At 70.2% G+C, this 56281-nt stretch carries 51 protein-coding genes and 1 tRNA gene (1 of these 52 cut by a window edge); 30 read left to right on the forward strand and 22 right to left on the reverse strand.

Going from position 1 to position 56281, the window contains the following annotated elements; translation table 11 throughout:
• Positions 1-273: 273 nt before the first annotated feature.
• From FZN60_RS26505 to FZN60_RS26515, 3 genes are all read right to left on the reverse strand, one after another.
• Complete coding sequence (locus FZN60_RS26505) at positions 274-1437, reverse strand: aminotransferase class V-fold PLP-dependent enzyme (protein WP_158877041.1); 1164 nt, start codon at positions 1435-1437, stop codon at positions 274-276.
• A gap of 34 nt (positions 1438-1471) precedes the next feature.
• On the reverse strand, positions 1472-2281 hold the full coding sequence (locus tag FZN60_RS26510) for an IclR family transcriptional regulator (protein WP_246727229.1): 810 nt from the start codon (positions 2279-2281) through the stop codon (positions 1472-1474).
• A gap of 176 nt (positions 2282-2457) precedes the next feature.
• Entirely contained in the window at positions 2458-3369 is a 912-nt protein-coding gene (locus tag FZN60_RS26515; RefSeq protein WP_158877043.1) for a LysR family transcriptional regulator, read from the reverse strand.
• A 196-nt stretch (positions 3370-3565) separates the two neighbouring features.
• Between FZN60_RS26515 and FZN60_RS26520 the strand changes: the two genes are divergently transcribed.
• The 15 genes from FZN60_RS26520 (at position 3566) to FZN60_RS26590 (ending at position 17349) form a co-directional block, all read left to right on the forward strand.
• Positions 3566-4462, forward strand: a complete 897-nt coding sequence (locus FZN60_RS26520; RefSeq protein ID WP_158877045.1) for an NAD(P)-dependent oxidoreductase — start codon at positions 3566-3568, stop codon at positions 4460-4462.
• A gap of 22 nt (positions 4463-4484) precedes the next feature.
• Positions 4485-5990: an aldehyde dehydrogenase family protein gene (locus FZN60_RS26525; RefSeq protein ID WP_158877047.1), complete on the forward strand. Its 1506-nt coding sequence runs from the start codon at positions 4485-4487 to the stop codon at positions 5988-5990.
• On the forward strand, positions 5990-7114 hold the full coding sequence (locus tag FZN60_RS26530) for a glutamate cyclase domain-containing protein (protein WP_246727230.1): 1125 nt from the start codon (positions 5990-5992) through the stop codon (positions 7112-7114). Before FZN60_RS26525 ends, FZN60_RS26530 begins: the two co-directional genes overlap by 1 nt.
• The gene (locus FZN60_RS26535; protein ID WP_158877049.1) at positions 7114-8415 is read left to right on the forward strand and encodes a PLP-dependent aminotransferase family protein; all 1302 of its coding nucleotides are present in this window, start codon (positions 7114-7116) and stop codon (positions 8413-8415) included. Before FZN60_RS26530 ends, FZN60_RS26535 begins: the two co-directional genes overlap by 1 nt.
• Positions 8415-9419: a glutamate cyclase domain-containing protein gene (locus tag FZN60_RS26540; RefSeq protein WP_246727232.1), complete on the forward strand. Its 1005-nt coding sequence runs from the start codon at positions 8415-8417 to the stop codon at positions 9417-9419. Before FZN60_RS26535 ends, FZN60_RS26540 begins: the two co-directional genes overlap by 1 nt.
• A 32-nt stretch (positions 9420-9451) precedes the next feature.
• Complete coding sequence (locus FZN60_RS26545) at positions 9452-10297, forward strand: transporter substrate-binding domain-containing protein (protein ID WP_158877053.1); 846 nt, start codon at positions 9452-9454, stop codon at positions 10295-10297.
• Positions 10298-10321: 24 nt separating this feature from the next.
• A complete protein-coding gene (locus FZN60_RS26550; RefSeq protein ID WP_158877055.1) occupies positions 10322-10987 on the forward strand; it encodes an amino acid ABC transporter permease in 666 nt (221 codons plus the stop codon).
• Complete coding sequence (locus tag FZN60_RS26555) at positions 10987-11634, forward strand: amino acid ABC transporter permease (RefSeq protein WP_158877057.1); 648 nt, start codon at positions 10987-10989, stop codon at positions 11632-11634. Before FZN60_RS26550 ends, FZN60_RS26555 begins: the two co-directional genes overlap by 1 nt.
• An 11-nt stretch (positions 11635-11645) precedes the next feature.
• Entirely contained in the window at positions 11646-12425 is a 780-nt protein-coding gene (locus FZN60_RS26560) for an amino acid ABC transporter ATP-binding protein (RefSeq protein WP_210253435.1), read from the forward strand.
• Positions 12422-13183, forward strand: coding sequence for an amino acid ABC transporter ATP-binding protein (locus FZN60_RS26565; protein WP_304505908.1), 762 nt, complete (start codon positions 12422-12424; stop codon positions 13181-13183). Before FZN60_RS26560 ends, FZN60_RS26565 begins: the two co-directional genes overlap by 4 nt.
• Positions 13184-13216: 33 nt before the next feature.
• Complete coding sequence (locus FZN60_RS26570) at positions 13217-14077, forward strand: transporter substrate-binding domain-containing protein (protein WP_158877060.1); 861 nt, start codon at positions 13217-13219, stop codon at positions 14075-14077.
• Between the two features lie 67 nt (positions 14078-14144).
• On the forward strand, positions 14145-14807 hold the full coding sequence (locus FZN60_RS26575) for an amino acid ABC transporter permease (RefSeq protein ID WP_158877062.1): 663 nt from the start codon (positions 14145-14147) through the stop codon (positions 14805-14807).
• On the forward strand, positions 14804-15466 hold the full coding sequence (locus FZN60_RS26580; RefSeq protein WP_158877064.1) for an amino acid ABC transporter permease: 663 nt from the start codon (positions 14804-14806) through the stop codon (positions 15464-15466). The genes FZN60_RS26575 and FZN60_RS26580 overlap by 4 nt, the downstream gene beginning before the upstream one ends.
• Before the next feature lie 330 nt (positions 15467-15796).
• The gene (locus FZN60_RS26585) at positions 15797-16723 is read left to right on the forward strand and encodes a pyrroline-5-carboxylate reductase family protein (protein ID WP_246727234.1); all 927 of its coding nucleotides are present in this window, start codon (positions 15797-15799) and stop codon (positions 16721-16723) included.
• A gap of 32 nt (positions 16724-16755) precedes the next feature.
• Positions 16756-17349, forward strand: coding sequence for a dimethylsulfonioproprionate lyase family protein (locus FZN60_RS26590; RefSeq protein ID WP_158877066.1), 594 nt, complete (start codon positions 16756-16758; stop codon positions 17347-17349).
• A gap of 57 nt (positions 17350-17406) precedes the next feature.
• Here the strand turns inward: FZN60_RS26590 and FZN60_RS26595 are convergent, their stop codons facing one another.
• Positions 17407-18774, reverse strand: a complete 1368-nt coding sequence (locus FZN60_RS26595) for a chloride channel protein (RefSeq protein WP_158877068.1) — start codon at positions 18772-18774, stop codon at positions 17407-17409.
• Positions 18775-19184: 410 nt separating this feature from the next.
• Here FZN60_RS26595 and FZN60_RS26600 point away from each other — a divergent pair, with 410 nt between their 5' ends.
• The 3 genes from FZN60_RS26600 to FZN60_RS26610 all read left to right on the forward strand — a co-directional run bounded on the left by FZN60_RS26600 (position 19185) and on the right by FZN60_RS26610 (position 22808).
• The gene (locus tag FZN60_RS26600) at positions 19185-19916 is read left to right on the forward strand and encodes a haloacid dehalogenase type II (protein WP_158877070.1); all 732 of its coding nucleotides are present in this window, start codon (positions 19185-19187) and stop codon (positions 19914-19916) included.
• Between the two features lie 147 nt (positions 19917-20063).
• A complete protein-coding gene (locus FZN60_RS26605) occupies positions 20064-20516 on the forward strand; it encodes a (2Fe-2S)-binding protein (RefSeq protein ID WP_158877073.1) in 453 nt (150 codons plus the stop codon).
• Between the two features lie 18 nt (positions 20517-20534).
• Positions 20535-22808 (forward strand): xanthine dehydrogenase family protein molybdopterin-binding subunit, encoded by a 2274-nt coding sequence (locus tag FZN60_RS26610; RefSeq protein WP_158877075.1) that lies wholly within the window; start codon positions 20535-20537, stop codon positions 22806-22808.
• Positions 22809-22860: 52 nt separating this feature from the next.
• On the opposite strand, the gene FZN60_RS26615 is transcribed toward FZN60_RS26610, so the two are convergent.
• The 6 genes from FZN60_RS26615 to FZN60_RS26640 form a co-directional block, all read right to left on the reverse strand.
• Complete coding sequence (locus FZN60_RS26615) at positions 22861-23742, reverse strand: dihydrodipicolinate synthase family protein (protein WP_158877077.1); 882 nt, start codon at positions 23740-23742, stop codon at positions 22861-22863.
• 19 nt (positions 23743-23761) lie between these two features.
• A complete protein-coding gene (locus FZN60_RS26620) occupies positions 23762-24904 on the reverse strand; it encodes an iron-containing alcohol dehydrogenase (RefSeq protein WP_158877079.1) in 1143 nt (380 codons plus the stop codon).
• A 15-nt stretch (positions 24905-24919) separates the two neighbouring features.
• Positions 24920-25945 carry a 4-hydroxythreonine-4-phosphate dehydrogenase PdxA gene (pdxA, locus tag FZN60_RS26625; protein WP_158877081.1) on the reverse strand — a complete coding sequence of 342 codons (1026 nt, stop codon included), beginning with the start codon at positions 25943-25945 and terminating at the stop codon, positions 24920-24922.
• Entirely contained in the window at positions 25942-27057 is a 1116-nt protein-coding gene (locus FZN60_RS26630; RefSeq protein ID WP_158877083.1) for a four-carbon acid sugar kinase family protein, read from the reverse strand. The genes pdxA and FZN60_RS26630 overlap by 4 nt, the downstream gene beginning before the upstream one ends.
• Before the next feature lie 165 nt (positions 27058-27222).
• The gene (locus tag FZN60_RS26635; RefSeq protein WP_158877085.1) at positions 27223-27966 is read right to left on the reverse strand and encodes a FadR/GntR family transcriptional regulator; all 744 of its coding nucleotides are present in this window, start codon (positions 27964-27966) and stop codon (positions 27223-27225) included.
• Positions 27967-28022: 56 nt separating this feature from the next.
• Positions 28023-29195: a sialidase family protein gene (locus FZN60_RS26640; RefSeq protein ID WP_158877087.1), complete on the reverse strand. Its 1173-nt coding sequence runs from the start codon at positions 29193-29195 to the stop codon at positions 28023-28025.
• Between the two features lie 308 nt (positions 29196-29503).
• On the opposite strand from FZN60_RS26640, the gene FZN60_RS26645 reads away from it, so the two are divergent.
• From FZN60_RS26645 to FZN60_RS26665, 5 genes are all read left to right on the forward strand, one after another.
• Positions 29504-31006, forward strand: a complete 1503-nt coding sequence (locus FZN60_RS26645; RefSeq protein ID WP_158877089.1) for an ABC transporter substrate-binding protein — start codon at positions 29504-29506, stop codon at positions 31004-31006.
• A gap of 73 nt (positions 31007-31079) precedes the next feature.
• Positions 31080-31994: an ABC transporter permease gene (locus FZN60_RS26650; RefSeq protein WP_158877091.1), complete on the forward strand. Its 915-nt coding sequence runs from the start codon at positions 31080-31082 to the stop codon at positions 31992-31994.
• A 19-nt stretch (positions 31995-32013) separates the two neighbouring features.
• Positions 32014-32937 (forward strand): ABC transporter permease, encoded by a 924-nt coding sequence (locus tag FZN60_RS26655; protein WP_158877093.1) that lies wholly within the window; start codon positions 32014-32016, stop codon positions 32935-32937.
• Positions 32930-34573, forward strand: coding sequence for an ABC transporter ATP-binding protein (locus tag FZN60_RS26660; protein ID WP_158877095.1), 1644 nt, complete (start codon positions 32930-32932; stop codon positions 34571-34573). The genes FZN60_RS26655 and FZN60_RS26660 overlap by 8 nt, the downstream gene beginning before the upstream one ends.
• A 57-nt stretch (positions 34574-34630) precedes the next feature.
• Positions 34631-34828 (forward strand): hypothetical protein, encoded by a 198-nt coding sequence (locus FZN60_RS26665; protein ID WP_158877097.1) that lies wholly within the window; start codon positions 34631-34633, stop codon positions 34826-34828.
• A 24-nt stretch (positions 34829-34852) separates the two neighbouring features.
• On the opposite strand, the gene FZN60_RS26670 is transcribed toward FZN60_RS26665, so the two are convergent.
• From FZN60_RS26670 to FZN60_RS26685, 4 genes are all read right to left on the reverse strand, one after another.
• Positions 34853-36160: an Nramp family divalent metal transporter gene (locus tag FZN60_RS26670; protein WP_158877099.1), complete on the reverse strand. Its 1308-nt coding sequence runs from the start codon at positions 36158-36160 to the stop codon at positions 34853-34855.
• Positions 36161-36327: 167 nt separating this feature from the next.
• Positions 36328-37314 (reverse strand): lysylphosphatidylglycerol synthase transmembrane domain-containing protein, encoded by a 987-nt coding sequence (locus FZN60_RS26675; protein ID WP_158877101.1) that lies wholly within the window; start codon positions 37312-37314, stop codon positions 36328-36330.
• Between the two features lie 209 nt (positions 37315-37523).
• The gene (locus FZN60_RS26680) at positions 37524-39032 is read right to left on the reverse strand and encodes a TadE/TadG family type IV pilus assembly protein (protein ID WP_246727236.1); all 1509 of its coding nucleotides are present in this window, start codon (positions 39030-39032) and stop codon (positions 37524-37526) included.
• Positions 39033-39261: 229 nt separating this feature from the next.
• Positions 39262-39822 (reverse strand): hypothetical protein, encoded by a 561-nt coding sequence (locus FZN60_RS26685; RefSeq protein WP_158877105.1) that lies wholly within the window; start codon positions 39820-39822, stop codon positions 39262-39264.
• Positions 39823-40030: 208 nt separating this feature from the next.
• Here FZN60_RS26685 and poxB point away from each other — a divergent pair, with 208 nt between their 5' ends.
• The 5 genes from poxB (at position 40031) to FZN60_RS26710 (ending at position 47169) form a co-directional block, all read left to right on the forward strand.
• The gene (gene poxB, locus FZN60_RS26690; protein ID WP_158877107.1) at positions 40031-41755 is read left to right on the forward strand and encodes a ubiquinone-dependent pyruvate dehydrogenase; all 1725 of its coding nucleotides are present in this window, start codon (positions 40031-40033) and stop codon (positions 41753-41755) included.
• 169 nt (positions 41756-41924) lie between these two features.
• A complete protein-coding gene (locus FZN60_RS26695) occupies positions 41925-42926 on the forward strand; it encodes a glycosyltransferase family 2 protein (protein ID WP_158877109.1) in 1002 nt (333 codons plus the stop codon).
• Positions 42916-44520, forward strand: coding sequence for a hypothetical protein (locus tag FZN60_RS26700; protein WP_199266660.1), 1605 nt, complete (start codon positions 42916-42918; stop codon positions 44518-44520). Before FZN60_RS26695 ends, FZN60_RS26700 begins: the two co-directional genes overlap by 11 nt.
• 10 nt (positions 44521-44530) lie before the next feature.
• Positions 44531-45496, forward strand: coding sequence for a lysylphosphatidylglycerol synthase transmembrane domain-containing protein (locus tag FZN60_RS26705; protein WP_158877111.1), 966 nt, complete (start codon positions 44531-44533; stop codon positions 45494-45496).
• Positions 45493-47169, forward strand: a complete 1677-nt coding sequence (locus FZN60_RS26710; RefSeq protein WP_158877113.1) for a hypothetical protein — start codon at positions 45493-45495, stop codon at positions 47167-47169. The genes FZN60_RS26705 and FZN60_RS26710 overlap by 4 nt, the downstream gene beginning before the upstream one ends.
• Before the next feature lie 16 nt (positions 47170-47185).
• Here the strand turns inward: FZN60_RS26710 and FZN60_RS26715 are convergent, their stop codons facing one another.
• Positions 47186-48082, reverse strand: a complete 897-nt coding sequence (locus tag FZN60_RS26715) for a LysR substrate-binding domain-containing protein (RefSeq protein ID WP_158877115.1) — start codon at positions 48080-48082, stop codon at positions 47186-47188.
• A 186-nt stretch (positions 48083-48268) separates the two neighbouring features.
• Here FZN60_RS26715 and FZN60_RS26720 point away from each other — a divergent pair, with 186 nt between their 5' ends.
• Both FZN60_RS26720 and FZN60_RS26725 read left to right on the forward strand, forming a co-directional pair.
• The gene (locus FZN60_RS26720) at positions 48269-49477 is read left to right on the forward strand and encodes an acyl-CoA dehydrogenase (protein ID WP_158877117.1); all 1209 of its coding nucleotides are present in this window, start codon (positions 48269-48271) and stop codon (positions 49475-49477) included.
• Between the two features lie 10 nt (positions 49478-49487).
• Positions 49488-50663, forward strand: a complete 1176-nt coding sequence (locus FZN60_RS26725) for a CaiB/BaiF CoA transferase family protein (protein WP_158877119.1) — start codon at positions 49488-49490, stop codon at positions 50661-50663.
• Between the two features lie 171 nt (positions 50664-50834).
• On the opposite strand, the gene FZN60_RS26730 is transcribed toward FZN60_RS26725, so the two are convergent.
• From FZN60_RS26730 to FZN60_RS26760, 7 genes are all read right to left on the reverse strand, one after another.
• Positions 50835-50911: transfer RNA gene (locus tag FZN60_RS26730), tRNA-Pro, on the reverse strand.
• 79 nt (positions 50912-50990) lie between these two features.
• Positions 50991-52337, reverse strand: coding sequence for an Nramp family divalent metal transporter (locus FZN60_RS26735; RefSeq protein WP_158877121.1), 1347 nt, complete (start codon positions 52335-52337; stop codon positions 50991-50993).
• Positions 52338-52529: 192 nt separating this feature from the next.
• Positions 52530-53201, reverse strand: coding sequence for a TenA family protein (locus FZN60_RS26740; protein WP_158877123.1), 672 nt, complete (start codon positions 53199-53201; stop codon positions 52530-52532).
• Entirely contained in the window at positions 53198-54013 is an 816-nt protein-coding gene (gene thiD / locus FZN60_RS26745) for a bifunctional hydroxymethylpyrimidine kinase/phosphomethylpyrimidine kinase (protein WP_158877125.1), read from the reverse strand. The genes FZN60_RS26740 and thiD overlap by 4 nt, the downstream gene beginning before the upstream one ends.
• A complete protein-coding gene (gene thiE / locus FZN60_RS26750) occupies positions 54010-54666 on the reverse strand; it encodes a thiamine phosphate synthase (protein WP_158877127.1) in 657 nt (218 codons plus the stop codon). Before thiE ends, thiD begins: the two co-directional genes overlap by 4 nt.
• The gene (locus FZN60_RS26755) at positions 54663-55406 is read right to left on the reverse strand and encodes a hydroxyethylthiazole kinase (RefSeq protein WP_210253436.1); all 744 of its coding nucleotides are present in this window, start codon (positions 55404-55406) and stop codon (positions 54663-54665) included. The genes thiE and FZN60_RS26755 overlap by 4 nt, the downstream gene beginning before the upstream one ends.
• Positions 55403-56281, reverse strand: partial view of an ABC transporter substrate-binding protein gene (locus tag FZN60_RS26760; protein ID WP_158877129.1) — the 3' portion only. The gene runs 75 nt beyond the window's last position; 879 of the gene's 954 nt are visible here — the last part of the coding sequence; its start codon lies beyond the right edge, outside the window; its stop codon occupies positions 55403-55405. Before FZN60_RS26760 ends, FZN60_RS26755 begins: the two co-directional genes overlap by 4 nt.

A 56281-nucleotide genomic window follows, 5' to 3' on the forward strand; every position in this document is an offset into this window, starting at 1 on the left:
CATCGCTCTGTCCCTCGACCATCGCAAAAAGCAGCAGTAGAGCGCCGTATCTCTGCGCCCAACCGTGCGATCAGCCCCGAAACCTCAAACAACAACCAAGCTCGACGTTTTGACACGGCCTGGACCCCTTTCAGACCTCCCTGCGCGGATCGAGCGATCCCAAGAGCGGACATTCGCCGCGTCGAGCGTGCTCGTTTGGTCTCCTGCCGAATGACCCGCAAACGATTGGTCGTTTGCTCCCGAGGGCCAATCCATCAAGGGCTCCATCGTGGATCAGGCGGCGTGCATCGTTGGAACGCCGTCCTTCATGCCGTTTCGAACGACTTGGATGAAGGTCCGAACATCCTCGCTCGTGTTGAACAGTGCCAGCGAGACGCGGATGCCGTCGCGCTCGGGCGAGACGCGCACGCGGGCGCGCTCGAAACAGGGAAGCCAAGTGGCGGCCGGCAGGCGGGGCACCACGATGTGGGCTGCGCGGTGACGGCGGTCCCGGGGGCCGGCGATGCCGATCCCCAGGGCGTCGAGCCCGGCGATCAACTCCTCGCTGAGGGCGAAGAGATGGGCCTCGATACGCTCGCGGCCGACATCCTGGATCAGATCGAGCGCTGCGCCGAGCGCGTGGATCGCCGGGATGTTGAAGTTGCCGATCTCGAAACGGCGGGCATCCGGCGCCACGACGAGGCGCTCGGGGCGCGCGACGAGGTCAGCCGGCAGTTCGGCGAGGCTGGCCGCCGCCAAATGCGCCGGCTCGCAGCGCGCGTCCTCGCCGTTCCAATAAAGGAAGCCGAGCCCCTGGGGAACGAGGAGGCCCTTGTGCGTCCCGGACGCGACGAAGGTGGCGTTCATCGCCTGGACGTCCACCGGCATGACGCCGACCGACTGCATCACGTCCACCACGAAGAAGAGGCCGCGCGACCGGCAGAGGCGCCCGACGTCCTCGACGTCGAAGCGATGGCCGGCGTGGAAGGTGACGTGCGACATGGAGATGGCACGCGTGCGCGCATCGATCGCACCCGCGAAGCTCTCGCCGTTCACGATCTCGGTCATCGGAAGGAAGCGCACCTCCACGCCCTTTCGGCGCAGGTTCAGGAAGGCATAGGCGTTGTTGGGATGATCGCCGTGGATCATCAGCACGTTGTCGCCCGCCTTCAGCGGCAGCGCGTTGGCAGCGATGTTCAGCGCTTCGGACGTGTTCTTCGTGAAGGCGATTTCGCCGGCCCTCGCGTTGATGAATCGGGCGAGCTTCGCCCGCACCGTCTCGACGCGCTCCAGCCAGACGGACTTCGGTCCGGCTGCCTCGGAAGCTTCGTCGAGAAGGCTTTCGATGGCGGCGCGAACGGGCGCCGCCAAAGGTGCCTGGAAGCCGGAGTCGAGATAGGTCATGCGGGACGCGGCCGGGAACTGCGCGCGGACTGCTGCGAGGGCGATTGATGTCATCGGGCTTCTCGTTGTCGGACGGGATGAGGGGGATTCAAGCGAGCGGCGCGATACCGGGAGCCGCTTCGTCGTCTTCGTCCCCGAGAGTTTGGGAAAGAGCGGCGGCGGCCCGGGTCAGCGGCTCGATCAGGTGGTCCAACTCGTCGAACGAGTGCCGCGCTCGCGGCACGGACACGCCGAGGCAGGCGACGAGCCCACCGCGCGCGTCGAGGATCGGCACGGCGCACCCGACGACGCCCTTCACGAACTCCTCGTCGCTCTTCGCCCAGCCGCGAGTGCGCACCTCCTCGAGTCTGCGCAGCAAGGTGTCGGGATCGGTGATCGTGCCCGCCGTATAGGGGTGAAGCGGCAGGGCACGCACGAGATCCTCGCGTGCCTTGCGCTTCAGGCGGCTCAGGAAGATCTTGCCCGTCGAGACGCAGTGGATCGGCGCCGTCGCACCAGGGTCGAACCGCAGACCGTGGGCGGGTGCGACATTGACCGCGTCGACATAGACGACGTCCGTTCCGCGCACGACGCCGATCTCGCATTGCTCGCCGATCTCGGCGGAGACGTCCTGCAGGATCGCGTGGCGCCGCGCCGTGCGGAACGCGCTGCCCATCGTGCGGGTCGCCAGATCGATGAGGGCACTTCCCGCGACGAGGCGCTTCGAGCCGAGGGCTCGCTTCAGGAGACCACGCTCCTCGAGGGCCGCCACGAGGCGATGGGTCGACGGCAGAGGCACTCCGGTCGCCTGGGCGATCTCCGCGACGGCGACGGAGCGCTTGGCGCCCGCCACGAAGGCGAGGATACCGAAGGCGCGGTCCAGCGGAGCGTTTGCGGTGTCGGAGGAAGCGCCGGCCAAGAGGGATCTCGCATTGCGCGGCGGGCATGGGGGGCCGCCTCGGCTTTCAACCTCGACTCAGACGACGCCGATCGCAACGAGTATTCTCGAAGATCCGACAATCTTCTTTCGATTTTCGAGAATTAGAACGTTCCCGGGGCTTCGGAAAGCGAACGTCTCGGCCCTCATGTCCGGTGTCAGACGAAGATTCGGCCTGCCATCTGGAGCGCTTCGACCGTTCTCGCCACCAGCGGATGGTCGCCGCTGCCGCGCGGATAGGCGCAGAAGACGCGCCTGAGAAGCAGGGGGCGGAGCGGGATGATGCGGAAGTCGGGGTCGTTCTCGATGCCGGTCGCGCCGAGTGCCGGCAGGATCGTGACGTAGCGTCCCGTCCGCACGAATTCGAGCGTCGCGGCGATGTTGAGGCAGTTGCAGCTCGCCTTCGGCGTGAAGCCTTCCGCGACGCAGGCGCTGATCACGTATTGCGAGAAGGTCACCGCGGACTGGTTCAGCGCCCAGTCCTCCTCCGCGAGTTCCTTGAGGTGGATGGACTTGCGGCTGCCGATCGCCAGCCGGTGATCGGCAGACAGGATGGCCTTGAACTGGTCGGCGACGAGGGGCTGCTGCTCCAGCCCGATCACCGGCGCGCTCGTGTGAAGGAGATCGTGCGCGACGACGACGTCCATCTGCTTGGCGGCCGCCGCCCGAAGCGCGGCGACGGGCTCCATCTCCGTGAAGTGGATGCGCAGCTTCGGGTTGCCTTCCGCGAGGCGCGCGAGCGCGGGCGGCACGAGGCTGGAGGCCGCCGTGCCGAAGGCGGCGATCCGCAGCTCGCCCGCGATCTCCTGCGTGTCGCTGGCAAGGTCCGCCTCGATCGCGTTCACCGTCACCAACAGCTCCGACACGCGCCGGACCATGCGCTCACCCGCAGCCGTCAGCCGCACGCCCTTGGTGGAGCGCTCGAACAGCGTCTGCCCGGTTTCGCGCTCCAACAGCGCGAGCTGCTGGGAGACGGCCGGACGCGTGATGTTGAGCGAGGCGGCAACGGCGGAGATGCTGCCGAGGATGGAGAGTTCGTAGAGCATCCGCAGACGCGACAGGTTCAGCATTCGGACGCCCTCGACATGGGTGACCGTAAGAAGAAGTTACGCCCGCCGTCAAGCTTGCCTGCCTTCAAAACCGGCACGATCCGTTGATGATCACAACGAGAGCAGGGAACGGCGAAGCGCCGGCGGGATCGCCGCACCATCCGTCCCGGCCCGACGCGGCTCAGCGGCCGCGAGGTGTCATCAGGGAATCCAGGTCATGGCGAAGGTCGCATTCATCGGTGTCGGACGCATGGGCTCGCGCATGGCGTTCCGCCTGCTCGACGCCGGCCACGAGGTCCGCGTCTTCGATCCGAGCCCGGAAGCCGTCGCGGCCGTGGTCGAGAAGGGGGGCGTCGCCGCCTCCAGCCCCGCGGACGCGAGCATGGACTGCACCTTCGTCCTGTCGAGCCTGCCGACGCCCGACAGCCTGCGCACGGCGATCGGCGGCGAGAACGGTGCCCTCTCGTCCCTGAAGGCCGGCGCGACGGTGATCGACTTCTCGACGGTCGACCCGACGACGACGCGGGACGTGGCCGCCGCCTGCTCGGCGGCCGGCGTCGCCTTCATGGACGCGCCGGTGAGCGGCGGCGTGGCGGGGGCGGCGAGCGGCAACCTCATCATCATGGCCGGCTGCGACGAGGCGACCCTGGACGGCGCGCGCCCGATCCTCTCCTCGCTCGCGGCCCGCATCGTCCATTGCGGCCCGATCGGCTCGGGTCAGCTCACCAAGCTCGCGCACAACCTCCTGACGGCGATCAACACCGTGGCGCTCGGCGAGGTGCTCGCCGCCAGCGTGAAGGCGGGCGCCAGCCTGCCGGTCCTGACGGAGGTCCTGTCCGGCGGGCTCGCCGGCTCCAAGATGCTCGACTACCTGCCGAAGACGCTGTTCACGCAGGAGCGTCCGGCGAACTTCGCGCTCGACCTCATGCACAAGGACATCAGCCTGTGCCTGTCGGAGTTCTCCGACTATCCGATGCCGCTCGGGCAGGCCGTCCGCCAGATCTACAACACCGCCCGCGCCGAAGGCCTCGGCAAGAAGGACTCGACCAGCGTCGCGGAGGTGTTCGAGCGCCTCCTGAAGGTCGACCTGCGCCTGTCCGCCGCCGCCAGCTGAGCCGGGGCCGAGGAGAACCGACATGTCGAACGCCGCCATCAAGACCGCTCCCGCCGACGCGCTCGCCCTGCCCATGGAGGGCCTGAAGGGACAACTGATCGACGGGACCTGGACGCCAGCCAGGGACGGCACGACCCTCGACGTCGTGAACCCGTGCCATCGCTCGGTGATCGCGGCGGTGGGCGCCGGAAAGAAGCCGGACGCCGATGCCGCCGTCGCAGCCGCGAAGGCGGCCTTCCCGAGCTGGCGCCGCATGGCCGCCCGCTCGCGCGGCGCGCTGCTGACGGAACTCGCCAACCGCGTGGCCGCGCATGCGGAGGACATCGCCCGGGTTCTCGCCGCCGAGACCGGCAACGCGCTGCGCACGCAGAGCCGGCCCGAGGTGCAGAGCACGATCGAGGTCCTGCGCTACTACGGCGGCGTCGTCTCCGAGCAGAAGGGCGAGACGCTTCCCCTCGGCCCAGGCCTCTTCTCCTTCACGACGCGAGAGCCGCTGGGCGTCGTCGCGGCCATCATTCCCTGGAACTCGCCGCTCGTCCTGGCGGCGGTGAAGATCGGCATGGCGCTCGGAACGGGCAACACGCTGGTCCTGAAGCCGGCCGAGGACGCGCCGCTCGCGGTGATCAAGGTGGCGGAACTCGCCGCCGACATCTTCCCCAAGGGCGTCTTCAACCTCGTGACGGGAACGGGCGAGGACGCGGGCGCCGCGCTCTCCGGGCATCCGGATGTCGCCAAGATCTCCTTCACCGGCTCGGTCGAGGTCGGCAAGCTCGTCGCCCATGCCGCGGCCGGCCGGATCGCCCGCGCGACGCTGGAGCTCGGCGGCAAGAGCCCGACCATCGTTTATCCCGACGCCGCGACCCCCGAGCGCCTCGACGCGCTGGCGACGAACGTCGTCAACGCCATGCGCTTCGCCCGCCAGGGCCAGTCCTGCACCGCCGGCTCGCGCCTCTACGTCCATCGCGACGTCTTCGACGCCGTGCTCGGCAAGGTCGTCGAGAAGCTCGGCGCCCTGCGCATCGGCGACGCGCTGGACGAGGCGACCGACATCGGTGCCATCATCAACGAGGAGCGCTACGCCGCCGTCCGCGACTTCGTGCGCGAGGCGGTGGAGGCCGGCGGCGAGATCGTGACGGGCGAGGTGCCGCCCGAACTCTCGGCCTCCGACGGCTTCTTTCCCCGGCCGGTGATCTTCAAGAACCTCGGCAACGACTGGCGCGTCGTGCGCGAGGAGGTGTTCGGCCCGGTTCTGGTCGCTATCCCCTGGGACAGCGAGGACGAGGTGATCGGCTGGGCCAACGACACCCATTACGGCCTTGCCGCCTACATCTTCACCCATGACGTGACCGCGGCCCTCAAGGCGGCCGAGCGCATCGACGCCGGCTGGCTGCAGGTCAACCGTGCGGGCGGCCAGATCCCCGGCATGTCCTACGGGGGCATCAAGCAGAGCGGCATCGGCTCGGAATACTCGATCGAAGGCGCGCTCGAAGCCTACACCGCCCGCAAGAGCGTCACGATCAACGTGTGATGGCGATGCGAACGCGGCGCCCCCCCTCCGAAACGCCCAGGGACCTCGCGGCGACGCCGGGACTCTCGGCGACCGCCGACCGGCTGGACCGGCTGATGACGCTGGAAATCCGCCCGCTCGCGGGCGGCCTTCCGCCGGGCATCGTCGTGCCGACCTACGTGGCGGCCCGCCAGGTGCAGGACGGCGCGCTTTCGGCCCTCGCCGCGCGGCGGCTCGGCGAAGCGCTGGCGGAGGGCGGCACCGTCCTCGTCGCCACCGGCGCGGGCGTCGCGCCCAAGCTTCCCGGCGGCGAGACGGACGGCCCTCCGGGCGCGGCCGTCCTCGGCCTCGCCCTGGCCGACGGCTTCGGCGCCCGCTGCGTCCTTCTGGCGCAAGGCGAGCATCTGCCGGCCGTGCGCGCGAGCGCGGCGGTCTTCGCCGACCGCCTCGGCGCGCAGCCGATGGAGGTCGCCGAGTTTCCGAAAGGCGAGGCGGAGGGCAGAGAGGCCGCACGGGAGCTCGTCGAGCGGCATCGGCCCGTCGCGATCGTCTTCGTCGAGCGCGACGGGCCGAACGAGGCCGGTCATTATCACGGCGTGCGCGGGGATCGGCGCCCCGCCGGAACCGTCGCCCATGTCCATCTCCTGGCGGAAGAGGCGCGGACCCGCGGCGTTCCGACGATCGGCATCGGCGACGGCGGCAACGAGATCGGCTTCGGCCTGATCCGGGACGCGGTCTCGGCGCTGCTGCCGAACGGGGGCCGCTCGCAGCCCGACGAGACGGGCGTCGTCACCGTGACGGCGACGGACGTCCTTCTCAGCGCCTCCGTGTCGAACTGGGGCTGCTACGCGGTCGCGGGCGCCCTGTCCGTGATCGCCGGCCGCAACCTCCTGCACGCCGCGCACGACGAGCACGCGCTGATCGAGGCCTGCGTCGGTGCCGGCGCGCGCGACGGGGCGACCGGGGAGGCTCGGCTCGCCGTCGACGGAATCGACGCCGACGGGCATGGAGCCTTCGTCACCCTGATGCGCTCGGTCGTGGATGCGGCCCTCCGCTTCCCGGCGGCCGAGCGGCAGGACAGCGAGGCCGCCGATCGCGGCCTCATCGAGGAAATCTACAGAGCCACGGCTCAAGGAGGCGTTTGATGGCGAATCCGTCGCAAGCCCTGTCCGCCCCGCCGCCGAACGAGAAGCGCGACGGCTTCGGCAACGTCGTCGATCCCGTGGTCAGCTTCGCGCGCGGACGCATCATCGGCTCCAGCGTCGACGAGGTGCGGCGGCTCCGGCACGGGCAAGCCGTCGCGGCCGAGCGCGTGCGCCGGCTGGGACCCCAGTCCATCGGCGTCTTCACCGGCAACCAGCGCGATTTCCCGATCCGGCCGGAGGATATCGCGACGAGCTGCGAGGAATGGGTCGGCCCCGGTCTCGTCGCCGAGGAGCTGCGCCGCCTCGCGGTCGAGCATCTCGGCGGCCTGCCGGACGACGGCTGCGCCGTCTTCAACCGGACCAGCGCCGGCATCGTCGCGACGATCGCCGCCCATGCGGGCGGCAGGCCCGTCCTGTCGATCGTGCCGCTCGGCGGGCGCTCCCACGCCTCGGTCGTGCGCGGCTGCGGACTGGCGCGCGTCGAGATGATCGAGGTCCAGGGCGACGGCGACTGGCGGGCGCGCATCGCGGGCTGCGCGCTCGTCGTGGTGACCACCGTCACCAGCAGCCTGGAGCGGCTCGACGACGAAATCGCCCGTGCCGCGATCGAGGCCGCGAAGGCGGCGGGCTGCGTCACCTTCCTGGACGAGGCCTATGGCGCACGGGTGCGCCCCTATCTCCACGGCGGCGCGAAGGCGCTGGAGCTCGGCGCCGATCTCGCCATCACCAACTGTGACAAGGCCGGCCTGTCCGGTCCGCGCTCCGGCGTCCTCGCCGGCCGCGCGCCGCTCGTCGTCGCGGCCTCCGCCAAGGGGTCGGAATACGGCATGGAGGCGCGCGCGCCGATCGCCGCGGCGACCTTCCGGTCGCTGGCGGCCTTCGATCCCGCGCATCTTCGCAAGGAGGCGGAATCGGGCGGGCGTCTGGCCGAGGCGCTAGCGCGGCGGCTCGGCGGCATGGTCGCGCGCAGCGACCTCGGCCCGATGATCCACGAGGACGACGTCCTGCGCGAGCTGATCCGCCGCTCGGGTCTGTCGCAGAACGACATCGCCGTGGTGCCGGCGGAATCGGGCGCCGCGCTCGGCATGGTGCTCCTGGAGGATCACGGCATCCTGACGGTCAACACGCACGGCCAGCCCGGCGCGCGCATCTCGGTGCGCCTGAAACCGACCCTCGACGCGCTGGACCGCGTCGGCGGCATCGAGGCGACGGTCGAGGCCTTCGACCGCTCCGTCGACAAGGTCGCCGCCATGCTCGGCGACGAGACCGCGCTTCGCGCCTTGATCCACGGACGGCAATGATGTCGACGCACGCCCCCTTCGACGAGCGGCTGGACCGGCTCGTGAACCTCGACCTCGGCGGCCGCGGCGTCGAGCATCTCCATGCCGCCAACCGCGAACGGCAGGGCGCCTCGCCCATCGGCGCGGCGGCCGACGCCCTCCTCGCCGTCGAGCCCGGCGCGACGGTGATCTACACGACCGGCTCGGTCTCGCGGGCCTGGATCTCGCCGACGATCGGCGAGAACGACGGTCCGGCGGGGCTCGCCGCGCTCGTGCGCACGATGAGCCTCGCGCGCCGTACGCTGAACGTCGTCCTCGCCGAGGGGACGCTGATCGAGGCGATCGGCAAGCTGATGACGGCCGCCGGCCTCACCGTCGTGCCGCTGGACAAGGCGCGGATCGCCTGCGCCGACAAGAGCCTCCTCGTCGTGACGCTCCTGCCGTTTACGACCGACGATGCGAAGGCACGCGTCGAAGCCGAAGTCCTGCTGGACGAACTGAAGCCGGCTCTCCTCTTCTCCACCGAGCGCGTCGGGCGCAATGCCGACGGCATCTACTGCTCGATGCGGGGGGTCGACTTCGGCGCCGAGCGGGCGCGCATCGACCACGTGTTCGACGTCGCGATGGAGCGCGGCCTGCCCACGGTGGCGGTCGGCGATGGCGGCAACGAAATCGGCATGGGATCGATCGCTAAGGCCGTCGCCGCTCACGTGAGGTTCGGCGACGCGCGTCCCGCCGGCGGCGCCGGGATCGGCGCCATGACGAAGGCGCGGATTCTCGTGACGGCGGCGGTCTCGAACTGGGGCTGCTACGCGATCGCTGCCGCCATGGCGCTGCGCACGAAGAACCCGGCCCTCCTGCACACGCCCGAGATGGAGGGCTTCCTGCTGCGTCGGGGCGCCGAGATCGGGCTCATCAATTCGGTCGACGGCATCGTCGACCCGAACGTCGACGGCGTGCCGCTCGGCACGCATGTCGCCATGGCGGAACTGGTGGGCGCGATCGTTCGCCCGGCCCTCCGCTGATCCACCCTTCGCAACCTCGAGAGGAGCATCGCATGTTGAACGGCATCGCAAGAAGGATCGGTACCGCTCTGGCCGGCCTCGTCCTCCTGGTGGGCGCGGGCGCGCCGGCCATGGCCCAGGACGCCTCCCGGCTCGACGAGATGGTGGCGCGGGGCAAGCTGATCGTCGGCGTTTCCAGCGAGTCGCCGCCCTTCGGGTTCGTGGACGAGAACGGCCAGCTCGCCGGCTTCGACGTCGACATCGCCAAGCTCATCGCCCGCGTGACCTTCGGCAGCGAGGACGCGGTGGAGTTCGTGCGCCAGAGCGCCGCGCAGCGCTGGCCGAACGCCCAGAACGGCACGATCGACTTCGGCGCGCAGACCACCTCGATCTACGCCGACCGGGCGCTGCAGGTCGGCTTCACGCGCTCCTACATCGACGGCGGCATCGTGATGATCGTGCGGGGCGACTCGCCCTACCAGACGCTGGAAGACCTCAACACCTCCGACGTCACCCTCGCCAACCTGACGACGCCGACGCAGGAGGAACGCGCCAAGCGGCTCTTCCCGGAGGCCCAGCGCACGACCTTCGACGGCATCGCCGCCCAGTTCAACGCCGTGAAGCTCGGCCGTGCCCAGGCCGCCCAGCTCGATGCGCCCGTCGCCGCCTGGTACGTCAAGCAGAACCCGGACATGCGGGTCATCGAAGGCACGCTGACCGGCGTCATCAACCCCGGCCTGTTCATGAAGCCCGGCGACTTCAAGCTCTGGCAGTATCTCGACACGGTCGTGGGCGAGATGACCGGCGGATATCTCTTCAACGACTACAGCGCGATCTACGAGAAGTGGTTCGGCACCAAGCCGCGCAATGCGAAATGGTACCTGAACGCTCAGAACTAAGCACTCGATAAGCGGAGGCCACCGATGGACGTCGCGCCCTTCATCTCCTTCCTGACGAGATACTGGCCCGTCTTCGTCGATGGCCTCCAGATCACCGCCTTCGTCGCCGTTCTGGCCGCGCCCGCCGCCTTCATCGCCGGCATCCTTCTCGTGTTGCCGGCGGTCTCCGGCTGGAAGGGCCTCGCCGCCGTCGTGCGCGGCTTCGTCGAGCTGATGCGCAACACGCCGCTGCTCGTGCAGATCTACCTGCTCTACTTCGGGCTGCCGCTGCTGGGCATCTTCTGGGGCGCCATCACCTGCGGCGTCATCGCCATCGCCCTCCAGCACGGCGCGTTCCTGTCCGAGATCGTGCGGGCGGGCATCCAGTCGCTGAGCGTGCGCCAATGGGAGGCGGGCCAGTCGATCGGCATGCGGCGCTTCGCGATCCTGCGCCTCGTGATCCTGCCTCAGGCGCTGATCAAGGTGACGCCGGCGCTCGGCAACCAGCTCATCGTCCTCGTGAAGGACACGTCCCTCGTCTCGGCCATCGGGGTCATGGACCTGACGCTCACCGGCAAGGTGCTGATCGAGCGCTCCGGCATGTCCTTCGAGGTCTTCATCGCCGTCGCGCTCTTCTACCTGATCCTCACCACCAGCCTCGGGATCGCGGCGCGGCTCGTCGAAACCTTCGTCGCCCGGAGATACGCCTGATGTTCCCGGTGCTGCAGTCCAACCTTCCCTATCTTCTGCAAGGGGCGGTCTACACCGTCGCGCTCTCGGCCTTCGTGGTCGTCTTCGGTGCCCTCCTCGGCATCGTCGTGGGCACGATCGCCTCGGCCGCGCCCGCCCCGGTCCGCTGGCTCATCAACGCCTACGTCTTCGTGTTCCGGGGCGTCCCCGTCCTCGTGATCATGTTCCTCGGCTTCTACAGCTTCCCCGCCGTCGGCCTGCGGCTCGACGCCTACACGGCGGTCGCCATCTCGATGGTCGTCTACATCGGCGCCTTCGTCACCGAGGCCGTGCGCGGCGCCATCGCCGCCGTGCCCAAGGGCCAGGTCGAAGCCGCGATGAGCATCGGCATGCGGCGCATCCCGATGCTGCGCGAGATCATCGTTCCGCAGGCTCTGCGCCTCGCCGTCGCCCCGGTCCTCAACATCTCGCTGATGGCGATCAAGCAGACGTCCTACGCCTCGATCGTCGGGGCCTGGGAGCTCTCCTTCGCCGCGCGCGAGGTGGTGGAGCGCACGCTCGCCGCCTTCGAGATCTTTCTCGGCGTGATGATCATCTACTTCCTGATCTGCTACCCGCTCTCGAAGGCCGCCGCCCTTGCCGAGAAGCGCTTTTCCTACGTCCATTGAGGGAGCGGAGCATGACCTCCACGGCCAGCGACCCCATCGTTTCCGTCCGCAAGCTGCACAAGTCCTTCGACAAGCTCGAAGTGCTGAAGGGCATCGATCTCGATGTGCGGCGCGGCGAGGTCGTCGTCGTCCTCGGGCCCAGCGGCTCGGGCAAGTCCACCATGCTGCGCTGCATCAACTTCCTCGAGACCTTCCAGAGCGGCACCATCACGGTGGACGGCCGGCCCGTCGGCTACGAGGCGGGCGATCACCGCAGGCCGCTCGGCGAAGCTCGGAACGCCAAGGTTCGCGAGCATGTCGGCATGGTCTTCCAGAGCTACAACCTGTTTCCCCACCGCACCGTCATCGAGAACGTCATGATGGGCCCCGTGAAGGTGAAGAAGGTGGCGCGGGCGCTGGCCCGCGAAAAGGGCATGGCGCTCCTTGCCAAGGTCGGCATGGACCACAAGGCGGACGCCTATCCCGGCCAGCTCTCCGGCGGCCAGCAGCAGCGCGTCGCCATCGCCCGCTCGCTGGCGATGGAGCCTTCGGTCATGCTCTTCGACGAGGTGACCTCGGCGCTCGACCCCGAGCTCGTCGGCGAGGTGCTGAAGGTGATGCGGGGCCTCGCGCAGGAGGGCATGACGATGATCGTCGTGACCCACGAGATGGGCTTCGCGCGCCAGGTGGCGGACCGCGTGGTCTTCATGGACGGCGGCGTCATCGTCGAGGAAGGCGCGCCCGGCGACATCATGGCCGCCCCGAAGACCGAGCGCTTCGGCAACTTCCTCTCGCGGAACCTCGACCAGTGACGGCGCCCCTGGAACGAGGCGCGGACACGATCCTCGCGCTGGAGGACATCCATCTCAGCTATGGCGAACTCCACGTCCTCAGGGGCGTCAGCCTGACGGTCCGCCGGGGCGAGGTCGTGGTCCTGATCGGACCGAGCGGCGGGGGCAAGAGTTCGCTCCTGCGCACGGTCAACGTCCTCCAGCCGATCACGCGCGGGCGCATCCTCCTCGAAGGCGAGGAGATCTCGGCGGGGGGCGTCGACGAGGACACGATCCGCCAGCGCGTCGGCATGGTGTTCCAGCAGTACCACCTCTTCCCGCACCTGACGGTCCTGAAGAACCTGACGCTCGCGCCCCGGCGCGTCTTCCGCGAGCCGGCCGCCGAGGCGGAGGTCCGCGCCCGCGAGCTTCTCGCCCGCGTCGGACTGTCGGAGAAGGCGGGTCATTATCCCGACCAGCTGTCCGGCGGCCAGCAGCAGCGCGTCGCCATCGCCCGCGCGCTGATGATGAAGCCGAGCGTGATGCTCTTCGACGAGGTGACCTCGGCGCTCGACCCCGAACTCGTCGGCGAGGTGCTGGGCGTCATGAAGGATCTGGCGAAGTCCGGCATGACCATGCTCGTCGTCACCCACGAGATGGGCTTCGCCCGGGACGTCGGCGACAAGGTCGTCCTGATGGCGGAAGGGGTCGTGGTCGAGGAGGGACCGCCCTCGCAGGTCCTCGTCGACCCCAAATCCGAGCGCACGCGCCAGTTCCTCGCCCGCACGCAGCACGCCTGAATCGATGTCTTCCCACCCGAAAGGACCGTCCGCATGATCCGCACGCTCACCGCCGTCCTGTCGACCCTTCTTCTCGCCGGCACCGCCGCCGCCCAGAGCGTCGACGTTCCCCTTCCGGCCGCCGTCAAGGCGAACGGCAAGCTCTTCGTCGGCGTCCATTGCGGCTATCCGCCCGCCGGCTATGTCGGCCTCGACGGCAAGCCCGTCGGCTACGAGATCGCCTTCGCCAGGAAGATCGCCGAATATGCCTTCGGCAGCCCGGACGCGCTGGAGACGCAATGCGTCAACGAGGGGAACCGCATCCCCTTCCTCCAGTCCGGCAAGATCGACATGATCCTCGCCTCGCTGGCCTACACGCCCGCCCGCGCCGAGCAGATCGCCTATTCGCAGCCGATCTGGGTGAGCAATCTCCAGCTCGTCGTGCCGGTGGATTCGCCGATCCAGGACTATGCCGACCTCGCCGGCAAGTCGGTCGCCACCCCGACGGGCAGCACCTACCAAACCTGGCTCGGCAAGTGCCATCCGGAGGCGACGGTCGTGCCGGCGCAGAACGCCGGCGAGCTCGGCACGCTGCTCTCGCAGGGGCGCGTCGACGCCTTCGCCTTCATCGACATCTACGACTACAACTTCGTCCGCAACCAGCCGCGCTACCGAGTCACCGGCACGCTCGCCGCCTCGGCCATGCAGGGCGTCGGCATCGCCAAGGGGAACGGCGAGCTCCTCGCCTGGGTCGACGCCGTCGTGGACGACCTTCGGAAGAAGGACTTCTTCTTCGAGGCCTTCTCCGCCGAGATCAAGGACGAGGCCTTCGTGAAGCAGTACCGGGACGTCGTGCCCGGACCGAACGTGACGCTCGACTACGCCAAGAGCGGCGCACTCGACTGCAACGACTGACCCATCCCTTTCGAACGCGCGGCCCCGGGCGAGTTGCCCGGGCCGCCGATCAGTCCGGACGCTTGCCATGGGCGAAACGCTCCTCGACGACCTTCCGGCCCTCCTGAACGGGCTCGGCAACAGCCTCCTCGTCAGCGCGATCGGGATCACCGTCTCGGTCGTTCTCGGGATCGCGCTCGGGGCAGCGCGCAACGCGGGCGTGCCCGTCCTTTCCCAGGCGATCGCGGTCTACGTGAACGTCTTCCGCTGCACGCCGCTGCTCGTCCAGATCTTCATGCTCTACTTCGCCCTGCCGGAGATCGGCATCCGGCTGTCGCCCTTCCAGACGTCCTGGATCGCGCTCGCGCTCTGGGGCGCCGCCTATCACACCGAGATCTTCCGCGCCGGCTTCAAGGCCGTGCCGCCGGCCGAGATCCTCGCCGCCCGCGCCCTCGGCATGCCGGCGCGGCGCACCTTTCTCGACGTGACGCTGCCGCTCGGCCTGCGCGCCACCATCCCGGCCGCGACCACGATGGCGATCGGCCAGTTCCGCTCGTCGTCCTTCATGGTCGTCGTCGGCTACCAGGAGCTCACCTACGTCGCCAACGGGCTCGTCTCGCAGACCTTCCGCGTCTTCGAGATCTTCGGCATGGCCGCCCTGATGTACTTCCTCACCTGCACCCTGATCGGGGCCGCCTCCCGCGGCTTCGAGACCTGGCTGCGCGTTCCCGGCACGAGGACGGCCCGATGAACGAAGCCTGGATCGGACCGGTCGTCGCCCATCTCGGGCGCGGGCTCCTCGTCACGCTGTGGATCTCCCTTCTCAGCGTCGTGGTCGCAACGGTCGTCGGCATCGCCGTCGGCTCGTTGGCGACCAGCCCGAAGCCGGCGCTGCGCGCCGTCGTGCGCGGCTACGTCACGCTGTTCAGGGGCATCCCCTCGCTCCTGATCCTCCTCTGCGTCTTCTTCGCCCTGCCGCAGATCGGGCTGGCAACCGGCCCGCTGACGGCCTCGGTGATCGGCCTCGGGCTCTGGGGCTCGGCCAACATCGCCGAAGCGGCGCGCGGCGCGCTCTTCTCCATCTCGCCGCACCAGGGCGAGGCCGCCCGCGCCCTCGGCATGAGCGCACGGGCGACGCTGCGCGACGTCCTCCTGCCCCAGGCGGCGCGCCGCTTCCTGCCGCCCTATATCGGCCAGCTCACCGTCCTCATCCACGCGAGCGCCCTAACCTCGGTCGTCGGCGTGTCCGACATCCTCGGCTCGGCCCGCCAGATGATCGAGCGCCTCGCCTATATGGGGCCGGACTCGCACGCCATCCTGATCTACGGCATGGTCCTCGCCGTCTTCTTCGCCATCTGCTACCCCCTGACGCTGCTCGCCGACTACGCCGAAAGGCGCCTGCGCGTCTGACCCGGCCGCCCCGCCTTCTTCCAGAACTCCGGCTTGCATCCGCCGAACCGCGGCCAACGCCCCAGAACAGATCCGCCGTTAGATGGAGTTTGCAGGGCGAGTGATCCGCTGCCGGTCCTTGAACCGCCGGAAGCTTGAGCTTTCCACGTCGTCACGGCGGAAAGCCGGCGGCGCCGTCGGGATTCATGAACGAGCGAGGTGCCGATCGCCGAGCCGACGATCCTCGTCGGCCTCAGCCAGTGCATCCGGCTGTTGCTGGCGATGCTGGTGCTCGCCGGGTAAGCTGGCGCGGAAGGGCTTCGGGGCCGGGTTGACGCGCGCCCCGTCCGCGTGCAGCTCGGGCGCGGCCTCCTGACGAGCCCGTCGATCGTCGCCGTCGCGCGCCTTCTCGACAGGCTGTCGCGCGCCACCTTCGATCGCGCCCTCCGCCCGACGATCCCTGAACCCGAGGACGCGCCCATGACCATCACCGCCCGCATCGGCATCGTCGGCGGCAATGGCTGGCTCGGCAGCGCCATCGCCTCGGCCGTTCTCGCCTCCGGCCGCCTCGATCCCGCGCGCCTGACCATTTCCGGCCGCTCGGACCGCCGCGGCACGGCCGAAACGCCGGGCGTCCACTGGACCCAGAGCAACCGCGAGCTCACCGAGCGCTCCGACGTCGTGGTCCTGTCGGTGCGCCCGCAGGACTTTTCGGACCTCTCGATCGACGCCCGCGGCAAGCTCGTCCTGTCCGTGATGGCCGGCATTGCTGCGGACACGATCGCCGAGCGAACGGGAGCGGCTGAGGTGGTCCGCTCGATCCCGAACGCCGCCGCCGCGATCCGCCGTTCCTTCACGCCCTGGTACGCCCTGCCCGCCGTCTCGGCCGAGAACAAGGCCCTCGTTCAGGCGCTGTTCGAGACCTGCGGCGAAGCGGCCGAGGTGCCTCGGGAAGCCCATATCGACTACTGCGTCGGCATGACCGGCTCGGGCGCGGCCTTTCCCGCCCTTCTCGCCAGCGCGCTGATCGACCATGCCCTCGCCCAAGGCCTGCCTCGGGACTTCGCCGAGCGCGCAGCGCGCAGCGTCGTCGCCGATGCGAGCCAGCTGCTTCGTGGCGAGAACGGCGATCCGTCGCGCATCGTGCAGGAGATGATCGACTATCGCGGCACCACCGCGGCGGCCCTGGCCACCATGCAGGACAAGGGCTTCGCCGACGCCGTCGCGGCCGGGCTCGACGCGGCCGGCGCCAAGGCCACGGCCCTGTCGGCCGGCTGAAACGGAGACGGCGTCGGGAGGATGTGACCACCATGACCGAACGGGACCCGCGCCTCGGCGCCTTCGTCGAGAGCCTTCGCCGGGCCTTCGACGCCGCGACCCTCGAAGCGGAACCCCGCGCCTCGATGGACCGCATCTTCGCGGCTCTGGGCGACGTGGCGCCGGCCGGCACCGGGGTGCCCGCGCGCCGCGAGGTGTGCCGCCACCTGTCCGCCGCCTTCGCCGCGCTTGCCGACGCACCCGCACCGCTCGCGCGCCTCGCCCGCGACTTCGCGGCGCTGGAGCCCCGGCTCGCCTGGAAGCCTCGGCCGGCGGGCGGCCCCTTCGCCAGCGACAACTGGGCGGAGGGTCACGCCAACGCCATGGTGATCGGCCCGGGCGGGCTGGAGGAGCGCGGCGACGTGATGATCGGCGCCTCGCTGCTCGGCCCGCACGTGCGCTATCCCGACCACGATCACGGGCCGGAGGAAACCTATCTCGTGCTCTCGCCCGGCCGCTTCCGCCACGGCGACAGCGACTGGTTCGAGCCGGGCATCGGCGGCACTCTGTTCAACGTGCCGAACATCCGCCACGCCATGGCCTCGGGCGACGCTCCGCTCCTCGCGCTCTGGTGCCTGCGCGTGTGAAGCGAGTCCAGCGAAGGCGGCGGGCGAGCTGGCGCAGCAGCCGGCGCCAGCGTGCCGTCACGCCGGACGCCCCGCCTCGCCAGCGCGCTTCTGACGCAGGATGTCGGCGACGCAGTCGCGCGCCAGGCTGTGATAGAGCGGCGCGTCCGAGATGAGGCGGGCGGTGCCGAAGCCCAGAAGGGCGGCCAGCATCACCGGCACGACGCTGGTGTGGTTGCCGGTCATCTCCAGGATGATCACGAAGGCCGTCATCGGCGACTGCACGGCGCCGGCGAAATAGCCGGCCATGCCCAGCATCGCCGCGAGGGCCGCGCTCGCGCCCGTGACCAGCCCGATGGTCGAGCCGAGGCCGGCGCCGACCGCCAGCGAAGGCGCGAAGATCCCGCCGGGTATGCCGGAAACCATGGAGGCGAGACCGGCCAGGAACTTGCCGAGGAAGAAGAGCGGCGGCAGAGTGTCCCCCTCGATGGCCGAGCGCGCAGCCTCGTAGCCGGTGCCGAAGGTCGTGCCGCCCGACAGGAACCCGACAAGCGCCACGATGGCGCCGCAGGCGGCCGCGATCCAGACGATCCGTCCCGGTTTGTCGCGCGTCCAGCGTCGAACGAGCCGGATCAGGGCGAGGGCGCCGGCGCTGAACAGGGCACCCAGCGCGCCGCCGAGCACGCCGCACAGGGGAACAAGCATCCAGTCGCTCGCCGACGAGACGCTTGCCTCGCTCACACCGAAGTAGGTGTAGTCGCCGGCGAGGGCGAGCGAGGCGAGGCCGGTCAGGATGACGGTGGAGATCACGAGGCCGTTGATGCGGGACTCGTAGGCGCGGGCCATCTCCTCGATGGCGAAGACGATGCCCGCGATCGGGGTGTTGAAGGCTGCGGCGATGCCGGCCGCCGATCCCGCCAGGATGAGCCCGCGCGCCTGCACCATGCCTCCCAGGCGTCCGGCCGCCAGCATGATGGCCGCGCCGATCTGCACGGTCGGGCCCTCGCGCCCGATCGAGGCGCCCGACAGGAAGCCGAGGAGCGTCAGGACGATCTTTCCGAAGGCGACGCGCGGCGACAGGAGACGATCGCGATCGGCATCGCTCTCGAAGCTGTCCGCGGCGATCGCCTGCTGGATGCCGCTGCCGCCGGAGTTCGGAAAGTAGCGCAGGACGAGGAAGCTCGACAGCGCGAAGCCGAGCGGCGGCACGAGAAGCGTCGCGACGGATCCAAGGGTCGGAACGGCCTGGAGGTCGGCGAAGGCACCCTGCGCCCAGTCCGCGAGCTTGGCGAAGACGACGCCGACCACCCCCACCAAGAGCGCACCCATCCAGAAGACCAGGCGTGGTCGCCAGACGTGCTTCGACATCCAAACCGCCCGCGAGCGCCGCAATACGGGCATGCGACGCAGGCGCGGCCGAGGCTGGCGTGGATGGGGCTGCTGCATGAAGGATGCCCGCTGCGATAGAAAGCCATTGATGGGCAAGGCGTGCGGGGATGTCGACCCCTCGTTCCGTTCGGTCGCGATCCTTCGGCGGCTCATCTGTGCGATCCTCCGGCTATCCCGGATGCCCGGCGCGCCGCCAGCGAGGTGCCGCCTCGCACGGATGCAGCTGCGGGCGACGTCGCTCCGCCGGATCGGCCGCTCGAAAGGCGCGCCGGCAAAGGGCAGCCGGTGGTTGCCGTGGTCGTCCGCGACGCGGCGGCGCCGATGATCGATCGCTCGGCCGATCGAGCGGGCCGCTCGCCCATGCCCCGGCGGTCGAGGCGCGGCTTGCCGAGAAGGCTTCTGCGAGCCTTTCCAGAGCTTGGGAGAACGCCACTTGCCCGGCCTGGGCAGACGAGCGGAGAGGAACCATGACGAGCGACGCGTTGGAGAAGGTCGGGTTCCTCGGCTTCGACGTCTTCGGCACCGTGGTCGACTGGCGATCGAGCGTCGCGCGTCAGGCGGAGCCGTTCCTGAAGCGCCACGGCATCGACGTCGATCCGCATCGTTTCGCCGACGAATGGCGCGCGCTCTACCAGCCCGCCATGGAAGCGGTGCGTGCGGGCAAGCGCCCGTGGGTCAAGCTCAACATCCTCAACCGCGAGAACCTCGAAGCGGTTCTCGCCCGCCACGGCGCCGACGTCCGGCAGCTCCCGGAAACCGACCTCGCGGACCTCAACCGCGCCTGGCAGCGCCTCGATCCCTGGCCGGACAGCGTGGCGGGCCTCACGCGCCTGAAGCGGCGCTTCCCGATCGGCCCCATCTCGAACGGCTCGATCGCGGGCATGATGAACCTCGCCCGCTTCGGCGGCCTGCCCTGGGACGTCATCCTCGGTGCGGAGATCGCGCGGAGCTACAAGCCGCAGCCTCAGACCTATCTGCGCTCCGCCGAGGCGGTCGGCCTTCCGCCGGAGCGCGTCGCGATGGTCGCGGCGCACAATGCCGACCTCGTCGCCGCGCGGGCGCTCGGCCTGCGCACGATCTTCGTGCGCCGTCCTCGGGAGCACGGTCCCGGCCAGACCACCGATCTGGAGCCCGCGTCGGACTGGGACGTCGTCGCCCAGTCCCTGACGGAGGTCGCCGACGCGCTCGGCTGCCCCTGACCCTCCCCCGAGGCGGCAGACGTTCGGCTCTTAGCCGGCGACGGGAAGGGCAAGGGCCCGGTCTTTACCGCGGTCCCGTCTCCGTTAAATTGGAAGCCTTCCAAACTAATAGTCGCCCGGCCGGCGGGCGCCGCAATCGAGGCCGCCATGATCGATCTTTCCATCAACGGGGAGCGCCACAGCGTCGACGTTCCCGAGGACATGCCGCTGCTCTGGGTGCTGCGCGACGTTCTCGGGCTGACCGGCACGAAGTTCGGCTGCGGCGTCACCCAGTGCGGCGCCTGCACGGTGCACGTCGACGGGCAGGCGATCCGCTCCTGCGTGACGCCCGCCTCCACGGTCGTCGGGTCCGAGGTCGTGACCATCGAGGGCGTCGGCGCGACCGATCCGGGCGGGCGCGTCCAGGCGGCCTGGCTGGAGCACCAGGTGGTCCAGTGCGGCTACTGCCAGAGCGGCCAGATCATGTCGGCCTCCGCCCTTCTCGCCGCCAATCCGGCGCCCGACGACGCGGCGATCGACGAGGCCATGTCGGGCAACATCTGCCGCTGCGGGACCTATCCGCGCATCCGCGCCGCGATCAAGACCGCGGCGAAGGCCTGAGGCAAGGAGACGGATCCCATGGGCGATTCCCTCGCATTCGCGACCCGCGCCGCGGCCGCCGCGTCACCCACGTCGGCTTCCCGGCCGGCCAATCTCCGGCTGACCCGCCGCGGCCTTCTCGGCACCGGCCTCACCATCGCCTTCGCGCTCTCGCCGCTCGGCCGCAAGGTCTGGGCGCAGGGCGGCGAGCAGCCGAGCCTTCGCGCCATCGAAGGCCAGGTCGAGGGCGGCGACACGGGCGACGCCTTCCAGGGCTTCGCGCCCGGCGGCTTCGTGCGCATCGACCCGGCCGGCAAAATCTCGCTCCTGATCCCCAACATCGAGATGGGTCAGGGCATCCACACGGCCGAGGCGATGCTGATCGCCGAGGAGCTGGAGGTCGGGCTCGATCAGGTCACGGTGCTGCCCGCGCCCCCGGACGAGGCACTCTACAAGCAGCCGCTCCTCCAGTCGCAGACGACCGGCGGGTCGACCTCGATCCGCTCGACCTGGGTGCCGCTGCGCGAGGCGGGCGCGGCCGCCCGCACCATGCTGATCCAGGCCGCCGCGCAGCGCTGGGGCCTCGATCCCGCGGAACTGCTGGCGGCGCGCGGCGTGGTCTCCACGCCCGACGGCGCGCGCTCGGCGACCTATGCCGAGCTGGTGGAGGACGCGGCCAAGCTGCCGATCCCGACCGACGTGCCCTTGAAGGACCCGGCGCGCTTCACGCTGATCGGCACCCCGGCCCCGCGCGTCGAGGGCCGCGAGAAGACGGACGGCACGGCGGTCTTCGGCATCGACGTGCGGGTCGACGGCATGCGGATCGCGACGGTCTCGGCCTGCCCGATCTTCGGAGGCAAGCTCGGCAGCGTCGACGAGGCGGCGGCGCGCGCCGTGCCGGGCGTGCGCGACGTCGTCAAGCTCGACAACGCCGTGGCCGTGACGGGCGACCATTACTGGGCGGCGCGCCAGGGCGTCGACGCCCTGAGCATCCAGTGGCAGGAGGGGCCGAATGCCGGCCTCGATACGGACGCGCTCTTCGCCGACCTCAAGGCGGCGTCCGAGACCGGCAAGCCGATCCTCGCCAAGGAGGAAGGACAGGCGCAGGCCGCTTTCGACGCCGCGCCGAAGAAGGTCGAGGCGGTCTACCAACTGCCCTTCCTCGCCCACGCGACGATGGAGCCGATCAACTGCCTGGTCCACGTGCGCGAGGGAGAGTGCGAGATCTGGTGCGGCACGCAGGTGCCGACCGCCGCGCAGGCGAGCGCCGCCAAGATCCTCAACCTCCCGCCCGAGAAGGTGATCCTCCACAACCAGCTCATCGGCGGCGGGTTCGGCCGGCGCCTCGAGGCCGACTACGTCGCGCAGGCCGTCGAGATCGCGCGGCAGGTGGACTATCCCGTCAAGGTCGTCTGGTCGCGCGAGGAGGACTTCGCGCACGACCTCTACCGCCCGGCCTATTACGACCGGATCGCCGCGGGCCTCGGCGAAGACGGCATGCCTCTCGCCTGGATCGACCACGTCACCGGCGGCTCGGTGCTGGGTTCCTACCTGCCGACGGGCCTGCCGGACGGGACGCTCGATTCGGATGCGGTCGAGGGCGCGGCCGAGCCGCCCTACGGCTTTCCCGCGCTTCTCGTCGACTGGGTGCGCAAGGACCCGCCGGTTCCCGTGTCCTGGTGGCGCGGCGTCGGGCCGACGCACAACATCTTCGTGGTTGAGAGCTTCATGGACGAGGTGGCGCTGGCCGCGGGCAAGGACCCGGTCGAGTACCGCACCGCGCTTCTCGCCCGGAACCTGCGCGCGGCCGGCGTCCTGAAGCTCGCGGCGGACAAGGCCGGCTGGGATCCGGCGGCAGCGAAGGTCGCGGGCGAGGGCCGCGGCGTCGCGCTGCACCTGTCCTTCGGCAGCTACATCGCCGTCATCCTCGACGTCGCCGTCACGCCGGAGGGCGCGGTGCAGCTCAAGCGCGCTGTCGCGGCGGTGGACTGCGGCCACGTGGTGAACCCGGACACGATCCGGGCGCAGGTCGAGGGCGGCCTTTTGTTCGGGCTTTCGGCGGCGCTCTACAACGGCATCACCGTCGAGAACGGCCGCGTGGTGCAGACGAGCTTCGACGAGTACGGCCAGCTGCGGATGAACGAGAGCATTCCCGTCGAGGTGCACATCGTGCCGAGCACGGAGGAGCCCGGCGGCATGGGCGAGACGGCGACGGTTTCGGCAGCGCCGGCGCTCGGCAACGCGATCTTCGCCGCGACGGGCAAGCGCCTGCGCAGCCTGCCCTTCGTGCCCCAGCTCAGCGCCGGCAGCTGACGACGACCGACGCGCGAGGCCGCCCGGGCGTCCAGGCCGGGCGGCCTCGCCGTCAGGTGAGACCGTAGGCCGCGAGGATCGCGCGGATCTTCTCGTCCTGCGCGGGGTCGGGCAGGAGCGCCGGCTGGCGGCTGGCCCCGACCGACGGGTCCATGAGAAACAGCGCGCGCTTGACGAGCGCCGGCGGGTAGCCGAGGGCGTAGAGATCCTTGCGGAAGGCGCCGAAGATGGCCTGCTGGCGCGCGGCCTCCGCCTCGTCGCCGGCGTTGAAGGCGGCGATGATGCCGGCCAGCACCTTCGGCATGACGTTGCCGAGGCCCGAGATGCAGCCCGCCGCCCCGTTCTGAAGCGACCAGTGGACGAGGTGATCGGGACCGGAATAGACCGCGAAGCCGGGCACCTCGCGGCCGACACCGAGATAGGCCTCCAGCGTCTCCTGCGCGCCGCCCGAATCCTTGATGCCCGCGATGTTGCCGTGGGCGGCGAGCGCCTTGGCGGTCGCCGGCTCGATGTGGTTCTGGGTGCGGGCCGGGATGTCGTAGAGGTAGACTGGGGTCTTCACCGCGTCGGCCACGGTGGAGAAGTGGCGCACCAGACCGTCCTGCGTCGCCTGGATGAAGAAGGGCGTGATCACGGCGATGCCGTCGACGCCGATCCGGTCGAATTCGCGGGCGAGCTTCAGCGTCTCGAAGGTCGCGGGCATGCCGGCATTGACGATCACGCGGGCACGGCCGGCCACCTCGTCGACGACGGCCCCCGTCAGCTTCACCTTCTCCTCGAAGGTGAGCGCCGAGAAGTCGCCGTTGGTGCCGGCGCACATGATGTTGTTGCCGGCTTCGACCTGCCGGCGGACCTGCGCGCGCGTGGCGGCGTAGTCGATCTCCTCGTTGTCCGAAAAGCAGGTGACGAGGGCGACGAAGGCCTCTTTGGCCATGGGGGCAGCTCCGCTCATCTCAATAGGCCGCTTCGTAGATCGCGCGGATCTCGTTTTCCGAGATGTCGCGCGGATTGTTGTCGAGGAGGCGGCGGATGGCATGGGCCTCGCGCGCCATGGCCGGCAGGTCGTCGCGCGGCACGCCGAGCGCCGACAGGCGCATCTCGCAGCCGAGATCGGCGCAGTAGCGGTAGGTAGCCTCGAACACGTCGGCTTCGCCGTTTGCCGAGAGGCCGAGCGCCTCCACGACGGCCCGCGTCTTCTCCGGCGCGGCGGGCGCGTTGAAGGCGAGGGTGTGCGGGAAGACGAGCGCGTTGGCGGCGCCGTGGGCGACGTGGTGGCGCGTGCCGAGGGGATAGGCGACGGCGTGGCCGGAGGTGGTGTTCACCGGCCCGAGGCAGAAGCCGCCATAAAGCGAGGCGAGGCAGAGGCCGGCGCGCGCCTCGACGTCCGAGCCGTCGCGGATCGCGCGGGCGAGGAAGCGCCCGACGAGGCGCACCCCCTCGATGGCGTAGATGTCGATCAGCGGATGGGCCTTCTTGGAGGTGAAGGCCTCGACGCAGTGCGCCATGGCGTCGACGCCGCTGGCGGCGGTGACCGCCGCGGGCAGCGTCAGCGTCAGGTCCGGGTCGACGATGGCGATGTCCGCCAGCATGTGGAAGCTCTGGACGGCGAGCTTATTCTGCGTCGCCGGGTCGGTGACGAGGGCGCGGGTGCCCGCCTCGCTGCCGGTTCCGGCCGTGGTCGGCACCTGGGCGAGAAGCGACTGCTTGGCGCGGACCTTTTCGGGGCCGACGACCTCGTGGAGGCTCTGCCCGCTGTTCGGGAGCACGGCGACGAGCTTGGCGAGGTCCATGGCCGAGCCGCCGCCGAAGCCGATCACGAGGTCGGGCCGCAGATCCTCGGCGACGCGCAGCGCCGCTTCGAGGTTCGGCACGTCCGGCTCGGGGCGGACCTCGCCGAAGACGGCGACCTCGCCCGACAGGTTCAGGGTCTCGACGCGGGCCGCGTTGAAGGCGTCGGCGACGACGAGGATGCGGCGCGCGCCCTTCGACTTGGCCCAGTCGCCGGCGGTGGCGGCGGTGCCGGAGCCGAAGCGGATGATCGGCGGACGCTGGATCTCGATGGGGCTTGCGAGATGTGCTGCGGTGAACGGGGTCATGACGGGTCCTCGCCTTCAGGCCGCGCGGGCGCCGGCGAGGCGCTCGGCATAATCGATCGCCTCGAGGAGGCTGAGCTCGTTGGCGATGCCCTTTCCCGCGATGTCGAAGGCCGTTCCGTGATCGACCGAGGTGCGCACGATCGGCAGGCCGAGCGTGATGTTGACGCCCGACAGCGCATCCCAGGTGCCGGTCTCGGGATTCACGTTGAAGCCGAGGAGCTTCACCGGGATGTGGCCCTGGTCGTGATACATCGCGATCACGGCGTCGTACTGGCCGCCGCGCAGCTTCACGAAGACCGTGTCCCCCGGCACCGGCCCGACGACGTCGAGCCCGTCGGCGCGGGCCGCGGCGATCGTCGGCACCGATACCTCGTCGTCCTCGCGCCCGAAGAGGCCGCCCTCGCCCGCATGCGGGTTCAGCGCGGCGACGGCGATGCGGCGGCGCTCGAGCCCCAGCGCCGTCAGCGCCTCGTTGGTGCGGTCGAGGACGTAGCGCAGGCGCTCGGGCGTCAGGCGCGCGGGCACGTCCTTCAGCGCGACGTGGGTGGTGAGATGGCTGACGCGCATGTTGTCGTGGGCGAGCATCATCACCGAGCCCTTGGAGCCGGTGAGCTCGGCCAGCATCTCGGTATGGCCGGCATAGTGGTAGCCGGCCTTGTTCAGCGCCTCCTTGTTGAGCGGCGCGGTGACGATGCCCTGGACGCGGCCGGCCTGCGCGAGGCGCACGCCCCGCTCGACGGCGAGATAGGCGAAGCGGCCGGCATCGGCGGACAGGACGCCGGGTCGGATCGGCTCGCCTTCGGGCCCCGCCTGGAGGCAGGCGAGGTGCGGCCACTCGGCGTCCTCGGCCGTGACCTCGGGAAAGTCGACCTCGATCCCGAGCGCGTCGCGCGCGGCCAGCAGCGCCGGGTTCGAGCCGATGACGACGAGACGCAGCTCGCCGTGGTTCAGGCGGCGCTGCAGCCGGGCGCAGGCCTTGACGATGATCTCCGGGCCGATGCCGGCCGGATCGCCCATGGTGATCGCGATGTGGGGCTTCATGGCAGTCGCTCTCCGAGGCAGGGCACGGCATGGGCCGCGAGAAGGGTGGCGAGAAGGTCGGGCGCGCCGAAGGCGCCGGACTTCGAGACGGTGACGGTGCCGCTCCAGCGGCCGCCCGAGAGGATCGAGCAGGGGATCCCCGGCATCAGCTCGCCGGTGACGCCGAGCGCGTCGGCGCCGAGCGCGTCGCAGAGCGCGCGCAGCGTTTCGCCGCCGGCGACGAGAAGCGTGCCGGGCGGATCGAGGCGGCGCACGAGAGCGTCGAAAACCTCGCCGATGCGAGCCGCGGCCGCCGCGCGGGGCGTTCCCGGCGGCAGCTCGACCGTGACGAACGCCGCCCCCTCCCCGCCGAGGCGGCCGGCGACGTGTTCGGCCTCCTCGCCATCGCGAATCGAGAGGCGAGCTCCGGAGGCGGCGGCGAGCTGGTCGAGCATCACGGGATGGTCGGTGCCGAAGAGGCCGAGGATCGGCCGGGCGAGCCGCGCCGGAGCGCTCGCTTGCTCAGCCTGCCGGCGCGCCAGGGCGCCGGCGAGGCCGCCGCTGCCGACCCAGAGGATGTCGCTCCCTGACCCAGCGGCCGCGATGGCGTCGAGGTCGGCGTCGGTCTCGGCGTCCCAGACGCTGACGCCCGCCGGCACGGGCTCGCCCGGGCGCCGGCGGGCGACGGCGTGGCCGAGAGCTTCGAGACGCGCGGCGAGGTCGAGGCCGAGCGGTTCCCATCGGCCGTTTGGCGAGACGAGGCCCTGGCGGCCGCCGCGGGTCGTGCGGCGCTGGGCGGGAAAGGCCGGCGCGACGAGCACCCGCGCGAAAGGCCGCGCCCGCAGGACCGCGTCGATCTCCTCGGCTTCCGAGCCGCGTAGGAGACTGTCGACCTTCTTGTAGGCGAGGATGTCGGTTCCGGCAAAGAGGCGCGGAGCGAGGCGGGCGACGAGCCCGGCCGCCTCGTCGGCGGGGCGCTCGCGCGTGCCCGTGTCGAAGGCCAGGCCGCCCTCGCCCGGCACGGCCTCGGCCCGCCAGACCACCGGCAGGGGCGCCGCCGGCGAGCCGAAGGTCGCCGCGCTGTCGAGCGCACCTGTCAAGTCGTCAGCAAGGAGGCGAAGGGGAAGAACCATCAGAACGCTGCCTGAGCCAGGAAGAAGCGCGTCGCCGGACCTTAGTTGCCGTCGCAACATCCTGTCAAGTTGTCATGGATATGGCGAGAATCGACCGGCGACGGCGTCCCGGCGAGCGGGCCACCGGCAGCGCCCGACTGCCCCCTCCCCCGAGCGCGGTCGCGCCTAAAGGGCCAGGTCCAACAGCCGACCCTCGAACAGCCTGTCGAGCGAGCCCTGCAGGTGCGAGCGCATGCGGGCGGAAGCTGCCTCGGGATCCTTGTCGCGGATGGCCTCGAAGATGCCGGTGTGCTCGGCAAAGACGCGCTGGAGGCCCGGGGTCGGCCCCATGAGCGTCAGGCCGTGGAGCTTCATGCCGACGGCGATGTGCTCGCGCAGCGCCTGAAGCGCCGACAGGTGGTAGTGGTTGTTGGCGGCCTTGGCGACGGCGAGGTGGAAGGCGAAGTCGGCATCCTCGCGATGGCGCTGCTGGCGCGTCGCGTCGTCGAGCATGGCGAGCGCCGCCTCGATGCGGGCCATCGCCTCGTCGTTGCGCCTTCGCGCGGCATAGGCCGCGGCCTCCGGCTCGATGGTCAGGCGGAACTCGTAGCAGCGCTGGATGTCGGCGATCGTCTCGACGGGCGCGAAGCCGAGCTGCTGCACCGGGGCGGCGGGCCGCGAGGGCCGCGCGAAGGAGCCGGCGCCGCGGCGGGAATAGATCAGCCCCTCCCCGCGCAGGCGCTCCAGGGCCTCGCGCACGATCGGCCGCGACACGTCGAACTGCGCGGCGAGGTCGTATTCGCCGGGCAGCCGCTCGTCGGCGCCGTAGACGCCGCCGGCGATGCGCTCGCGCAGCGTCTCGTAGATGCGGTCGGACAGGTGGCCCGCCTGCGACGGGCGCAGGGCGGCTTCCTCGACGCTCGACTTCATCCGGGCTTGCCCTCTTCTCAGCTAGGCATTCAAGATGACAAACTTCGCCGCGGCTGTCAGCCCGCCTGGGCGACCAGCCAGCCGGGCGCGAGGCGCACGTGCTTGATGGCGCGGCGCTTGTAGGTGAAGGCAACGTGGATCGCCCCGTCCGGCGCCTCCAGGAGCACGGGATAGGACAGCTCCTGGTTCCGGCCGTCGACGGAATCGTTGGAGAGGCAGGCGCCCGACGATTCCTCGATCACGTGGCGGAGCGGGAAGCTGCGCCCGCCGTCCTCCGACAGGCAAAGCGTCAGCGGCGCGCGCGGCACGCCCCAGACCGGCTCGCAGCCGCCCGTCGCATCCGGCCGGCCGTCGCTTTCGCCGAGTTCGTCGTAGAGCGACTGGCGCCGCGCCGCCGAGGTGGCCGCGGAGGTCGGGTTGCAGACCATGGCGACGCGCCCGTCGGCGAGGCGCACGACGCCGATCGAGGAGTTGTTGTTGGGAACGTCCGTCGGCTCGGGCGCCGACCAGGTCCGGCCACTGTCAAGGCTTTCGGAGCGCACGACATAGTCGGCCTGGCGCCGGCGAAAGAAGGCGGCGAGGCGCGAGCCGTCGAGCGGCACGATCGTCATGTGGACGCAGCCGATCGAGCCGGGCACTTCCGTCAGCGTCCATGTCGCGCCCTCGTCGAGGCTCACCGCCACGCCCGCCGTGTCGTGGCTGCCGGTCCAGCGCTGGCCGGGCGGCGCGATGCAGCGGAACACCGGCAGCATCCAGGCGCCGTCGTCGCGCAGCGTGACCGGGGCGCGCACGAAGGTGCCGAGCGGCAGGTCGAGGAGGGCCGGCTCACCCGCGGCGAGGCCGCCCGGCGAGACACGCAGCTCGCGCAAGCGAAGGAGGCATTCGTCCTGGTTTCCGGAAACCTGGGCGGTGTGGATCAGGAGGAGCCGGCCGTCCGGCGCCGCGAAGAGCACCGGGTTCTGCTCGGAGCGGGCGGGATCGTCGGACAGGCGCACCGCCTCGCTCCAGCGATCGGTGCCGGGCTCCAGGCACGACAGGTGGATCGAGATGTCCGACTTGCCCTCCAGCGAGCCGCCGAACCAGGCGCAGAGCAGCGTGCCGTCGGCCATGAGCTTCAGGAAGGCGGCGTGGTTCTGGATCATGGGCGAGGGGAGAAGCGCGTCGGCGCGCTTGTCGCCGTTCGGCGCCAGCTCTCCGGTCATCCGGTTCGCGATCTCCTCAACAGCCATGACGGTGCTCCTCCTCGGCAGGGTCTCGGCGCAAACTGATCGCCGTCACGGTCATGTGTCAAGTTGTTAGAACGAACTTGGCTGCCAATGCCGGGCAAACAGCCGCGTTTCTCGACAGGATCGCGGCGCAAGGCAGCTTTCTTCGCCTCGCATATCGATGGCATGTTGACAACTCTGCGCGCCAGCGACATCCTTCGGGCCGTCACGGGCAGATCAAACGTCCGGAGCCGGCGGCATGCGCCGCGGCTGCCAGTTCGGGCGCGCGGATCCGAGGGATCGTCGCGCCCAGGTCGATTTGGGAGGATCGCATGAAGGGCATGTCACTCGTTCTCGCCGCCTTGCTGGCGTCGACGGCCGGCGCGTTCGCGCAGGCCAACACCGACGTCACCATCGTGCTCGGCGAGGAGCTCGACCTCGTCGAGCCCTGCATGGCCACGCGCTCCAACATCGGCCGCGTCATCCTGGAGAACATCTCCGAAACGCTGACCGAGCTCGACATGAAGAACGGCGGCCAGGTCGCCGGGCGCCTCGCCGAGAGCTGGGAGGACCAGGGCAACGGCACCTGGCGCTTCAAGCTGCGTCCGAACGTCAAGTTCTCCGACGGCACCGCCTTCGACGCCGAGGACGTCAAGCACTCGCTGGAGCGCGCCACGAGCCCTGACATCTCCTGCGAATCCTCGCGCTACTTCGGCGACACCAAGCTCTCGGCCTCCGTGGTCGACCCGACCACAGTCGACATCAAGGCCGAGCCCGCCCAGCCGATCCTGCCGCTTCTCATGTCGGTCCTGACCATCGTTCCGGCCGAGACGCCGATCGAGTTCACCCGCCAGCCCGTCGGCACCGGTCCCTACGTCCTGTCGAGCTGGACGCCCGGCCAGAGCATCGTCCTCGACCGGCGCGCCGACTACTGGGGCGCGGCTCCCGCCGTCACCAAGGCGACCTACGTCTTCCGCTCGGACTCGGCCGTGCGCGCCGCGATGGTCCAGGCCGGCGAGGCCGATCTCGCCCCCTCGATCTCGGTGCTCGACGCGACCAACCCCGCGACCGACTTTTCCTATCCGAACTCCGAGACGATGTACCTGCGCATCGACACCTCGGTGCCGCCGATGAACGACAAGCGCGTGCGCCAGGCGCTGAACATGGCGATCGACCGCGCCGCCTTCATCGGCTCGCTGCTGCCCGAGGGCACGGAGCCGGCGGTCGCGATCGTTCCGCCGACGACGCTCGGCTGGAACCCGGACATCAAGGTGCCCGAGTTCGATCCCGAAGGCGCGAAGAAGCTCCTGGAAGAAGCCAAGGCCGACGGCGTGCCGGTCGACACCCCGATCGAGCTGATCGGGCGCACCGACAACTATCCGAACGCCACGGAAGTGAACGAGGCGCTCCAGGCCATGCTCCAGGACGCCGGCTTCACGGTGAACCTGCGCATGCTCGAAGTCGCCGAGCAGGAGAAGCTCTACTCCAAGCCCTATCTCGAGGGCCGTCCGCCCCAGCTCCTGTCGGTGCTGCACGACAACGCCAAGGGCGACCCGGTCTTCTCGGCCTTCTTCAAGTACCATTCGGACGGCCGCCAGTCCGGCATCTCCGACCCGAAGGTCGACGACCTGATCACGCGCGCGACCGCGGCGACCGGCGAGGAGCGCGCCAAGCTCTGGTCCGAGCTCTTCGCGACCGTCCACGACGAGGTCGTCGCCGACGTCCTCCTCTTCCACATGGTGGGCTTCGCGCGCGTCGCCGAGCGCATCAGCTTCCAGCCGACCATCGCCACGAACTCGCAGCTCCAGCTCTCCGAGATCGGCTTCAAGAACTGACGGAACGACGCGCGCCGGGCGGGACTTCGCGTTCCCGCCCGGCGCCCCATCGGCTCGCGGAGGAGGCTCCATCATGCTGCGCTTTGCTCGAAAGAGGATGCTGGCGAGCCTCGTCTCGCTGGTCGGCCTCGTGATCCTGGTCTTCTTTCTCGTCCGCCTGACGGGTGACCCGACCGACCTCTACCTCCCCATCGACGCCACCGACGCGATGCGCGAGCAGTTCCGCGCCAACAACGGGCTGAACGACCCGCTGATCGTGCAGTTCGGCCGCTACGTCTGGGACCTCCTCCACCTCGACTTCGGCGACTCGATCCGCCGGGCCCGGCCCGCCATCGACGTCGTCCTCGAAGCCTTCGTCTGGACGCTGCAGCTCGCCGTCATCACCATGTCGCTGGTGGCGGTGCTCGCCGTCGTCCTCGGCTCGCTCTGCGCCTTCTGGGCCGGGCGCCTGTTCGATCGCGCCGTCACCTTCGTCTCGCTGATCGGCGCCTCGGCCCCGGACTTCTGGATCGCGATCGTCGCGATCGTCCTTTTCTCGATCCATCTCGGCTGGCTCCCGACCTCCGGGACCGGGGGCTGGCAGTTCTGGATCCTGCCCGTGTCCGTCCTGTTCATCCGCCCCTTCGGCCTCATCGTCCAGGTCGTGCGGGGATCGATGATCGGGGCGCTGTCCTCGCCTTACGTGAAGACGGCGCGCGCCAAGGGCGTGAAGAACCGGCCGATCATCTTCGTCCACACGCTTCGCAACGCCATGCTCCCGGTCGTCACCGTGATGGGCGACCAGGCCGCCGCCCTCCTCAACGGCGCGGTGGTGGTGGAGACGATCTTCGGCTTTCCCGGCGTCGGCAAGCTGATGATCGACGCGATCCTGCAGCGCGACTTCAACGTCATCCTCGCGGCGATCATGGTGACGGCCTTCGCGATCTTCCTCATGAACCTCCTGATCGACCTCGCCTATCTCCTGCTCGATCCGCGGATCAGGGCCTGAAACCGTGGTGGCCGCTTCCATGACGCTCGCCGACGACACCCTCGCCCCACCCGCCGAGAAGCCGGCGGCCCTGCGCCTCCTCGCCATGCTCCGGCGCGACAAGGTGGCCTGCCTCGCCGCCGCCTTCCTGGTCCTCGTGATCCTCTGCGCGCTCTTCGGGCCGATGCTCCTCGGCGAGGCCGCGACGAAGCAGAACCTTCGCGGCCGCAACGCGCCGCCCTTCTCGCTCGAACAGGGCTGGCTGATGGTGCTCGGCGCCGACCAGCTCGGCCGCTCGCTTCTCGCCCGCATCGTCGTCGCGGCTCAGAACACCATGCTGGTGGCCGCGGGCGCCGTGTTCTTCTCCGCGCTCATCGGCACCGTGCTCGGCCTCTTCGCCGGCTATGGCGGCAAGAAGACGGGCGAGGCCATCGCGCGCCTCGCCGACGTCATCATGTCCTTCCCCTCGCTGCTTCTCGCGGTGATCGTCCTCTACGTCTTCAATCCGTCCGTCGCGAACCTCATCGTGGTGCTCGCGATCACCCGCATCCCGGTCTATCTCCGAACCACGCGGGCCGAGATCCTGGAGGTGCGCGAGCGCATGTTCGTCCAGGCCGCCAAGGTCATGGGCGCGAGCCACCGACGCATCATGTTCCGCCACATCCTGCCGATGGTGCTGCCCACCCTCCTCACCATCGCGACGCTCGACTTCGCCTTCGTGATGCTGGCGGAAAGCTCGCTGTCGTTCCTGGGCATCGGCATCCAGCCGCCGGAGATCACCTGGGGCCTGATGGTCGCCCAAGGTCGCCCCTACCTCAACAATGCCTGGTGGCTGGCCTTCTGGCCGGGCCTCGCGATCATCCTCACCACCATGTCGCTGAACCTCCTGTCGAGCTGGATGCGCATCGCTCTCGATCCGGTGCAGCGCTGGCGCCTGGAAGGCGGAGCCAAGAACAATGGCTGAGCACCTCCTCGAAGTCCGGGACCTCGCCGTCCGCTTCCACACCGCCAACGGTCCGGTCGACGCGGTGAAGGGCATCTCCTACCACCTGTCGCGCGGCGAGACGCTCGCCGTCCTCGGCGAGAGCGGCTCGGGCAAGTCGGTCTCGGCCGCGGCGATCATGAACCTCCTGGACATGCCGCCGGCGGAGATCCGCAGCGGGCGCATCCTGCTCGCCGGCCGCGACCTCCTCGAGATGAGCGCCGAGGAGCGGCGGCGGATCAACGGCAAGACCATCGCCATGATCTTCCAGGACCCGCTGGCGCACCTCAACCCCGTTTATCCCGTGGGCTGGCAGATCGCCGAGACCATGACCGCCCACGGCCGGCCCCGGGCGGAGGCCGATGCAAGGGCCTTGGAGCTCGTGCGCCGAGTCGGCCTGCCCGAGCCGGAAGCGGCCCTGAAGAAATACCCGCACCAGTTCTCCGGCGGCCAGCGCCAGCGGCTGATGATCGCGATGGCGCTGGCCTTGAAGCCCGACATCCTCATCGCCGACGAGCCGACGACCGCGCTCGACGTCACCGTCCAGGCCGAGATCCTGAAGCTCCTGAAGGAGCTGCAGGCCGAGACCGGCATGGGGATGCTGCTGATCACCCACGACCTCGGCGTCGTGGCGGACGTGGCAGACCGCGTCGTGGTGATGAACCGCGGCGAGATCGTCGAGGAAGGCTTCGTTTCCGAGGTCTATGCCGGCCCGAAGCACCCCTATACCCGCAAGCTCCTCGACGCCGCCCCCGGCAAGGGCGCCATGCACGAGCCGATCGCGGCCGGCGAGCCGCTCCTGAAGGTGCGCGGCGTATCCAAACTCTACGGCACCTTCACCGGCCTCCACGAGGCGAGCTTCGACCTGATGGCCGGCGAGACGCTGGCGATCGTCGGCGAGAGCGGCTCGGGCAAGTCGACGCTCGCCAAGGTGCTGATGCGCCTGGAGGAGCCGAACGGGGGCACCGCGCACTACAAGGGCCGCGATCTCCTGGCGATGAGTCCGAAGGAGTTGTTGGGCGTGCGCCGCGAGATCCAGATGGTGTTCCAGGACCCGACGCAGTCCCTGAACCCGCGCATGTCGGTCTTCGACCTGATCTCGGAAGGCTGGGTCATCCATCCCGAGATCCTGCCGAAGGCCAAGTGGCGCGCACGCGTCGCCGAGCTCCTCACGGAGGTCGGCCTGTCGCCCGAGCACATGCGGCGCTATCCGCACCAGTTCTCCGGCGGCCAGCGCCAGCGCATCGCCATCGCCCGGGCGCTCGCGCTGGAGCCCGACCTCATCGTCTGCGACGAGGCGGTCTCGGCGCTCGACGTGTCCGTCCAGGCGCAGGTCGTCGCCCTCCTCGACAAGCTGCGCCGCGAGCACGGCATCGCCTTCATCTTCATCGCCCACGACCTGGCATTGGTACGCGACTTCGCCGACCACGTCATGGTCATGAAGAGCGGGCGCATCGTGGAGATCGGCACGGTGCGACAAATCTTCACGTCCCCGCGCGAGCCCTATACGCGCGCCCTCCTCGCCGCGGGCCTCGAACCTTTGCCGCACGGGGAGGCTCCGTCCGCGCCCGTGCTCGCTCCGGCCGCCGAACACCAAGTCGTGAATCATTTGGCCTGATGACGATCCGGCCGACTTGAGTAGATGATGGCCGCAGCTTGGGACGGAGATGCGGCCATGAGACCTCCCCTGCCGAACGACATGACGTCCGCCCTGCGCGACGTTCACGAGCGGGCCGGCGCCGTGCCGGTCGACGAGATGGCGCGGTTCTTCGCCCTCGCCTATCGCGATCTCGACGACCTCATCGAGGTCATGCTGGCGCGGGAGGTGATCACCGCCTGCGCCCGCCAGGGCCTCGCCATGCGGCTGAACTGAGCGGCCGGTCGCGGCCGCGTCGCCTCACCAGAACCAGGACGCAACGAGCGCCGTGGTCGCCGCGAAGGTGACGAGCATCGTCGCGCCGCCGAAGAGGTTCGTCACCCAGCCGTTGGTCCGGGCGCCCATGAGCGTCCTGTTGTTGGTCATCAGCATCATCATCAAAAGGAGCGGCGGCACGGAGAAGCCCTGGACGATGCCCGACCAGACGAGCGCCTTCATCGGGTTGAAGCCGAGGAAGTTCAGTCCGACGGCGATCACCGTCACCGCGGCGATGGTGCCGTAGAAGAGCTTCGCCTCGTTCGGCCGGTCGTTGAGGCTCCCCTCGCGGCCGATCCCCTGCACGAGATCGTAGGCCGCGCCCGTCGTCATCACCGGCACGGCCAGAAAGCCGACGCCGACGACACCGAGGGCGAAGAGGTACTTGGCCGCCTCCCCCGCCAGCGGCTCCAGCGCGCTCGCCGCCTGCGCCGCCGTCTCGATCTCGGTCTGCCCGGCCGGGTGCAGCGTCACGCCGGTCGCCAGGATGATGAAGTAGAGGATGACGTTGGAGAACAGCATGCCGACGAAGACGTCGCGCCGCACCCGGCGCAATTCGCCGCGACTCGCCCCCCGCCTCTGCCACCAGTGGCGCTTTCCCCGCTCGATCTGCTCCTCCACCTCCTGGTTCGACTGCCAGGTGTAGACGTAGGCCGAGAGCGAGGTGCCGATGCAGGCGACCACCATCGACAGGAACTCGGCATCGAAGCGGATGCGCGGCGTCACGGTCGCGTAGAGAACCTCCCGGATGTCGGGCTTGGCGAGGATCGCCGCCGCGACATAGGCGAAGAGCGCGAGCGCCAGCCACTGGAAGATGGTGCGCAGGAGCGCGTAGGAGCCGAAATACTGGAAGGCGAAGATCACGACCGCGGTGCCGACCACGATGGCGGGCACGGGCAGCGGCACGAGGAGGTTCAGCGCCGCGCCGATGCCGCCGAGATTGGCCGCCGCCTCGATGACGTTGCCGATGAAGGCGCCGGCGACGAGCGGATAGAGCACCTTGCGCGGATAATGGTCGCGGATCGCGGCGAAGAGGCCCTTGCCGTAGACCTGCCCGATCTTGGCCGAGAGATAGACCACCACGATCATCATCGGCAGGAGGACCGGAGCGATCCAAAGGAAGCCGAGGCCGAAGCGGGCGCCGGCGCTCGCGTAGGTGCCGATGGCGGACGGGTCGTCGTCCGCGGCTCCCGTGATCACCCCGGTGCCGAGGGCGCGCAGGGCGCCCCGGCCGCGGCGCGTCCTCGTCTCGGCGGGGCTCCCCGCCGCCTGTCTCGCCGCCTCGTCCGCCATCGCCCCTCGCACGCCCCGTCACGCCGATCGTCCGCGTCCGGAACGGTGCGGCCGGCGGGGAGTTCGGCGGCGACGGCCTCGATGCGGCTCGAAGACCGGTCGGGGCTGCGGGTCCGGGTGTGGCGCCGGCCTCCGGTCTCAGCCTCGAGTTGCCGGACGCGGCGGCGTCAGCTGCGGGCGACCGGGCGGGGCGATTGCTGCCGGCGCTGCACCAGCCGCGAACGCTCGAAGGCGACCACCACCACCAAGGCGCAGACGAAGGGGATGATGAGGTAGAGCAGCCGGAACAGGAGCAGCGCGGCGATCACGTCCTCCGGCGCCATTTCCGGCAGGCCCACCACCATCACCAGCTCGATGACGCCGAGACCGCCCGGCGCGTGCGACAGGAGGGCGGCGGAGAACGAGACGAGAAACACGCCGAGGACGATCAGGAAGCCCGGATTTCCGGCTTCGGGCAGCGCGAAGTAGAGGATGGCCGCGGCGCTCACCAGCTCCAGCGGCCCGATCAACAGCTGGCGGGCGACGACGCCGGGACGCGGATATTCGAGCTTCAGCCGTCCGATCTCCAGCGTGCGCAGGCGCAGGAAGCTGCCGGCGGCGTAGAGAACCACCGCTCCCACCAGCACCGCTCCCAGCAGCGTCGATGCCTTCAGCGGCAGGAAGTCGCCCATCCGGTCCATCAGTTCCGGCTCGACGATCAGGACGAGCCCGGTGAGGAGCACCACGCCGAGCGCGAAGGTGAAGGAGCACAGGCCGATGAGGACGCCGATCTCCGGGCCGGTCAGCCCGCGCGACGAATAGGCCCGGTAGCGCACCACCGAGCCCGACAGGACCGAGGCACCGATGTTGTGGGACAGGGCATAGGTGGTGAAGGAGCAAAGGGTGACGAAGCGCCAGTCCACGCGGCGCCGCAGGTGCAGGAGGGCGATGTGGTCGTAGCCCGCCAGGGCCGCATAGGCGACCAGGGTCGCGAGGATGGCGAGCACCCAGTCCTTCAGGCTGATCGCCTGGATGCTGGACCAGAGGTCCGCCGCCGACATGCTGCGCAGCTCGCCGTAGAGGAGCCAGGCCGAGAAGGTGACAGCAGCGAGACCGACCACGGGCCAGACGTATTTCGACAGGCCCGACGATGGATCCGGCTTCTGATCTGGCATGCGAGAGCGCCTCTCCGCTGAACCTAGCAAGGCTCGGGCGGCCGCGTCCTGCCCCGGTGCATCGCTCCGGAGCGGGGCGCCCAGCCGAGCGACCCCGCTACCTATATCGGCTTGATTATGCAGGGCAACCGGCGAGGTGGGTCATCGACTCGCCCCGCGGGGCGCATGTCGGGCACACGCCCGCCCGCGCAGATTGCGGCCCCGTGCCGTCAGTTGACGAGGCGGACGGAATTGATCGCCCTGGCAATGGACTTGAAGGCCTCGACGAGAGCCGACGTGTCGGACGCGTCGAAGTAGTTGCCCTTGTTGCTGGCGCATCCCTCCAGAAGCGAGCGCGCGCCAGCATCCTCCACCATCAGCGCCACCGTGTAGACCTCGATCTTCTTCGACTTGGCGTAGGCGCACAAGGCTGCCGTCTCGTTATCGGTCTTGGTGAGATCCGAGGCGCTCCCGGACGTGTGCTTGCCCGTGCTCGGGCTGCGCTTGAGCGTGTTCTCGCCGTCCGTCATCAGGATCATGATCTTGCGGGGGTTTTCGTTCTCGTCCGAATAGGGTCGGGCCTTTGTCAGCGGCGCGGTCGGCGAGAGCATGTTCTGGCCCCAGATGAGCCCGGCGGGGATGTAGGTCAGCGGCTCAAACTTTTGGTTCTTATTATTCGGATTCGTTTTCGAATGCATCATTCCTGCGATTGCCGAGAGGAGGACCGACTTCTGGTCCGTTAGGTCCACGATCGGTTGCAGGCAGTTGCCGCTCCAGTCCGCCCAATCCGAATCCTTGACGACGAAGCCCGGATAGGTCTCGGTCGGATTGCCGTCGTTTAGGTTAGAGGTGGCGCCCTTCCGCGAGCCGACGCAGCCATACCAAGAATAGGTCGTCGTCGTCGGATTTCCGCCGCCCGAGCAGCTCTCATAGGGCGCGACCTCGTACTTTTCCGAGATGAGGCAGGCGCCGGCGCAGGTCTTCGGCTTCTCGACGCCGTCGACGAAGGTCGGACACGAATAATCCGGCGCTTTCGACAGGCAGCGCGTCTTCGTGGTCAGCGTCTTGCAAACGCGCGGAGCCGGCTGCGTGGTCACGCTGTAGTCGTCCGGAACGCTCAGCCACGGCTCGTTGCGGCGGTGCAGGCCGACATTGACGTTGTTGGCGTAGGGCACGAGGCCGATCATCACGGATCCGCCCTCGCCGGTCTCGGCGTCCATGAGCGCGGTGACGAGCTGCGACGCCGCGGTCTTCAGGGCCGTGAGCTTCTCGACGCCCTTGTCCTTGATCGACATCGAAAAGGTGTTGTCGAGAACCAGGGCGACCTCGATGTTGAGCACGTTCGGGCGGTCGGTCTGGGCTTCGAGGCGGAAGACGAGGCTTTCCTGCCGGACCATACGAAGAAAGGTCATGTCGACGCGGCCGCTCGCCTGCACCACGACCCGGTTCTTGTCGTCGACCGTGGCCCGCGTGACGGAAACGTCGCGGATGCTGTCGTCGTGGACGTTGGCGGCGATGTACATCGCCGCGAGGCCGTGCAGCTCGGCAGGATCCGTGATCTTGCTGGTGGCGATGGCGAGCGCCGCCGAATCCACGGCTTTCTGGAGATGGACGCGCCCCAGATAGCCCCGCCCCATGTCGACCGCACCGCCCAGCCCGACGATCAGCCCTGCCATCATCAGCGCCGCGTTGACGGCAAAACTCGCGCTCCTGTTTCTCAGGAGGCCCCGCAGCGACATGACGTTCACCCCGTCGTTCAAACCAGGGAGACACTCGCGCAGGATAGGTTAATTAAGTTGTTCTACTTACTTAACTTCAGAGCAGGTGATTTGAAGTTAGAGTTACTTTATCGCCATGGTTGACGACGCCTTGCGGTCGCGAGCCGGCAGGGCGCAGGGGCAGACGCGGTCGCCCGCCACGACGGGATCGCGGGGCGCAGGGCTCATGCGCGCTCGCCGCAAGGGGAACTCACCGCGCTTGGGCCATCTCGGTCCGGCGCGCGTAGTAGAGTATGGCGCGGTCCCTTTGGACGGCTGTCTCGCACGCGATGCGCTCGTTCGCGTCGGCTTGGCCGAGGCAGGCATTCGCCGCCTCGGCGCGCCACCGGTCGTCCTGCGCGGCGAAGGCCTCGGCCTCGCCGCGCGCGGCCTCGTCGCCGGCGGACACGCGCTCGTAAAGGGCGTCGAGGACCGCCAGGCCTGCGGCGTTGCGCAGCTCGCCCCAGGCCAGCTTGACCGAGAGCCCGCATTCGGCCGCGTTCGAGAGCGGGTAGTCGGCGGACACGCGGGCGCAGAAATCGCGCGCCTCGGCCTCGCAGGACAACGCCACCGCCTGAGCCTCCTCCGCGGCTTCGAGGTCGCGCTCGATGCAGGCGCCGATGCGGGCGGACACCTCGTCCGAGCTGATCGGATCGAACATGGAGCGGGGCTCGTTCGTGAGCGGGTTCGTGCGCAAGGGATCGGGAGCCGTCTGAGCCTGCGCGGGCACGGACACGGACAGGAGGCAGAGAGCGGCAAGAAGGAAACGCATGGGCTGGAACTCTCCGTTCCTCGCAAGATGGCGCCCGTTCCGGAGGCGGCCAGTCGAACAGCCGGCGCCATCGGCGGGCGTCGTTGTTTTCGGATCGGATGGTCGCGCCGCCAGGCGGGCGAGAGGGGTTGGCCTCCCCCGTTTCCCACTATCTTAAGGCGGCATCGAAACCGCTCCTGCCACCAGAGCTCTGAACGGAACGACGACCATGGCTCGATCCATCGCCGAACTCATCACCCGGACCCTGGCCGAAGCGGGGGTCGAGCGGATCTGGGGAGTCACCGGCGACAGCCTGAACGCGATCAATGACAGCCTTCGCCGCTCGGGCGAGATCGCCTGGATGCACGTGCGCCACGAGGAAGTCGCGGCCTTCGCCGCCGGCGCGGAAGCCGCCGCGACGGGCAAGCTCGCCGTGTGCGCCGGAAGCTGCGGGCCCGGCAACCTGCACCTCATCAACGGCCTCTTCGACTGCCAGCGCAACCACGTGCCGGTTCTGGCGATCGCGGCCCACATCCCCTCCTCCGAGATCGGCCTCAACTACTTCCAGGAAAGCCACCCGACCGAGCTCTTCCGCGAGTGCAGCCATTTCTGCGAGATGCTGCAGGTGCCCGAGCAGATGCCCGAGCTCCTGCACCGCGCGATGCGCACCGCGATCGGCGAGAAGGGCGTCGCGGTGATCGTGATCCCCGGCGACGTGGCGCTGAAGGACGCGCCCGACGATGCGCGCGCCGAGTTCCCGCCGCTCGCCGCGCCGCGGCTGCTGCCCCATCCCAGCGAGATCGAGCGACTCGCCCACATCCTCAACGCCTCCGAGGCGGTGACGCTCCTGTGCGGCTCGGGCGTCGCGGGGGCGCACGACGAGGTGGTGGCGCTCGCCCGCACGCTCCAGGCGCCGATCGTCCATGCCTATCGCGGCAAGGAATGGATCGAGTGGGACAACCCCTTCGACGTCGGCATGACCGGCCTCATCGGCTTCTCGTCCGGCTATCACGCGATGATGGAGTGCGACACGCTCCTCATGCTGGGCACCGACTTCCCTTATCGCAACTTCTACCCGCAAAAGGCGACGATCGCGCAGATCGACCGCGATCCGTCCGCGCTCGGGCGGCGGGCACAGATCCATCTCGGCATCGTCGCGGACGTCAAGGAAGCGGCCGAGCTGCTCATACCGAAGATCGCGGGCGGGCGCCCGAGCGCCTTCCTGGACAAGGCCCGGGAGCACTACGCCTCGGCGCGCAAGGGCCTCGACGATCTCGCCACGCCCCGCTCGGGCGACAAGCCGCTCCATCCCCAATACGTCGCCAAGGTGGTGGACCAGGTGGCGGCCGACGATGCGGTCTTCACCGCCGACGTCGGCACGCCCGCCGTCTGGGCGGCGCGCTATCTCAGGATGAACGGCAAGCGCCGCCTCATCGGCTCCTTCAACCACGGCTCCATGGCGAACGCCATGCCCCAGGCGCTCGGCGTGCAGGGAGCCTTCCCGAACCGTCAGGTCGTGTCCCTGTCGGGGGACGGCGGCCTTGCCATGCTGATGGGCGATCTCCTGACCGCCACGCAGATGAAGCTGCCGATCAAGGTCGTGGTGTTCAACAATGCCACCCTCGGCTTCGTGGAGCTGGAACAGAAGGCGGCGGGCTACGTCGACGCCAACGTGTCGCTCCAGAACCCCGACTTCGGCGCGGTGGCGCGCGAGATGGGCTTCTTCGGCGCGCGGGTGACGCGCTCCGACGAGCTGGAAAGCGTTCTGCGCCAGGCCTTCGCCCATGACGGGCCGTCGCTCGTCGACGTCGTCACCGAGACGCTGGAACTCGCCATGCCTCCGAAGATCAAGGCCGAGCAGGTCAAGGGCTTCTCGCTCTACTCGCTGCGCGCCATCATGAGCGGGCGCGGCGACGAGGTCCTGGAACTCGCCAAGGCCAATCTCTTCCGGTAACCGCCGCCGATCCGGCCGGTCCGTCGCGGGACCGGCCGGGTGCAATCAGCGATTGGAAGCCGGGCTCCCGGCAGTCCATTCGCCGGGCCGGCGGTCGCGATGCCGGATCTTGTGCGCGGACGCTAAGCTCGCTAACCGACGGTGCGACCCCCGGGAACGCGCACCGTCCATGAAGCTCATCATCCAGATCCCCTGCCTCAACGAGGAGGAAACGCTCGGCGAAACGCTGCGGGCGCTGCCGCGCACCGTGCCGGGCTGCGACAGCGTCGAATGGCTGGTGATCAACGACGGCAGCACCGACCGCACCGTCGAGGTCGCCCGCGAGAACGGCGTCGACCACATCGTCGACTTCGCCACCAATCGCGGTCTCGCCAAGGCCTTCATGGCCGGCATCGAGCGGGCCCTCCAGGAAGGGGCGGACATCGTCGTCAACACCGACGCCGACAACCAGTACGATGCGAGCTGCATCCCGGACCTCGTGCGCCCGATCGTCGAGAAGCGGGCGCAGGTCGTGGTCGGCAGCCGCCCGATCTCGGAGATCGAGCACTTCTCGCCCGCAAAGAAGCTCCTCCAGAAGCTCGGCAGCTGGGTCGTGCGCTTCTGCTCGAAGGCCGACGTCGAGGACGCGCCGAGCGGCTTCCGCGCTTTTTCCCGGGAAGCCGCCCTGCGCCTCAACGTCTTCGACAGCTACACCTACACGCTGGAATCGATCATCCAGGCGGGGCGCTCGGGGATCCGCATCGTGTCGGTGCCGATCAGGATCAACGGCGAAACGCGCCCGTCGCGGCTCATCCGCTCGATCCCGCGCTATGTCCTGCGCTCCAGTGTCTCGATCCTGCGCTCGCTGCTGATCTACCGGCCGGGCCGGACGTTCTTCGCCCTCGGCGCGCCGCCGGTGATGCTCGGCCTGTTTCTGCTGGCGCGCTGGCTCGTCCTCTACCTCGACGGCACCGAGCGCTCGCACGTGCCGAGCCTCGTCGCCGCGGCCATCGTCATCCTCATCGGCTCCTTGTTCTGGCTCGCCGGCCTTCTCGGCGTCCTTCTCGGCATCAACCGCCGGCTGATCGAGGACATGCAGGTGAAGCTGCGCAGCCAGAGCCTCGCGCTCCGGCTGGAGCGCGGCCGGGCGCAACTCGCCTCGAGCGGCCAGGAGCCCCTTCGTGAGCGTTGAGCCGCTGCGCCGGGGGCTGGCCGCCCATGCCCTCGCCGTCGTGCCGCGCATCCTGACGCTCCAGGACCGCACGGCGACGAGTCCGACCTTCGGCTGCTTCGACCGCAACTACTGGCACTACCGCATCATCGACTTTCCCTGCGGCATGTCGCAGGAATTCGTTCTGCCGCTCGCCCTCGCCTATGCCGCGGACGTGCCGGACAATCCCTATTTCCGCTCCGAGGCGATCCGCGAATGGGCGGTCGCGGGCATGCGCTATGCCGCGCGCTCGGCCCATCCCGACGGCTCCTGCGATGACTACTTCCCCTTCGAGCGCGCCGCCGGCGCCGCCGCCTTCTCGCTCTTCGCGATCCTGGAAAGCCTCGACGTCCTCGGGATCGGCCCGGACGCCGAGATCGACGGCCTCGTGCGCCGCCGCGCCGCCTGGCTCGCCGCCCACGAGGAGAGCGGCCGCCTGTCCAACCACGAAGCGCTGATCGCCAACGGGCTGGAGCGCGCCGCCCGGCGCCTCGCCGAGCCCGCCTTCGAGGCGGCCATGCACCGGCGCCTCGCGCGGCTGCGCTCCTGGCAGAGCGGCGAGGGCTGGTTCGACGAGTACGGCGGCGCCGATCTCGGCTACCTGTCGCTGACGATCGGCCTTCTCGCCGATCTCGACCGCCGCCGGCCGGACCTCGCCCTTCGCGAGCCGCTGGCGCGGGCGATCGGCTTCTTCCGCCACTTCGTCCATTGCGACGGCTCGGTCGGCGGCGAGTATTCCAGCCGCTCCACCCTCAACTTCTTCCCGCACGGCTTCGAGATCGCCGGCGCCTGGATGCCGGAGGCGCTGGCCGTCAACGACGCGGCCCTGCCCCGCGTCGTGGCCGGGCTCGGCCCGACCTGCGAGGACGACCACATTCTCGCCCATCACGTCTGGAGCTGGCTCCTGACGGTGCGCGAGATGGTCCCGGAGCGCCCCGCCCCCGCGCGCCCGCCGCAGGGCCGGACGAGCTTCCCCGAGGCCGGCCTTCTCGTCGAGCGGCGCGAAAGCGTCGAACTCGTGGTGTCCACCGCCAAGGGCGGCACCTTCCGCCTCTTCCGAAACGGGCGACTCGTGCGCTCCGACACCGGCGCGGCGCTCGCGACGACGGACGGCCGCGCCGCCGTCTGCCACATCGTCGGCCCCTTCGAGACGACGATCGACGGAGACGCGATCACCGTCGCCGGCGCGATGGCCTATGCCAAGAGCGCCCTCCTGACCCCGCTCAAGAACGTCGTCCTGCGCCTCGTCATGCTGAGCCTCGGGCGCTTCTTCCCAGACCTCGTCCGGCGTCTCCTGCAGAAGCTCCTCGTCACTGGGCGGCGCGACGCGCCCTTCCGCTTCCGCCGGGCCCTGACGCTCGAACCAAGCGGCGCCGTTCTCCTGCGCGACGAGATCAGCGCGGCCGAAGGCTGGGACGGCGTCGCCCTGATCGGCCGCGGCCATTCGCAGGTCTCGATCACCACGATCATGGCCCGCGTCTTCCAGCCCTCGCAGCTCGAGCCCTTCGACGACTGGACGGCGCGCCTCGCCGGCCTCGGACCGGCCGAGCCGCTCGTGGTCGAGACGCGGCTGTGAGGCGCGGTTCGTGAAGCGCCTCGTCGGGCTCGCCGTCAGCCTCGTCCTCCTCGCCGGCCTTTACTTCGTCGTCGACCTCGACGCGCTCGCCGCGGCCGTTCGCCGCTCCGACCCCGCCTGGCTCCTTCTCGGCCTGCTTCTCGTCGTGCCCCTGACCTGGGCGACCGCCTGGCGCTTCACCCTGGTCAGCCGCGGCGCCTCGGTGCGAACGGGCGAAGCGGTGCGGCTGGTGCTCGCCGCCTCGACGCTGAACCTGTTTCTCCCATCGAAGATGGGGGACCTTGCCAAGAGCGTCGTCCTCACCCGGCGCCACGGCATGGAGCCGACCCGCTCCTTCGCCGTCGTCGTCCTGGAAAAGGCCCTCGACATGGCCTCGCTCCTGCTGTGGGGCCTCGTCGGAATCCTCACGGTCGCGGCGGGCGACCCGCGCTTCGCGCTCGCGCTGCTGCCGGTCGGCGGGCTCTTCGTTCTTCTCGCCCTCCTGCTCTCGCCCCTGCCGGCCGCGGCCGGTCTCGCGCGCCTTGGCGGGCGCCTCCTGCCGGCAAAGCCGCGCGCCCTCCTCGAACGCTTCTCCGACGACTGGAGCGGCATCGTCGGCTGGTTCTGGCAGAACCCGCGGCGCGCCCTCGGCACCACGCTCCTGTCGGTCGGCATCTGGGCGCTGCACCTCGCCCAGTTCTGGCTCTTCACCCGCGCCCTCGGAGGCGCCGTGCCGCTCCTCGACAACATGGCCTTCGCCACGCTGTCGATCCTCGTCGGCCTCCTGCCCTTCACCTTCGCCGGCGTCGGCACGCGCGACGCGGCCATCGTCCTGTTCTACGCGCCCTATCTCTCGCCCGGCCAGGGCGCGGTTCTCGGCATCCTGGCGACCAGCCGCTACCTCCTGCCGGCCATGGCCGGCCTGCCCTTCGTGTCCAAATTCTACGAGAGCCGCGCCGCCCTGAAGGCCGCGGCTTCCGAACGGGCACCGCGGTGACGTCTTCGATCTTCGCGGGCCTGGAGCGTCGGTTGACGGGCACGCGCGACGAGCGCTTCTGGCGTGCCGCCGCCGTCCTCCTCGGCCTCCTCGCCGCCCTGCGCGAGCTCGACCAGGTCTTCCGGGGACCCTTTCGCTTCCCCAACGACGCGCTCCAGTTCACGGCCTGGATGGCGCGCTGGAGCGAGCCGGCGCTGCGCGGTCCCGACCTCGTGCTCGACTACTGGCAGTCTGTGAGCCCTTGGGTCTACGCGCTGCCTTACCGCGCCGCCTTCGGTCTCGGCCTCGACCCGGTGCTGACGACGAAGCTCCTGCCCGCGCTTCTTCTCGTTCTCCTGCCGCTCGCCGCCTTCCGGCTCGGCCGCAGGCTCGGCGCCGATCCGGCCGTCGCCTTCGTTCTGGCCGTCGTCGCGCTGGTCATCGCGGGCGATCCGACGGCCAGCGGCACGCCGCGGGGCTTCTGGCCGCTCCTCCTGATCCTCGTCGTCGACGGCCTCGTCCGGCAAAGCCTCTGGCAGACGGCGCTGGCGCAGGGGCTCCTGGCCGGCAGCTATCCCCAGGCCGCGCTGGTCTCGGCCGGCGCGATCGGCCTGTCGCCGCTCCTTCCCGGCGGCGGCCGCCTGATCGACCTGTCGAGGCCGCGCATCGTCCTCGTCGCCGCCTGCGCGCTCGCCACCATCGCGGGCGTCGCCCCGACGCTCCTCGCCGAGGGGAGCTTCGGCCCGGTCGCGACGCTCGCCGACGCCCGCGCCATCCCGACCTTCGCCGCGGGCGGTCGCGGCGAGGTGTTCGAGGCGGACGGCTCGGTCGACCTTCTGTGCGGCGAGCGGCTCGGCTTCTTCGGCCGGCGCTGCGAGGCGCCGACAGACCCCCGTCTCGCGCTCCTCGTCGCCGTTCTCCTGACCGGCCCGGCGGTGCTGCTTTGGCGGGCGCTGCGCCCCGGCCCCCGCCCCGGCTCATCCGTCATCGCCGCGCTCGTCCTGTCGGGCACGGCCGGCGCGGTCCTGGCGCAGGTTCTCCTGTTCCGCCTGCACCTGCCCAACCGCTACTCCGACGCGGCCTTCCTTATCGCGGCTCTGGCGACCGCGCTGGTCGCCTGCGAGGCGATCCGCGCCCGGATCCCGTCGGGCCTGTCCCGGAGCGTCGCCGGCCGGCTCGCCCTGATGCTCGCCGCCGCGGGTCTCGTCGGCGGCTCGCTCGCCGCCGCTCAGGGCGTCAGGGCGCTCGCCCGCGAACCCGAACGGCCCGGCATCGTCGAGGCCGCCGCGCGAACGCCGCCCGGAACCCGCCTCGCCGGCTTCGTGAACGAATTGGACTACGTGCCGGTCTTCGCGCGGCGCGGGGTCTACGCCACGCGCGAGCACGCCATCGCCTACCAGCTCGGCTACTTCAGGGAGCTGGAAGCGCGCATGCAGCGGCTGCTGCGGATCGTGCAGACGCCCGACCCCGCCGAGTTCCGGCAACTGCTCGCGAACCTGCCGGCCGATCGCCTCCTCGTGGAGGAGGTAACGCTGGCGAGCGGCGCGCTCCCGCCCTCGTTCCAAGGCTTCTTCGCTCCCGCACCGCCCCCCACTCGGCCGACCGCCCTGTCGCGCCTCGCACCAAGCTGCGAGGAGGCGCGGATCGCGGGCGTCGTCGTCCTCGACGTCGTCTGCCTGTCCAAAGCCGGCTGACGCGGGCGGGCCGCCCTCACGAGGGCGCGGCCATCGTCTGGATCCAGTCCCGGAAGGCGGCCAGCGGCGCGCTCGCCTCGCTGCGCGCGGGATAGATCAGCGCGTAGTCGGAGCTGCCCGGCAGGACGCGCTGCGAGATCTTGAGGAGCCGCTCGGCCCGAAGGTCCGAGACGGCGAGGACTTCCGGAACGAGCGCGGCGCCGAGCCCGGCGCGCGCGGCCCCCAGCACCATGCCGAAATGCTCGAAGCGCGGGCCGCGCAGGATCGAGATCGGGTCGAGCCCCGCGTCGCGGAACCAGTCCAGCCAGAGCTCGGGGCGCGTCGACTGCTGGAGGAGCGGCAGGCGCGCGATCGCCTCGTCCGCCAGGGGCAGCCCGCCTGCGCCCAGGAGGCTCGGCGAGGCGACCGCGATCAGGGCCTCGCTCACCAGCGGCACCACGCTTGTTCCCGGCCCGGCCAGCTCGCGGCGCTGCAGCGCCGCGTCGAAGGGCTCGCGCTCGAAGTCCACCGCCTGGAGGCGCGAGGCGATGTCGAGCGACAGGTGTGGGGCGCGGCGCCGGAACTCGGGCAGGCGCGGGATCAGCCAGGCCGTGCCGAAGGTCGGCAGCACCGCCAGGCGCAGGACGTCGCCCTGGCCGCCGAACGACATGACCGTCAGGGCGGCGGCGTTGATGTCGGCGAGCACCCGCTCGGTGTCGCGCAGCATCGCCCGACCCGCATCCGACAGGATCAGCCGCTTGCGCACCCGGTGGAAGAGCTGGACGCCGAGCCGCGCTTCCAGCGAGCCGAGGGACCGGCTGACCGCGCTCTGGGTCAGGCCGAGGCGGCGGGCGGCCTCGGTCGCCGAGCCGCTTTCGGCGCAGGCGCCGAGCGCCTGGAGCTCGGACAAGGTGGGGGTGAAGGATCGGCGCATGACGGCTCCGGGACCTATCACGCCCCTTGCGCGGGCGGGAGCACCGGCTGCGCCGGAGGGGCGGACTTCATGAAAATTCCTCCTGAACTCGCCAGCCGAACGCATTGGCCCCGCCGTCCGTCCTCGTTTATCGATGCGGGACATGCCCGGCGCGCCGTCGGGATCATCGACGCATCGGAGTTCCGCATGACCCTCAAGCCGAAGGACGCCCCCGATCTCGGCCGGTTCGACTGGGAGGACCCGCTCCGCCTCGACGCGCAGCTGTCCGACGAGGAGCGCATGCTGCGCGACGGCGCCCGCACCTACGCGCAGGACAAGCTTCAGCCGCGGGTGATCGCCGCCTTCCGCGACGAGGCGAGCGATCCCGCGATCTTCCGCGAGATGGGCGAGATGGGTCTTCTCGGCGTCACCATCCCGGAGGAGTACGGGGGCCTCGGCGCGTCCTACGTCGCCTACGGCCTGATCGCCCGGGAGATCGAGCGGGTGGATTCCGGCTATCGCTCGATGATGAGCGTCCAGTCCTCGCTCGTCATGTATCCGATCTTCGCCTACGGCTCGGAGGAGCAGCGGCGGCGCTACCTGCCGGGCCTCGCCAGCGGCGCGCTGATCGGCTGCTTCGGCCTCACCGAGCCCGACGCCGGATCCGATCCCGCCGGCATGCGCACGACGGCCCGTCGCACGGCGAACGGCTACGTCCTCGACGGCAGCAAGACCTGGATCTCCAACGCGCCCATCGCCGACGTCTTCGTGGTCTGGGCGAAGTCCGAGGCACACGGCGGCAAGATCCGCGGCTTCGTGCTCGACAAGGGAACCAAGGGGCTGTCCGCGCCCAGGATCGAGGGCAAGCTCAGCCTGCGCGCCTCCGTCACCGGCGAGATCGTGATGAACGCGGTCGAGGTCGGCGAGGATGCGCTGCTGCCGAACGTCGAGGGGCTCAAGGGCCCCTTCGGCTGCCTCAACCGCGCGCGCTACGGCATCTCGTGGGGCGTGATGGGAGCGGCGGAGTTCTGCTTCCACGCCGCGCGCCGCTACGGGCTCGACCGTCACCAGTTCGGCCGCCCGCTCGCCCAGACCCAGCTCTTCCAGCTGCGCCTCGCCGACATGCTGACCGAGATCGCGCTCGGCCTGCAGGCGAGCCTTCGCGTCGGCCGCCTCCTCGACGAGGCGAACGCGGCGCCCGAGATGATCTCGATCGTCAAGCGCAGCAATTGCGGGCGGGCGCTCGATATCGCCCGCCGCGCCCGCGACATGCACGGCGGCAACGGCATCTCGGAGGAATACCAGGTGATGCGCCACATGGTGAACCTGGAAACGGTGAACACCTACGAGGGCACGCACGACGTCCACGCCCTGATCCTCGGGCGCGCCGTCACCGGCCTCCAGGCCTTCGTTTGAGCGCGGCCCGATGATCGGGGCCGCCCCCTCCGGCGAGCCGCCGCTCGCCGGCCTCAAGGTCGTCGAGCTGGCGCGCATCCTGGCCGGTCCGTGGATCGGGCAGACGCTGGCGGACCTCGGGGCCGAGGTCGTCAAGGTCGAGGCGCCGGAGGGCGACGACACCCGCCGCTGGGGGCCGCCCTTCGTGGAGCGGCAACTGGACGACGGGACGAGCGAGCGCACCGCCGCCTATTTCCACGCGGCCAATCGCGGCAAGCGCTCGCTCGCCCTCGACTTCAACGACGCCGCCGACCTTCGGCGCGTTCTCGACCTCGTGCGCGAGGCCGACGTCGTGATCGAGAACTTCAAGGTCGGGGGCCTCGCCAAGTACGGGCTCGACTATGCGAGCCTCGCCGCGCTCAATCCGCGCCTCGTCTACTGCTCCATCACCGGCTTCGGCCAGGACGGGCCTTTCGCGCGCCTGCCGGGCTACGACTTCCTGGTCCAGGGCCTGTGCGGGATCATGGACCTCACCGGCGAGCCGGACGGGGAGCCGCAGAAGATCGGCGTCGCCTGGATCGACATCCTCACCGGCCTCTACGGCACCATCGGCATCCAGGCCGCGCTGGCCGAGCGCGCCCGCTCCGGCCGGGGCCAGCACGTCGACCTGGCGCTGCTCGACTGCGGCGTCGCCGCGCTCGCCAACCAGGCCATGAACCATCTGGCCGGCGGCGCGCCCCCGCGCCGGATGGGCAACGCCCATCCCAACATCGTGCCTTACCAGGTCTTTCCCTGCTCGGACGGCCACGCCATCGTCGCCTGCGGCAACGATCGCCAGTTCGCCGCCTTCGTCGACGCGCTCGGCATCGCCGAAGTCGCGCTCGACCCCGCCTATGCGACGAACCCCGCGCGGGTGGAGAACCGGGCGACGCTCGTGCCGATCCTCTCGGCTCGCACCCGCCTCCTGACGCGCGACGACCTCATCGCCGCGATGCAGGCGCGCGGCGTGCCGGGCGGCCCGATCAACAGCGTGGCGGACGCCATCGATCATCCCCAGGTGCGCTCGCGGGGCCTTCGCATCGAGCCGGAAGGGGTGCCGGGCCTGCGAACGCCGATTCGCTTCTCGCGCAGCCCCCTGGCTCTCGACCGCGCCTCCCCGCCCCTTCGACCCGCCCTGAACCCGAAAGGTGGCTCCTCGCCCGGGTGAGCCGGGCCTTCCCGGGCTTCCCCGTTTCGAAGGCTGGGCCGGCGCGAGCTGTTCGGCGCGACATTTCGGATCGACGAAATGCCGCCAATCGAGCCGAATAATAAACGGGCGAGCAGCCGGGCGCGATCCGCCGAGACTGCTTGAAAACGGGAGTCATGATGTGGGGAGTGCTGGTCGGAGTGGCAGGATTTGAACCTGCGACCCCCTCGTCCCGAACGAGGTGCGCTACCAGACTGCGCTACACTCCGCGACCTGCGGGCGGGTCTATAACCCGGCCCCCGTTCGCCTGCAAGCGGCTAATCCATGCTTTTTCGACGGGGTCGCTCCTCAGGCGAAAACGAAGTCGGCGAGGAGCTTCACGTTGAGGCCGGCGATGGTGACGGCGATCAGCACGGCGACGGCGACGAGCCATCGCGGCGCGACGAGTTCGCCCATCTTCGCGCGGCTGGCCGTGAACGTCACCAGCGGGAACACTGCGAAGGAGAGCTGGAGGCTCAGGACCACCTGGGTCAGGATAAGGAGCTCGGCCGTGCCGGCATCGCCGTACCAGATGGTGACGCCGGCCGCCGGAATGATCGCGATGAGGCGGGTGATGAGCCGCCGCAGCCAGGGCGCGAGGCGCAGCCGAAGAAAGCCCTCCATGACGATCTGGCCGGCCAGTGTCGCCGTGACCGTGGAGTTGAGGCCGCAGCAGAGCAGCGCGACGCCGAACAGCACCGGCGCGACGGCGAAGCCGAGAAGCGGGGCGAGGAGGTCGTGCGCCTCGCCGAGTTCGGCGATCTCCGTGCGGCCGCTCGTGTGGAAGGCCGCCGCCGCCAGGATCAGGATCGACGCGTTGACGAGAAGCGCCAACATCAGGGCGAGGGTCGAATCGAGCGTCGCGAAGCGCAGCGCCTCGCGCTTCTCGGGAAGCGTTTCGCCGTAGGCACGGGTCTGCACGATGCCGGAATGGAGGTAGAGGTTGTGCGGCATCACCGTCGCGCCGAGGATGCCGAGCGCGAGGTAGAGCATCTCCGGATTGGAAACGATCTCGCGCGTCGGGGCGAAACCGGCGATCACCGCGCTCCAGTCCGGGTCGACCATGGCGATCTGAACGGTGAAGCAGACCGCGATCACGCCGAGAAGCGCGATGATGAAGGCCTCGACCCAGCGAAAGCCGAGCTTCTGGAGGTAAAGGATCAGGAAGACGTCGAGCGCCGTGACGACGACGCCGATCTCCAGCGGCAGGCCGAAGATCAGGTTGAGGCCGATCGCCGTGCCGATCACCTCGGCGATGTCGGTGGCGATGATCGCGATCTCGGCGAGAAGCCAAAGCGTGACGGCCACGGGCCGGGGATAGGCGTCGCGGCAGGCCTGGGCGAGGTCGCGCCCGCTGGCGATGGCGAGGCGCGCGCAGAGCGACTGAAGCACGATCGCCATGATGTTGGACAAAAGCGCGACGAAGAGCAGCGTGTAGCCGAAGGCCGATCCGCCCGCGATCGAGGTCGCCCAGTTGCCCGGATCCATGTAGCCGACGGCCACGAGGTAGCCCGGCCCGAAAAAGGCGAGCGCCCGGCGCCAGGGCGCCCCGCCGCGCCGCACCGCGACCGTGCGGTGAACGTCCGCGAGCGAGCCCTCGCCGACGGAGGTGAGCCACCCCGTCTCGCCCTTCGGCCTGCCGACGCGCAGATCCATGGCACACCGTTCCCTTGCCCGCCCCAGGCTGAATCGCGGGCGGCCGGGCGCGTTCCGCCGCTCCTCCCCGAATGAAGCTGAAGCCGCAAGGTTTGTCGATGGGCAACTTTTTAGGCGGAGGGCATTGCCGGGGTACTGCCTTCGGGTCGGGAATGCCGACGGGCGGCCGATCTCAGGCCGGCACGACTCCTTTCATCGCGCGGCCTCGCCCTCGTCGAGGGCCATCTGCCAGAACGCGGCTTCCAGGTCGCAGGCCTTGGCGAAGTGCGCCGCGAGCTCGCCGCGGCGCCCCGTCGACAGATCCGCGCCGAGGCGGTCGATCTCGCCGCGCGCCGCCGCCGCTACGCCCTGATAGCTCTCGCCGGCATATTCGGCGATCCAGTCGGCCTGCGCATGCCCGGTATGGCGTCCGGCCTCGGATCGGATGGCGCGCGCGATCTCGCCGTAGCCGACGACGCAAGGCGCGAGTGCGACGCGCAGGTCCAGGAGGTCCCCCGCCATGCCGGCGTCGAGCACGAAACGGGTATAGGCGACCGTCGCCGCGAGTTCGGGCGCGGATTCGAGATCCGCGGGCGACAGGCCCCAGCGCGCCGACACGCGGACGTGGAGGTCCAACTCGACGTCGAGGATCGCGACGAGCGCGGTCTTGGCCGCGCGCATGTCGGCGAGCGTCCGGCTCTTGTAGACCGCAAGCGCCTGCGCCCGCGCGAACTGGATCAGGAAGAGGTAGTCCTGGACGAGATAGGCCCGGAAGGCTCCTTCCGGGAGACGGTTCTCGGCAAGGCGCCGCACGAAGTCGTGCTCGACATAGGCCGTCCAGTTCGGCCGGGCTCGCGCCTTCAGCTCGTCGAAGAGCCCGCTCATCGCCCCTCCTCCGTCCAAAGCGCGTGGAAGTGGTGGACGGGACCGCGTCCGCGATGGCCGAGATCGAGCTGCGCCGCCCCGGCGAGCGCGGCGGACAGGTAGCGCTTCGCCGCCTCGACGGCGTCCTCCAGCGCCAGGTCGCGGGCGAGCCCGGCCGCCACCGCGGCCGAGAGCGTGCAGCCGGTGCCGTGATCGCTCGTCGTGTCGATGCGCGGCGCGGCGAAGCGGCGGGGCGCCGCGTCCGGCCGCACCAGGATGTCGGCGCTGTCCGCCCCGCCGAGATGGCCGCCCTTGACCAGGACGGCGCGGGCGCCGAGATCGAGGATGCGCCGCCCCTGCTCCTCCATCTCCGCCTCGCTGGTCGCGACCGGCCGGGCGGTCAGGAGCGCCGCCTCCGCCAGGTTCGGCGTGACGAGGCAGGCCAGCGGCACGAGGTGCCCGATCAGCGCCTCCGCCGCGTCCGCCGCGAGCAGCCGGTCGCCGGAGGTCGCGACCATCACCGGGTCGAGCACGGCCTCGCGCCCGTGCCGCGCCAGGGTTTCGCCGATCGCCTCGATCGTGTCGCGATCGCCCGCCATGCCGATCTTGATCGCGCCGACGCGAAAATCGGCGAGCACGGCCTCGATCTGCGCGGCCACCATCTCGGCCGGAAGGATCGAAACCGCCGAGACGCCCGTCGTGTTCTGGGCCGTGACGGCGGTCAGCGCGCTGGTTCCGAAGACGTGGCACGCCGAGAAGGTCTTGAGGTCGGCCTGGATGCCGGCGCCTCCGCCGCTATCGGACCCCGCGATGGTCAGGGCGACGGCGGTCATCGTGCCGCCTCCCCTTTTGCCGCGTCCACCGCCGCGCGCAACGCCCGCGCCGCCGCCGCGGGATCGGCCGCGCGCAGCACCGCCGAGATCACGGCGACGCCGTCGGCACCGGCGGCGACGAGCTGCGCCGCGCGCTCGGCGTCGATGCCGGCGATGGCGCCGACGGGCAGATCCGGCCGCGCGTCCCGCAGGCCGTTTCGCAGGGTGCGAAAGCCCTCGATGCCGACCGGCGGCTCCGGATTTGCCTTCGACAGGGTTTCGAAGACGCCGCCGATGCAGGCATAGTCGACGGCGGGGTGCAGCGCGCCCCGCGCGTCGTCGGCGTTCTTCACGGTGACGCCGACGATCGCGCTCGCGCCCAGGATCCGCCGCGCCGTATCCGGCGCCATATCGTCGCGCCCGAGATGGACGCCCTCCGTGCCGGATGCCAGCGCGACGTCGACGCGGTCGTTGACGAGAAGCGGCACGCCCGAGCCCGCCAGCGCGGCGCGGATCGCCGAGGCGCGCGCCACCATCGCGCGGGTCGAGGCGGTCTTGTCGCGATACTGGAGGAGCGTCGCGCCGTTCTCGGCGGCCGTCCGCGCGAGATCGGGCAGGCGCTCGGGCGGCACGGCGCCGGCGTCGAGAAGGACGTAGAGGGACAGGTCGATCATCGGTTGATCCGTGCGAGGGCGAGGACGTCGTCGCGGCCGAGGCCTGCGAGCGCGTCGAGGAGGTGGACGGCGAAGGTGCCGGGACCGGCCGAGCGCCGGGCCGCGATCTCGGCCGCGACGCCGAGCGTGACGGCCGTCGCGATGCCCGCCGCGACGGCGTCCGGCTCGACCGCGAGAAAGGCCGCGGCCATGGCGCCGGACAGGCACCCCGTGCCCGTCACGTCGGCGAGCCAGGGATGGCCGTTCGCGACTGTCAGGCTGCGCGCTTCGTCCGCGATCCGGTCGAGCCGGCCGGTTTCGAGCCGCGCCCCGGCGAAGGACCCGAGCGCGGCCATCTCGTCCGCATTGGCGCGCACCAGCGCCGGCTTCCTGGCAAGGAGCGCGCGCGCGCGCGTGCGCCGCCGCTCGGCGATGTCGCATTTCACGGGGTCGAGCACGAAGGGGCGTCCGCTCGACGCGAAGAGGTCGACGGCGACGTCGATCGCCGCGCGCCGGTCGCGGTCGAGCGTGCCGAGATTGACGAGGAGCGCGCGAGCCGCGCCCGCGACCTCCGCGACCTCGTCGGGATCGGTGGTCATCGAGGGCACGGCGCCGAGCGCCGTCAGACCGTCCGCGGTGCGGGTCTGGACCACCGTGTTGGTGAGGGCGTGGACGCGCGGGCGCGCGTCGCGCAGGGCGTCGAGAATGTCGGCGACGCGCTCGGGGGTCACGGCCCCGGTCCCGATCACGGCCGCGCTCACGCGCCGAGCTCCACGGCGAGCGCTTCGACGCCGGGCGCCTCGTCGACGAGGCCGCGCGCCTCCAGGAAGGCGGACAGTTTCGCATAGCGCTCGCGGTCGAGCCGCGCGGGATCCTGCGCGAAGAGCGGCAGGGTGTCGGCGAAGGCCTGGCGGTTCAGCCGGTCGTCGAGATCGGGATGAGCCGCGAGAAACAGCCGCCATCCCTCGGCCGGATCGGCGCGCAGCCGCCGCGTCGCCTCGTCCACGGCGGCGAGGAAGCGCGGCAGGCGGGGATCGTTCGTCCTGTCGGCATGGGCGACGAAGATCAGTTCGTCATAGGCCGGGACGCCGTGCTCTTCCGGCAGGAAGGCGAGACCCTCCCGCCCCTCGATCGCCATCTGCGTCAGCTCGAAGTTGCGAAAGCCCCCGACGGTCGCGTCGACCTGGCCGGAGAGCAGCGCGGGCGTGAGCGAGAAGTTGACGTTGACGAGCTCGACGTCGCTCGCCGACAGGCCGACGCTCGCCAGCATTTGGCCGACCAGCGCGTCCTCGAAGCCCGACACGGAATAGCCGATCCGCCGGCCCTTGAGGTCCGCGAGGCTCTTCACGGGCCCGTCCTTCAGGACGATCAGCGTGTTCAGCGGCGAGGCAACGAGCGTGCCGAAGCGCTTCAAGGGCAGGCCGGCCGCGACGTCGAGAACGAGGTTCGGCTGGTAGTGGACGGCGACGTCCGCCTGGCCCGCCGCGACGAGGCGCGGCGGCGCGGAGGGGTCGGCCGGCGGCACCAGCTCGACAACGAGGCCCTGGGCCGCGAAGAGGCCGAGCGCCTCGGCGAGAACGAGCGGCGCGTGGTCGGGATTGACGAACCATTCGAGGAGGACGGTGAGCTTGTCCTC

The organism is Antarcticirhabdus aurantiaca (assembly GCF_009765365.1).
In the GTDB taxonomy this organism is placed as follows: Bacteria; Pseudomonadota; Alphaproteobacteria; order Rhizobiales; family Rhizobiaceae; genus Antarcticirhabdus; species Antarcticirhabdus aurantiaca.

Coding starts and splice junctions, on each gene's coding strand:
- FZN60_RS26505 (WP_158877041.1), bottom strand. CDS start 1,437: ATGACATCAATCGCCCTCGCAGCAGTCCGCGCGCAGTTCCCGGCCGCG.
- FZN60_RS26515 (WP_158877043.1), bottom strand. CDS start 3,369: ATGCTGAACCTGTCGCGTCTGCGGATGCTCTACGAACTCTCCATCCTC.
- FZN60_RS26520 (WP_158877045.1), top strand. CDS start 3,566: ATGGCGAAGGTCGCATTCATCGGTGTCGGACGCATGGGCTCGCGCATG.
- FZN60_RS26525 (WP_158877047.1), top strand. CDS start 4,485: ATGTCGAACGCCGCCATCAAGACCGCTCCCGCCGACGCGCTCGCCCTG.
- FZN60_RS26530 (WP_246727230.1), top strand. CDS start 5,990: ATGGCGATGCGAACGCGGCGCCCCCCCTCCGAAACGCCCAGGGACCTC.
- FZN60_RS26535 (WP_158877049.1), top strand. CDS start 7,114: ATGGCGAATCCGTCGCAAGCCCTGTCCGCCCCGCCGCCGAACGAGAAG.
- FZN60_RS26540 (WP_246727232.1), top strand. CDS start 8,415: ATGTCGACGCACGCCCCCTTCGACGAGCGGCTGGACCGGCTCGTGAAC.
- FZN60_RS26545 (WP_158877053.1), top strand. CDS start 9,452: ATGTTGAACGGCATCGCAAGAAGGATCGGTACCGCTCTGGCCGGCCTC.
- FZN60_RS26550 (WP_158877055.1), top strand. CDS start 10,322: ATGGACGTCGCGCCCTTCATCTCCTTCCTGACGAGATACTGGCCCGTC.
- FZN60_RS26555 (WP_158877057.1), top strand. CDS start 10,987: ATGTTCCCGGTGCTGCAGTCCAACCTTCCCTATCTTCTGCAAGGGGCG.
- FZN60_RS26560 (WP_210253435.1), top strand. CDS start 11,646: ATGACCTCCACGGCCAGCGACCCCATCGTTTCCGTCCGCAAGCTGCAC.
- FZN60_RS26570 (WP_158877060.1), top strand. CDS start 13,217: ATGATCCGCACGCTCACCGCCGTCCTGTCGACCCTTCTTCTCGCCGGC.
- FZN60_RS26575 (WP_158877062.1), top strand. CDS start 14,145: ATGGGCGAAACGCTCCTCGACGACCTTCCGGCCCTCCTGAACGGGCTC.
- FZN60_RS26580 (WP_158877064.1), top strand. CDS start 14,804: ATGAACGAAGCCTGGATCGGACCGGTCGTCGCCCATCTCGGGCGCGGG.
- FZN60_RS26590 (WP_158877066.1), top strand. CDS start 16,756: ATGACCGAACGGGACCCGCGCCTCGGCGCCTTCGTCGAGAGCCTTCGC.
- FZN60_RS26595 (WP_158877068.1), bottom strand. CDS start 18,774: ATGCAGCAGCCCCATCCACGCCAGCCTCGGCCGCGCCTGCGTCGCATG.
- FZN60_RS26600 (WP_158877070.1), top strand. CDS start 19,185: ATGACGAGCGACGCGTTGGAGAAGGTCGGGTTCCTCGGCTTCGACGTC.
- FZN60_RS26605 (WP_158877073.1), top strand. CDS start 20,064: ATGATCGATCTTTCCATCAACGGGGAGCGCCACAGCGTCGACGTTCCC.
- FZN60_RS26610 (WP_158877075.1), top strand. CDS start 20,535: ATGGGCGATTCCCTCGCATTCGCGACCCGCGCCGCGGCCGCCGCGTCA.
- FZN60_RS26615 (WP_158877077.1), bottom strand. CDS start 23,742: ATGGCCAAAGAGGCCTTCGTCGCCCTCGTCACCTGCTTTTCGGACAAC.
- FZN60_RS26620 (WP_158877079.1), bottom strand. CDS start 24,904: ATGACCCCGTTCACCGCAGCACATCTCGCAAGCCCCATCGAGATCCAG.
- pdxA (WP_158877081.1), bottom strand. CDS start 25,945: ATGAAGCCCCACATCGCGATCACCATGGGCGATCCGGCCGGCATCGGC.
- FZN60_RS26630 (WP_158877083.1), bottom strand. CDS start 27,057: ATGGTTCTTCCCCTTCGCCTCCTTGCTGACGACTTGACAGGTGCGCTC.
- FZN60_RS26635 (WP_158877085.1), bottom strand. CDS start 27,966: ATGAAGTCGAGCGTCGAGGAAGCCGCCCTGCGCCCGTCGCAGGCGGGC.
- FZN60_RS26640 (WP_158877087.1), bottom strand. CDS start 29,195: ATGGCTGTTGAGGAGATCGCGAACCGGATGACCGGAGAGCTGGCGCCG.
- FZN60_RS26645 (WP_158877089.1), top strand. CDS start 29,504: ATGAAGGGCATGTCACTCGTTCTCGCCGCCTTGCTGGCGTCGACGGCC.
- FZN60_RS26650 (WP_158877091.1), top strand. CDS start 31,080: ATGCTGCGCTTTGCTCGAAAGAGGATGCTGGCGAGCCTCGTCTCGCTG.
- FZN60_RS26655 (WP_158877093.1), top strand. CDS start 32,014: ATGACGCTCGCCGACGACACCCTCGCCCCACCCGCCGAGAAGCCGGCG.
- FZN60_RS26660 (WP_158877095.1), top strand. CDS start 32,930: ATGGCTGAGCACCTCCTCGAAGTCCGGGACCTCGCCGTCCGCTTCCAC.
- FZN60_RS26665 (WP_158877097.1), top strand. CDS start 34,631: ATGAGACCTCCCCTGCCGAACGACATGACGTCCGCCCTGCGCGACGTT.
- FZN60_RS26670 (WP_158877099.1), bottom strand. CDS start 36,160: ATGGCGGACGAGGCGGCGAGACAGGCGGCGGGGAGCCCCGCCGAGACG.
- FZN60_RS26675 (WP_158877101.1), bottom strand. CDS start 37,314: ATGCCAGATCAGAAGCCGGATCCATCGTCGGGCCTGTCGAAATACGTC.
- FZN60_RS26680 (WP_246727236.1), bottom strand. CDS start 39,032: ATGTCGCTGCGGGGCCTCCTGAGAAACAGGAGCGCGAGTTTTGCCGTC.
- FZN60_RS26685 (WP_158877105.1), bottom strand. CDS start 39,822: ATGCGTTTCCTTCTTGCCGCTCTCTGCCTCCTGTCCGTGTCCGTGCCC.
- poxB (WP_158877107.1), top strand. CDS start 40,031: ATGGCTCGATCCATCGCCGAACTCATCACCCGGACCCTGGCCGAAGCG.
- FZN60_RS26695 (WP_158877109.1), top strand. CDS start 41,925: ATGAAGCTCATCATCCAGATCCCCTGCCTCAACGAGGAGGAAACGCTC.
- FZN60_RS26715 (WP_158877115.1), bottom strand. CDS start 48,082: ATGCGCCGATCCTTCACCCCCACCTTGTCCGAGCTCCAGGCGCTCGGC.
- FZN60_RS26720 (WP_158877117.1), top strand. CDS start 48,269: ATGACCCTCAAGCCGAAGGACGCCCCCGATCTCGGCCGGTTCGACTGG.
- FZN60_RS26725 (WP_158877119.1), top strand. CDS start 49,488: ATGATCGGGGCCGCCCCCTCCGGCGAGCCGCCGCTCGCCGGCCTCAAG.
- FZN60_RS26735 (WP_158877121.1), bottom strand. CDS start 52,337: ATGGATCTGCGCGTCGGCAGGCCGAAGGGCGAGACGGGGTGGCTCACC.
- FZN60_RS26740 (WP_158877123.1), bottom strand. CDS start 53,201: ATGAGCGGGCTCTTCGACGAGCTGAAGGCGCGAGCCCGGCCGAACTGG.
- thiD (WP_158877125.1), bottom strand. CDS start 54,013: ATGACCGCCGTCGCCCTGACCATCGCGGGGTCCGATAGCGGCGGAGGC.
- thiE (WP_158877127.1), bottom strand. CDS start 54,666: ATGATCGACCTGTCCCTCTACGTCCTTCTCGACGCCGGCGCCGTGCCG.